This is a genomic window from Micromonospora sp. GCM10011541, assembly GCF_042650725.1.
Lineage (GTDB): Bacteria > Actinomycetota > Actinomycetes > Mycobacteriales > Micromonosporaceae > Micromonospora > Micromonospora sicca.
Genome location: NZ_JBHSBP010000006.1, coordinates 55,245 through 112,915, shown reverse-complemented (window position 1 = coordinate 112,915; position 57,671 = coordinate 55,245). Strand labels below are relative to the sequence as shown.

The window sequence follows — 57,671 nt, the reverse complement described above, 5'->3', positions numbered from 1 at the left end:
ATCCGCGGATCCCGGCGCCAGGCGGCGACCAGCTCCGCCCAGAATGCGGTGACCGCGCCGGCGTCCCGGGCGTTCGTCCGCGTGTTGACCCCCTCGGTCTCCTCGATGTTGACGCCCAGCACGTCACAGCCGAGGTCGAGGAAGTAGTCGTACAGCTCGGTGGCCAGCCCCGGGTCGGGCCGGGAGACCACCGCGAGCGCCGAGAAGGGCAGCCCGTGCCGGCGCAGCGCCGCCACCCCGGCCACGATCCGGTCGTACGCCGGCCGGCCGCCCCGGGTGACCCGCTCGGCGTTGCGCTCCCGCGGCCCGTCCACGCTGACGCTCACCCGGATGCCGTGCTCGGCGAAGAACGCGCACCAGGCGTCGTCGATCAGCGTGGCGTTCGTCTGGACGTGGTGCTCCACCTCCGGGCCGAACGGCGCCAGCAGCGCCGCCAGGTGCTCCCGGCCGGCCGCGAGCGGCTCCCCGCCGTGCCAGACGACGGAGAAGCGATCCGCGGCTGCCCACGGGTTGACCGACGCCGCCACCGCCTCGGCGACGGCCACTGGCATCCGCTGGTCCGCCGCCCGCATCGGCAGGTAGCAGTAGGCGCAGTCGAGGTTGCAGAGAGTGGTCGGCTGCATCACGACGTACGACGGCACGGCAGCGATGCCGCGCATGCCGGTGCTCCCCCGTGTAGCCATCAACCCTCCTCCGCCCCGCCTGAGGTGCCCTTCAGGCTAGGCGGCGGTGGCCACTCGGGTGAACCCCCGATCAGGTGGCCGGATGATCACCCCAGCGTGGTCAGCCCCGGGTGTGCTGCCCGATCATCTGCACGTTGCCCGAGCCCTCGATGATCTCGCCGGCCTGCCAGGCGTCCACGCCCCGGCCGGTCAGGGTGGCCAGCGCGCGGTCGGCGTCCTCCGCCGAGACGATCGCGAACATGCCGACGCCCATGTTGAACGTCGCCTCCATCTCCGGGTCCTCGATCCGGCCCTTGGACTGGATCAGGTCGAAGATCGGCTGCGGCTTCCAGGTGGAGCGGTTCACCACCGCGTCGACGTGCTCCGGCAGGACGCGGACCAGGTTGCCCGGGATGCCGCCGCCGGTGACGTGCGCGAGCACCCGCACCTCGGCCTCGGCGATCAGCTTGAGGCAGTCCTGCGCGTAGATCTTGGTCGGGGTGAGCAGTTCCTCGCCGAGGGTCCGCTGCCGGCCGAAGTCGTCGATCACCACGTCCAGCCGCATCCGGCCGGCGCCGAGCAGCACGTGCCGGACCAGGGAGTAGCCGTTGGAGTGCAGACCCGAGGAGCGCATCGCGATCACCACGTCACCCACCTCGACCCGCTCCGAGCTGAGGATCTCGCTCTCCTCGACCACACCGACGCCGGTGGCGGAGATGTCGTACTCGTCGGGGCGCAGCACGCCCGGGTGCTCGGCGGTCTCCCCGCCGAGCAGCGCGCAGCCCGCGTACCGGCAGCCGTCGGCGATACCGGCGCCGATCTCGGCGACCTTGTCCGGCACGACCTCGCCGGTGGCGATGTAGTCGAGCAGGAACAGCGGCTCGGCGCCGCAGGCCACCAGGTCGTCGACGACCATCGCGACCAGGTCGATGCCGACCGTGTCGTGGATGTCGAGCTGCTGGGCGATGACCAGCTTGGTGCCGACCCCGTCCGTGGAGGAGGCCAGGATCGGGTTCTTGTACTTCTTCGTGTCCAGCCGGAACAGGCCGGCGAAGCCGCCCAGGTCGCCCATGACCTCCGGGCGACGGGTCTGCTTGACCTTGGACTTCAGCAGCTCGACCGCACGGTCGCCCGCCTCGATCGACACCCCGGCGTCCGCGTACGAGACCGAGCGTTTGCGCGCGGCGCGGCCGGTGCCGGCCGTCCAGGGCTGGCGGTCGCCGCCGGCGCCCGTCGGGCTGCTTCCTGCGCCGCTGCGCTCGGACACGTGGGTCACGGTTCTCCCCTTTGTGGTTCTCGCGGACCCGGCCTTGGAGTGTCGGTCCCGCGTCGGGTGGTGCTATGGGCGGTGGATGGCAACGCCGCCCGAAGTGGCGACGAGCGCGGCGGTGGCGTCGGACGCCTCGGAGGCGACCCGGCGGCCGACCCCTTCGAGCACGTGCTTGCCGATCAGGTTCCCGGCGGGCAGCTCGATCGGGTACTCCCCGTCGAAGCACGCCCGGCAGAGCCGGGTCTTCGGCTGCTCGGTCGCGGCGATGAGGCCGGGGAGCGAGACGTAGCCCAGCGTGTCGGCGCCGATCGAACGCCGGATGCCCTCGTTGTCGAGTCCGTTGGCCAGCAACTCGGCGCGGGTGGCGAAGTCGATGCCGTAGAAGCACGGCCAGTTCACCGGCGGCGAGGAGATCCGGACGTGCACCTCCAGCGCACCGGCCTCACGCAGCATCCGGACGATGGCCCGCTGGGTGTTGCCGCGGACGATCGAGTCGTCCACCACCACCAGGCGCTTGCCCCGGACGTTCTCCCGCAGCGGGTTCAACTTGAGCCGGATGCCGAGCTGGCGCAGCGTCTGCGACGGCTGGATGAAGGTGCGCCCGACGTACGGGTTCTTCATCAGGCCGGCGCCGTAGGTGATGCCCGACTCCTCGGCGTACCCGATCGCGGCCGGCGTGCCGGACTCCGGCACCGGGATCACCAGGTCGGCCTCGACCGGGTGCTCCTTGGCCAGCTGGCGGCCGATCTGCACCCGCGCGGCGTGCACGTTGCGGCCGGCGATGGTGGCGTCCGGGCGGGCGATGTAGACGTACTCGAAGAGGCAGCCCTTGGGCTCCGGCGGGGCGAACCGGGTCGACCGCAGGCCGTCCTCGTCGATCGCGATCAGCTCACCCGGCTCGACCTCACGGACCACGCTGGCGCCGACGATGTCCAGCGCGGCGGTCTCGCTGGCCACCACCCAGCCGCGCTCCAGCCGGCCGAGCACCAGGGGCCGTACGCCGTGCGGGTCGCGGGCCGCGTAGAGCGTCGACTCGTCCATGAAGACGAAGCTGAACGCGCCGCGAAGCTGCGGCAGCACCTCCAGGGCGGCCGCCTCGACCGAGAGGTCCGGTCGACTGGCCAGCAGCATGGTGACCAGCGAGGTGTCGTTGGTCGCGCCGTCGGCGACGAGGCCGCGCTCGGCGACCTCGCGCTGGAGCTCCGCGGTGTTGACCAGGTTGCCGTTGTGGGCCAGCGCGATGGTCGTGCCGGAGCTGGTGGCGCGGATGGTCGGCTGGGCGTTCTCCCAGGTCGAGCCGCCGGTGGTGGAGTAGCGCGCGTGGCCGATCGCGAGGTGCCCGCGCAGGCTGGCCAGGGTCGGCTCGTCGAAGACCTGGGCCACCAGCCCGAGGTCCTTGTAGACCACCACGCCCGACCCGTCGCTCACCGCGATGCCGGCCGCCTCCTGGCCGCGGTGCTGGAGGGCGTAGAGCCCGAAATAGGTGAGGTTCGCGACCTCCTCGCCCGGCGCCCAGACGCCGAAGACGCCACAGGCGTCCTGGGGGCCGGGGCGCTGGGGGTCAAGGTCGTGGCTCAGCCGGCCATCGCCTCGGGGCACGTGCCGCTCCCTCATGGTGGTCTGGACTGGCCTGGGCGGAGTCGGGGGCAGCTCCGCACGGTCGGCCGGGACCGTCGTCGCCTGACAGTGTACGCGAATCGAAGTCGATACTGATAGTCACGATTCGCCTCCAGATCGTGACGGAAGATCGGGCGTCGGCGCAGCTAGAGGGGAAGATGCCCGGAAAGGTCCGCCCGGATACCGCTGGTGCGTACGCGACCCTCGGTGACCGCCTGCGACCATCCGAGACGGCCGGTGGCCAGCGCGAGCCAGGTGGCCGGGTCCATTTCCACCACATTCGGTGGCGTTCCGCGGGTGTGTCGCGGGCCGGCCACGCACTGGACGGCACCGTAGGGTGGGACACGCACCTCCACCGATCGGCCGGGGGCGCGCTCCGCGAGGACGGCCAAGAGGGTACGGACCGCCTCCCGGTACACCGGCCGTTCGGGCGTACGCCCCTCGTCCAGCGCCGTCAATGCCGCGACCACCGCGGCGGACTTAATGTGCGGAGAGGACACGACGGGACGATACGACCCGGGATCGACAGCCGCGAGACCGGCCCTGGGTCGCGCTTGTCCGGTCAGACAAGGCATAGTTGCCGACGGCGTATTCGTACCGTGATGATCCCCGGCCCGGCACCCGCCGGCCAGGGAAGTCAGACCGGAAGGCGGTGGACGTGTCAACACACCGACGTGCCTGGAAGCATCGGGCCGGTGTGGTCGTAGCGCTGGTTGCCGGCGCACTGCTCGCCGTCCCCGCCACACCAGCCTCCGCTGCCAAGATCACATCCTCCTCCGGCGACTCGGTCACCATTGAGGCAGGCAAGGGCGGCGGCTCGGTGACTGTGGAGGTCACCCCGGACGCCGCCGAGACGTCCGCCAGCATCAATGTCACTGGTCTTCCGGACGGCGTCGCCTGCGGCGGCTGTGGAGATGTCCAGTTCAACGGGGCGCTCGGCACGTCGAAGCCGAAGCAGGTGACCTTGACCCTGACGGCGGCCGCCAACGCGCCGGCGGCCAACGGGACTCGGGCGACGATCCGGGTCGAGGGCATCGCCGGCTCGGACTCCCGTCCCCTCAGCGTGACCGTGAAGGCGACTGCCCCGCCTCCGCCGCCGCAGGCGGAGACCGTCAAGTCGATCTCCGGCAAGGTGGTCATCAGCGCCAACGGCGATCCGGTGCCGAACGCCACGGTGATGATCGTCGACTCGCAGCAGCACCGCTACACCACCGCCAGCGACAGCAGCGGCAACTACCGCTTCACCGGCTCGACCAGCAACCCGATCACGCCGGGTCGGATCGAGCTCGGCGCCATCAAGGGCGAGGACAAGGGCACCAAGACGGTCAACGCGAGCGCCGGGCAGAGCGTGACGGGCCAGCGGATCGCCCTGCCGATCAAGGTCGAGGTGAGCCCGAGCGCCACCCCCTCGGCGAGCGAGGAGGCCGCGCCGACGGACGAGGCGACGGACGCCGCCACCGACGAGCCCGCCAGCGAGGCTCCCGTCGGCCAGCAGCAGGCCGCCGCCGACGAGGGTTCCGGCGCCTCCTGGCTGCTGATCGTGCTCGGCGGTCTCTTCGTGGCGGTGGGCGTCGGCACCATCGTGCTGCTCTACATGCGGCGCAAGAACGAGGGCGACGACGGCGACGGGGACGGCCCCGGCGGCCCGGGTCCCGTCGCCGGCGCCGGTGCGGTGCCGGGCGCCCGGGGCGGCTACCGGGGCGCCGACGACCAGACCCGGGTGGTGAACGGGATGGGCGCCGGCCCGTCCGCGACCATGGTCGGCGGCACCTCGCTCAGCGACGCGCCGACGATGATGCACCGACCGGTCGTCGACGACGTCCCGCCGGATCCGTACGGTGCTCCGCCGCCCTCGTACGGCCCGGGTGGGCAGCCCGGCTGGGCCGGCAACGGCTACGGCGACGAGGCGCCCGGTCAGGGCGGCTACGGCGCTGCCAACGGCTACGGCAACGCCCCCTCCTCGGGTGGCGGCTACGGCAACTCGCCGTCCTCCGGGGGCGGCTACGGCAGCCGGGACTACGGCGCCGGGGCGGCCGGCTACCCGCCGGCCCCGGCCGGCGGTGGTTACGGTGAGCCGGCCCAGGGCGGCGGCTACGGCGAGCGGTACGACGAGCCGACCGGGCGCTACGCCGGTGACGGCACGCAGTCGTACGCCCCGCCGGCCGACCCGTACCCGACCAGCACCTACCAGCCGCCGGCGGACCAGGGGCGGGGTTACGGCCAGCCGGACCCCGGCCAGTACGGTCGCGGGCCCGAGCCGACCAACGGCTACGGCGCCGGCGCCGGATACGGCGCCCCGGGCGGCGGCTACGACGGCGGTCCGGCCGGCGGCTACGACAACGCGCCCGCCGGCAACGGCTACGACAACGCGCCCGCCGGCAACGGCTACGACAACGCGCCCGCCGGCAACGGCTACGGCAACCCGCCGGCCGGCGGCGGCTACGACAACGGCCAGCAGGGCTACGACCAGCGCGGCGGCTACGGCGGCGACGGATACGGCCAGCCCCAGCAGGGCGGGTACGGCCAGCAGGGCGGCTACGGCCAGGAGCAGCCGCCGCCGCAGCGCAGCGGTGGCTACGATCAGGGCGGCTACTACGCTGACCCGGCGCAGGCCGGTCGGGGTCGCCCGGACGCCCCGCCGGAGCGCGGTGGCCGCCGGCTGGACTGGCTCGACGACTGACCGGTCGGGGGCGTGACCGCCCCGAGGATCTCGACAGTGGCCGTCCGGGACTTCCCGGGCGGCCACCGCCGTGACGGGGGGTGGCCTCGGTCGTCACGGGTTGATTGGCGTGATCGCGGGCAGTCCGCGGAAGCGCGGGCGGTGGTGCCTGCCGGCCGCCACGCAGCTGATGTCGTAGGTGAATCGCGGGTCCGAATCATTCACGTCATCAGGTTCGTAGCGTCCCGTCACCCACAGATCCGGAGAAGGACGGCAGGTCGGGCGCGGGCCGGGGGCGAAAGAGCACGCGGCGAGGGGCGGGGCGGGGCCGGGTCAGGCGGCGGAGAAGAAGCCCTGCCGCAGCACCGGCACCACGTCCGAGGCGTCGACCTGGACGGCGACCTCCACGTCGGCGGCGAAGCCGTCCTCGACGAGCTCCCGGCCGGAGACGCAACCCCGGACCGCCGCCGGCACGTCCGGGGTGCTGGCCAGCGCGGCCAGCGCCATCGCCGCCTCCACCGAGAGCCCACCCGGCACGCCGACGAGGGCGTCCAGCACGCTCGCCGCCCCGAGGTGGTCCTCGACGGAGGAGCGCAGCGAGCCGTCCGGCCAGCGTTCGCCGGCCGCGACCACGCCGACGGGGGCGTCGATCGAGCCGTACCCCTCGGCGCGCAGCCATCGCCCGACGGCGCGCGCGTTGCGCAGGCACGCCGCGACCACCGGCAGGCCGGTGGCGCTGGCGGCGGCGCTGATCGCCGAGCCGTTCGGTGAGGGCAGCACCAGGTCGCTGACGACCGGCGCGGTACGCAGCGCGGCCGGGGACAGCGACCACGGATGCTCCGGGGTCATCCGGCGGCGGCCGACGGCCGCGACGGCGCCGACCCGGCGGGCGTACTCGGCCGCCTGCTCCCCCCAGGGGAACGGGTGCACCCGCATGCCGCGGCCGACCGCCACCTCCACGGCGGTGGTGAACGAGAGCACGTCCACCACCACCAGGGCGGCACACACCCGGCCGAGTTCGGCCGCCCCGGTCAGCCCCCAGTCGAACCGGGCGCCGGAACCGGGCTGCGTGTAGACGGTCAACGCGTCAGCGCTGATCGGGCGCGGCGGGCTGGTCCGGGTCACCGGAGGAAGCCGCCGCGGACCCTTCCGGGCCGGCCGGCTCGGTCGCGCCGGAACCGCCGTCGGTCGTCTCGTCGGCGGCACCCTCGCTCACCGCCGCAACGTCGTCGGTAACCTCGGCCTGGGGCGCGATGGCCTCCGCGGGCCGGCCGTCGGCGGACCCATCCTCGGTCGCGGCGGCCGCCACGTCCACCGGCTGCTCGGCGGTGGCCGGGAGGACGGTGGTCGTCCCGGTCCGGGCCGCCTCCACCTGGGCCGCCTCCTGGCCGCCGAAGAGCCGGGGCAGGGTCTCGGTGTGCGCCGCGCGCAGCTCGTCAAGGCCGATCCGGAACTGACCGTGCACCTCGAGGGCGCCGCCGGCCGGGTCGGTGACCCCGATGAACTCCCACGGCACCTCGCGCTCGGCGCAGAGGGCGGTGAACGCCTTCTCGTGCCCGCGCGGCACCGACACCAGGACCCGCCCGGCGGACTCGCTGAACAGGTAGACGAACGGCATCGAACCGCCGGTGAAGTGCTCCGGCACCGCGATCCGGGCACCGACGCCCCGCCGCAGGCAGGACTCGACCAGGCTCTGGGCCAGACCCCCGTCGGAGAGGTCGTGGGCGGAGCTGAGGTGGCCCACCCGGGCCGCCTCGGCCAGCAGCTCGGCGAGCTGCCGCTCACGGCCCAGGTCGACCTGCGGCGGGATGCCACCCAGGTGCTCGTGGGTCACCCAGGCCCATTCCGAGCCGGAGAGCTCCACGTGCGTCTCCCCGAGCAGGAAGAGCTGGTCGTGGTCGCCGCCCGGCCGCGGCACGAAGCCCATCGGCACCCGGTCGGCGACGTTGTCCAGCACGCCCAGCACGCCGACCACGGGGGTCGGGTGGATGGCCGCCGCGCCGGTCTGGTTGTAGAAGCTGACGTTGCCGCCGGTCACCGGGATGCCCAGCTCCAGGCAGCCGTCCGCCAGGCCGCGGACGGCCTCGGCGAACTGCCACATCACGCCCGGGTCCTCCGGCGAGCCGAAGTTGAGGCAGTTCGTCACGGCGATCGGCTTCGCGCCGGTCACCGCCACGTTCCGGTACGCCTCGGCGAGCGCCAGCTTGGTGCCGTGGTACGGGTCGAGACGCGCGTACCGGCCGTTGCCGTCGACGGAGAGCGCGACGCCGAGGCCGGTCCGCTCGTCGATCCGGATCACGCCGGAGTCCTCCGGCTGGGCCAGCACGGTGTTGCCCAGCACGTACCGGTCGTACTGCTCGGTGACCCAGGTCTTGTCGGCCAGGTTCGGCGACGCGATCATGCGCAGCAGGGTCTCCCGCAGCGCGTCCGGGGTGTTCGGCCGGGGCAGCGTCTCCGCACGGTCGGCCTGGAGCAGGATCAGGTCGGCCGGCTCGCGCATCGGACGGGCGTAGACCGGGCCGTCGTCGACCAGGGAACCCGGCGGGACGTCGACCACGATCTGGTCACGCCAGGTGATCAGCAGCCGGCCGGGCTGGCCGTCCGGCGCCGGGGCGGTGACCTCGCCGATCGCGGTGGCGAGCACGCCCCACTTCTCGGCGGTCTTGAACACCGACTCCAGCTTGTCCGGGGCGACGACCAGCAGCATCCGCTCCTGCGACTCGCTGGCCAGGATCTCGTGCGGCTCCATCGAGGGCTCGCGCAGCGGCACCCGCTCCAGCCAGACCCGCATGCCGGTGCCGGCCGCTGCGGCGGTCTCGGTGAGCGCGCAGGTCAAGCCGGCGCCGCCGAGGTCCTGGATGCCGACGACCAGCTCGGCGTCGTACAGCTCGAGGCAGGCCTCGATCAGCAGCTTCTCGGTGAACGGGTCGCCCACCTGCACCGCCGGGCGGCGCTGCTCGCTGGCCTCGTCGAAGGTGGCGCTGGCCAGCACCGACACGCCGCCGATGCCGTCCCGGCCGGTCTTGGCGCCCATCAGCACCACGATGTTGCCCGGCCCGGCGGCGGCCTTGTTCTGCAGCCGGTCGACCGGGAGCACCCCGAGGCAGAGCGCGTTGAGCAGCGGGTTGCCCTGGTAGCTCGGGTCGAAGACGAGCTCGCCGCCGATGTTCGGCAGGCCGAGGCAGTTGCCGTAGCCGCCGACACCGGCGACCACGCCGGTCAGCACGCGGGCGGTGTCCGGGTGGTCGGCCGCGCCGAAGCGCAGCGGGTCCATCACCGCGACCGGGCGGGCGCCCATGGCGAGGATGTCCCGGACGATGCCGCCGACACCGGTGGCCGCGCCCTGGTACGGCTCGACGAAGCTCGGGTGGTTGTGCGACTCGACCTTGAAGGTCACGGCCAGCTCGTCGGAGACCCGGACCACGCCGGCGTTCTCCCCGATGCCGGCCAGCAGCCGGTCGCTCGGCGGGGCCTTCTCACCGAACTGGCGCAGGTGCACCTTGCTGGACTTGTAGGAGCAGTGCTCGCTCCACATGATCGAGTACATGGCCAGCTCGGCCTGGGTGGGCCGGCGGCCGAGGATGTGCCGGATCCGGTCGTACTCGTCGTCCCGGAGGCCCAGCTCGGCGTACGGCTGGAGCTCCTCGGGGGTGCCGGAGGCCCGGGGCACGGTGTCCACGCCGAGGGCCCAGTCGTCGGCCGGGGCCGGCTCGGCGGTGCGGCCGGCATCGACCGGGCCGGCCTGCGGCACCACGACGGCCGCTCGCGGCTCCGCCGGGGCGGCCGGGAAGGCGCCCGCTGTCTCCCGTACGGCCGGGTCCGGATGGGTGGTCATGACCTCTCCTCGCTGCGCTCGCCGGCGTACCGGCGGGTGAGCCGACCGATGGTCCCGCGCACGGTCACGCCGGCGCCCCCACCAGGTGCTTGAGCACCGAGGTGAAGAAGCCGAGACCGTCCAGGGAGGGGCCGGTGAGGGCCTCCACCGCGTGCTCGGGATGCGGCATGATGCCGACCACGTTGCCGGCGGAGTTGGTGATCGCGGCGATGTCGCGCTGCGAACCGTTGGGGTTGCCGCCGACGTAGCGGGCGACGACCCGACCCTCGGCCTCGAGCTGGTCCAGCGTCGCGGGGTCGGCGACGTAGCAGCCCTCGCCGTTCTTGACCGGGATCAGCACCTCCTGCCCGGGCTGGAACGCGTTGGTCCAGGCGGTGCCGGCGGACTCGATCCGCAGGATCTGGTCCCGGTTGCGGAAGTGCAGGTGCTGGTTGCGGGTGAGCGCGCCGGGGAGCAGGTGGGCCTCGCAGAGGATCTGGAAGCCGTTGCAGATGCCGAGCACCGGCAGGCCACCCCGGGCCGCGTCCACGATCGTCTCCATCACCGGGGCGAACCGGGCGATGGCGCCGCAGCGCAGGTAGTCACCGTAGGAGAAGCCGCCGGGGAGGACGACCGCGTCCACCCCGTGCAGCTCCGGGTCGCCGTGCCAGAGGCGGACCGGCTCGGCGCCGGCGATCCGGACGGCACGGGCCGCGTCCCCGTCGTCGAGCGAGCCGGGGAAGGTCACCACACCGACCCGGGCGGTCACTGGTGCGCGTCCACGGTCTCGTCGGCCTCGACCAGGCGGACGGTGAAGTCCTCGATGACCGGGTTGGCGAGCAGCTTGTCGGCGATCTCCCGGGCCCGGTCCAGGTCCGGTTCACCGGTGAACTCGATCTCGATCCGCCTGCCGATCCGGACCGAGGCGACGTCGCTGACGCCGAGCCGGGGCAGCGCGTTTGCGACGGCCTGGCCCTGGGGATCGAGGATCTCGGGCTTGAGCATGACGTCGACGACGACGCGAGGCACTGGGCACTCCTGACTGTGTACGCAGTTGGGTGCCGACCCACAACGGGCGAGCGCAGCCAGCCTACCTGGCAGATACCGTCCCGGCCGCACCGGCCGGGCGCAGTCCAGGCACTGATCAACATAACCGCCGGAGAGTGCGTCGACGCGCCGTCCGGTAGGCCGCGAAACCTGCCTGGAGCAGGCAATTCACAGCGCGACAGGTGGCCAAATTGTTACATCGGTGGTCGTCGCGCTACCGCATGTCAGCCGCCCGCAGGCGGCGGAGGGCATCGGCCGGCCTCCATGCGCCGGCTCCCTCGCCGAGAATCCGGACGGGGCGCACCCGGCGGGGCATGTCCCGGGGTATCGGCTCCCGCCGCTTTTCGGGCCCGATCGTGCCTTCTCGGGCATCCGCCACTGCCGTGACCGGCGACCGCCCCGCTGGCCGATGTCCGACAGTTCCCGCCGTCCGGGCCCGGCACGACGTGCCCGACCCCGGCGCGTCGTTTTGCAGCATCCGATCAGGTGAACAACCCTCACGAACGGCCCGCTCTCCGGCTGACAGCATCGGAACCGTGCTGGTCGTGACGACGGATCAACTGCCCGGCTACGAGATCCGCCAGATCCTCGGCGAAGTGGTGTCCTCGATGGCCAGGACCCGGAACCCGTACCGCGAGGGGGTCAAGAACCTGCGCGGTGGCGCGTACGACCCGATGGCGCCGGACAATCTGACCCGCTGGCGTACCGACTCGGTGGCCCGGCTCGGCGAGGAGGCCGAGCGGCTCGGCGCGAACGCGGTGATCGGCATGCGCTTCGACAGCCGGGACTGTGGCGAGATGTGGATGGAGATCTGCGCGTACGGCACGGCGGTGATCGTCGTACCCAAGATGCCGGACGTCATGCCGGCCGACCAGCCCATGGTGGCCGCGGAGTCCGCCCATGAGCCCGGGATCGTGGAGGCCCCCGGCGGCATCGCCGAACCCGCGTCCGCCCCCAACCTCCGGACAGCCGCCGAAACCCCCACCCGCGACTCCTGACCGGACCCGCCCACCTGAGTCGATCATGAGGACTCCCCGAGGGGCCGGGGCGGGGCGGTCAGAGGATGGGGGGTGGGGTGTAGGCGGCGGCTTCGGGGTGGGCGGCGACCACGTCGGCGATGCGGGCGATGATGCGGTCCACCTGCGCTCCCGCAGCGCCGACGAAGGCGTTGCGGTCGGCGACCAGGGCGTCGATCTCGGCGCGGGTGAGACCCAGGCGACCGTCGGCCGCCAGACGGTCGAAGAGATCGTTGTCGGGGGCGCCCTTCTCCCGCATGGCGAGGGCGACGGCGACCGCCTGCTCCTTGATCACCTCGTGCGCGACCTCCCGGCCGACGCCCCGCCGGACCGCCGCGACCAGGATCTTCGTGGTGGCCAGGAACGGCAGGAAGCGCTCCAGCTCCCGGTTGATCACCGCCGGGTACGGCCCGAACTCGTCCAGCACGGTGAGGAAGGTCTGGAACAGCCCGTCGGCGGCGAAGAACGCGTCCGGCAGGGCCACCCGGCGGACCACCGAACAGGACACGTCCCCCTCGTTCCACTGGTCGCCGGCCAGCTCGCCGACCATCGACAGATAGCCCCGGATGATCACCGCGAAGCCGTTCACCCGCTCCGAGGAGCGGGTGTTCATCTTGTGCGGCATCGCGCTGGAGCCGACCTGGCCCGGCTTGAAGCCCTCGGTGACCAGCTCCTGGCCGACCATCAGCCGGATCGTGGTGGCCAGGCTGCTCGGCGCCGCCGCCGTCTGCGCCAGCGCGGAGAGCACGTCGAAGTCGAGCGAGCGCGGGTAGACCTGGCCGACGCTGTCCAGTACCCGGCTGAACCCGAGGTGCTCGGCCACCCGGCGCTCCAGCTCGGCCACCTTGCCGGCGTCGCCGTCGAAGAGGTCGAGCTGGTCCGCGGCGGTGCCGACCGGACCCTTGATGCCGCGCAGCGGGTACCGGCCGATCAGGTCCGCCAGCCGGTCGTACGCGATCAGCAGCTCCTCCGCCGCCGACGCGAAGCGCTTGCCCAGCGTGGTGGCCTGCGCCGCGACGTTGTGCGAGCGGCCGGTCATCACCAGGCCGGAGTACTCGTGGGCGTGGCAGGCGAGCCGGACCAGGGTGGCCACCACCCGGTCCCGGATCAGCTCCAGCGAGGCGCGGATCTGGAGCTGCTCGACGTTCTCGGTGAGGTCCCGGGAGGTCATCCCCTTGTGCACGTGCTCGTGCCCGGCGAGCGCGCTGAACTCCTCGATCCGGGCCTTCACGTCGTGCCGGGTGACCCGCTCACGGTCCGCGATGGAGGCCAGGTCGACGTCGTCGACCACCCGCTCGTACGCCTCGACCACGCCGTCCGGCACCGGCACGCCCAGGTCCCGCTGGGCGCGGAGCACGGCCAGCCAGAGCCGGCGCTCCATCCGTACCTTCTCCTCCGGCGACCAGAGGGCGACCAGCTCGGGCGAGGCGTACCGGTTGGCGAGCACGTTCGGGATCGTCGTCACGAGAGCATTCTTCCGCACGTGGCGTCCGCCGCCGGACGGGGTCATCGGGGGATATACTGATGCCCGGTGCCGTATATAGGAGGCGCGGATGACCAAGATCCTCGTGGACGTCGACGACGAGGCGCTCGCCGACGCGGCGAAGGCGTTCGGCACCCGGACCAAGAAGGACACGGTCAATGTCGCGCTTCGCGAGGGAGCGGCGCGACTGCGCCGGGCCCGGGCGCTCGCCGAGCTGGCCAGCCGCGGGCAGGCCGGCGACTTCGACGAACTGCTCGACAAGGCCAGCTACCGGTCGTGAAGCTCGCCGACTACCTGATCGACACCAGTGCCCTGGTCCGGTTGCTCCGGGACGCGGAGGTGCTGGCCCGGTGGGAATCCAGCATCACCGCCGGCCTGGTCGCCATCTGTTCCCTCGTCGAGCTGGAGTTCCTCTACACGGCCCGGTCCGTCGCCGATCGCGAACGACTCGTGCTGCAACTCCACGCCGCCTTCGGCTGGGTGGCGATGCCCGACCGAATCTACGAACGGGCAGCCGAAATACAGCTGGAGCTGACCGAGCGGGGCACGCACCGATCGGCGGGTGCGGTGGACCTGCTGATCGCCGCCGTAGCCGAGTACCAGGGGCTCTCCGTGCTGCACTACGACCGGGACTTCGAGCAGATCGGCGCGGTGACCGGGCAGCCGATGCGCTGGTTGGCACCGGCCGGCTCGATCAAGTGACCGGCGGTCAGGGCGGCGCAAGGATCGGGTCCAGGGTGATGGGCGGTCATCTCGCCGGGTAGCTCACGGCGCGGGGCGGCGACGCCCGCCCGGGTGCTACCCGGGCGGGCGTCGCCGTTCGGTGCCGAGGTCAGCGCTCCAGGATCGCGGTCACGCCCTGCCCGCCGGCGGCGCAGATGGAGATCAGCCCGCGCCCGCTCCCCTTCTGGTCCAAGAGCTTGGCCAGGGTCGCCACGATCCGGCCGCCGGTGGCCGCGAACGGGTGCCCGGCGGCCAGCGAGGAGCCGTTGACGTTGAGCCGGTCGCGGTCGATCGACCCGAGCGGCGCGTCCAGGCCCAGCCGTTCCTTGCAGAACTCCGCCGACTCCCAGGCGGCCAGGGTGGCCAGCACCTGCGAGGCGAACGCCTCGTGGATCTCGTAGTAGTCGAAGTCCTGGAGGGTCAGTCCGGCCCGGGCCAGCATCCGGGGCACCGCGTACGCGGGGGCCATCAGCAGGCCCTCGTCGCCGTGCACGAAGTCGACCGCCGCGGTCTCGGACCAGCTGAACCAGGCCAGCACCGGCAGGCTGCGTTCCCGCGCCCACTCCTCGGAGGCGAGCAGCACGGTCGAGGCGCCGTCGGTGAGCGGCGACGAGTTGCCCGCGGTCATGGTGGCCCGCTCGGCGTCCGGGCCGCGGTTGCCGAAGACCGGCTTGAGCGAGCCGAGCTTCTCCAGGCTGGTGTCGGGGCGCAGGTTCTGGTCCCGGGTCAGCCCGAGGTAGGGGGTCATCAGGTCGTCGAAGAACCCCTTGTCGTACGCGGCGGCGAGCCGCTGGTGCGAGCGGATCGCCAACTCGTCCTGGGCCTGCCGGTCGACGTTCCAGCGCAGCGCCGTCCGGGCGGCGTGCTCCCCCATCGACAGCCCGGTACGCGGCTCCGCGTTGCGCGGGATCTCCGGCTTGAACGGCTGGTGCGGGCGGAGCTTCGCGGCGATCTTCAACCGCTCGCCGAGGGTCCGGGCCGAGTTGAGCTGCAACAGGGTGCGGCGCAGGTCCTCGTTGACGGCGAGCGGCGCGTCCGAGGTGGTGTCCACGCCGCCGGCGATGCCGACCTCGAGCTGCCCGAGGGCGATCTTGTTGGCGACCAGGATGGCCGCTTCCAGACCGGTGCCGCAGGCCTGCTGGATGTCGTACGCGGGGGTGCGCGGGTCGAGCCGGGAGCCGAGCACCACCTCGCGGGTGAGGTTGAAGTCCTTGGAGTGCTTGAGCACCGCGCCGGCGACCACCTCGCCGACCCGCTGCCCGGCCAGCCCGAACCGGGCCACCAGGCCGTCCAGGGCCGCGCCGAGCATGTCCGCGTTGGACGCGTGCGCGTACCGGGAGTTGGACCGGGCGAAGGGGATGCGGTTGCCGCCGATGACCGCGACCCGCCGGACACTTTGCACGATCGGCCTCCTCGAAACTGTTGCCCGAACCCTACTCGCCAGTAGGCTACGCCCATGACCGACAGGTACGCGAGCTTCGTCCAATCGGGGGCCGGTCGCGCGCTGGTCAAGCGCCTCGGGCTGCCCGACCCGCCTCGACTGCGCCGGCACACGCCGGGCGACCCGCTCGTCCCCGGGCCCGTCCTGCTCGGCACCTCGGCCGACGGCCGGCTCGCCGAGCCGGTCACCAAGATCCTGACCTTCGCCGGGGTCGAGCTGCGCGACCCGGCCGCCGCCACCGACGCCGGCGCGCGCTACGCCGCCCTGGTGTACGACGCCACCGGCATCACCGACTCCACCGAGCTGCGGCAGCTGTACGACTTCTTCCACCCGCAGGCCCGGGCGCTGCTGCCCAGCGGCCGCGTGATCGTGGTGGGCACCCCGCCGGCCGAGTGCGGGTCGCCCCGCGAGGCGACCGCCCAGCGCGCCCTGGAGGGGCTGACCCGCAGCATCGGCAAGGAGTTCGGCCGGGGCGTCACCGCCCAACTGGTGTACGTCACGAAGGCCGCCGACCCAGGCACCCTGACCAGCCTCGAATCGACCCTCCGGTTTCTGCTCTCCGGGCGCTCCGCGTACGTCTCCGGCCAGGTGATCCGCGTCGGCGCGGGCACCGCACAGCCGCCGGCCGACTGGGACCGGCCGCTGGACGGGCAGGTCGTGCTGGTCACCGGCGCGGCCCGGGGCATCGGCGCCGCGCTGGCCCGGGTGCTCGCCCGGGACGGCGCCCAGGTCGTCGCGCTGGACATCCCGGCCGCCGGGGACGCGCTGGCCGTGGTCGCCAACGAGATCGGCGGCAGCGCCGTTCAGCTCGACCTGACTGCCCCGGACGCCCCGACCCGCCTCGCCCAGCACCTCGCCGACCGGCACGGCCGGGTCGACGTGGTGGTGCACAACGCCGGCATCACCCGGGACAGGACGCTCGGCCGGATGGACGCCGACCGCTGGGACTCCGTCATCGACGTCAACCTCTCCAGTCAGGAGCGGATCAACGACGTGCTGCTGGAGCGCGCCCTGATCCCGACCGGTGGGCGGATCGTCTCGGTCTCCTCGATCGCCGGCATCGCCGGCAACCGCGGCCAGACCAACTACGCCACCAGCAAGGCCGGGGTGATCGGGCTGGTCGACTCGCTGGCCCCGGCGCTGCGCGACCGCGGCATCAGCGTCAACGCGGTCGCCCCCGGTTTCATCGAGACCCGGCTGACCGCGCGCATCCCGCTGACGCTGCGCGAGGCGGGCCGCCGGATGAACAGCATGTCCCAGGGCGGCCTGCCGGTGGACGTCGCCGAGACGATCGGCTGGCTGGCCTGGCCGGCGAGCGGCGCGGTCACCGGCAACGTCGTCCGGGTCTGCGGCCAGAGTCTGCTGGGGGCGTGATGGCCAGGCGGAAGGACCGGCCGGCGGACGGCCCGGCCGAGGACCTGTCGGTCCACGAACTGATCGACGGCCCCACCCGGGACCTCTCCGGCCTCGTCGTCACCCCCGACGCGGTCCAGGAGCTCGGCACGCACGACCTCAGCGCTTACGCCACCCAGGACCTCTCCCGGATCGCGCCGGGCGCCGGGGGTACGCCGGCCCCGGCCGGACCGGCGACGACCGCGCCGGGCGGCGGCGGCGCGGCGGGCCGGGCCGCGGTCGAGCTGCCCCGGATGCCGGCGGCCGGGGCGCTCTACCGCCGGGCCCTGCTCGGCGCACTGCCCGGGTTGGGCGGCCGGCGGAGCGACAGCCTGCCCGCGGTCGAGCTGACCGTGGCCGGCGTCGCCGTGGACCGGGCGCACCTCGCCGACTACGACCGGGTCTGCGGGTTCCGGCTCGCCGACCGGCTGCCGGCGACGTACCCGCACGTCATGGGGTTCCCGCTGGCGTTGCGGCTGATGACCCAGCCGGAGTTCCCCATCCCGCTGAGCGGGGTCGTGCACGTCGCCAACCGGATCACCGTGCACCGACCGATCGAAGCCGGCGAACGGCTGGACTTCCGGACGTACGCGGAGAACCTGCGCCCGCACGACCGGGGCCGGCAGCTCGACGTGGTGCTCGTGGGCTCGGTCGACGGGGAGGAGGTGTGGCGCGGCGTCTCGACGTACCTCGGCAAGGAGCGCAGCGCCGGCGGCGGTGAGCGGCGCGACCGGGGTGACCGGCCGACCCCGCCGGCCCCCTCCGCGCACTGGCGGCTCACCCCCCGGGTCGGCACGGACTACGCCCGGGTCTCCGGCGACCACAACCCGATCCACACCTCCCGGCTCGGCGCGCGGCTGTTCGGCTTCCCGCGGCCGATCGCGCACGGGATGTGGAGCAAGGCGCACTGCCTGGCCGCGCTGGAGAGCCGGCTGCCGGACGCCTACACGGTCGACGTGGCGTTCAAGCTGCCGGTGCCGCTGCCGTCGACGGTGGCGTTCAGCGCCACCCCGGGGTGGGATTTCGCGTTGCACGACGCCCGCTCCGGCCGTCCGCACCTGGTCGGCACGACCCGCTGAGGGAGGGGCCCCGCATGTGCGCGAAGGGGCCCCTCGCCACCCGTCGGCCCCGGAGCATCGGGGCATGGAGTACGTGCTCGACCTGCTCCACCACACGGTCGCCTCGCCGTGGGTGTACCTGGTGATCTTCACGGTCACCGCGGTCGACGCGTTCTTCCCCGCCGTGCCGGGCGAGACGGTGGTGATCACCGCGGCGGTGTTCGCGGCGGGCGGCGAGCCCAACCTGGTCGCGGTCATCGTGGTGGCCGCGCTCGGCGCACTCGCGGGTGACCACGTCTCCTACGCCGTGGGCCGGGGCGGCGGCGCCCACCGGGCGGCGCGGCTGCCCGCCGACAGCCGCCGGCGGGCCGGCTCGGAGTGGGCCCGCCGGGCCCTCGACCGGCGCGGCGGCATGATCCTGACCACCGCCCGGTACCTCCCCGGCGGCCGCACCGCCGTCACCCTGACCATGGGCGCGGTCCGCTAACCGCCGCGCTGCTTCCTGCTCTACGACGCCCTCGCCTGCGGCAGCTGGGCGGTCTACTGCGGCCTGCTCGGCTACTTCGGCGGCCTGGCCTTCGAACGCGACCCGGTGAAGGCACTGCTGGTCGGCGTCGGGCTGTCGCTCGTCGTCACGTTCGGCCTGGAACTGGCACGCCGGCTGCGCCGCCGCGCCCGCTCCCGCGCCCGGGCCGCCGTCCGTCGCTGACCGCCCCCGCCCTGCCGAGAACGTCAGCCGGCGGGCGGACGCCAGGTGACGCCGTGCAGCAGTTGGGCGGCGCCGAGCCAGGCCACGTTCATCATCCGGGTGGCGGTCTTCTCCGGGTCGGCCTCGGGGTGGTCGGCGAGCCAGTCGGCGAGGGACTCGGTCGCGCCGACCAGGGCGTACGCGACGACCTCCAGGTCGGTCGGGCCCACCTCGTGCCCCTCGGCGCGCAGCGCGTTGTCCAGCATGCCGGCGACCACCTCGACCAGCCGGCCCCGCATGGTGGCCAGTTCCCCGGCGAAGGGCTGCTCGCCGCGGGCCTGGCGGTAGAGCACCGCCCAGCCGTCCCGGTGCGCGCCGACGAAGCCGAAGAAGGCGCGCAGGCCACGCCAGAGCCGCTCGTCGGCGGGCAGGTCGGAGGCGGCCGCCCCGGCGATGGCCTCCATCATCCGGGTGCCCTCCCGGTGCAGGCAGGCGACGAAGAGCTCCTCCTTGGTGCCGAGGTACGCGTAGACCATCGGTTTGGAGATCCCGGCGTCCTCGGCGATCTCGTCCATGCTGGCGGCGTGGAAGCCGCGGCGGGAGAAGACCTTGACCGCCGCGTCGAGCATCTGCTGCTCGCGGACGGCCCTCGGCAGGCGCTTGAAGCTGGGTGTGCTGGACACCCTTGCGAGCATACCTACTCGTGCGTAAGGTTACGCCAGAGTAACCAAAGTCGGCCCGCTCCGAGAGGTGCATCCCCCATGACTGACTTCGACCCGGCCAACTTCGCGAACGTCGAGCCCAAGGAGTTCGCGAAGCTGGTCAAGTCCACCCCCGACGACAAGATCGCCGAGGTGATGTCGGGCGACCTGCGCGGCAAGATCCTGAGCGAGGTCTTCAACCGGATGCCGTCGCTGTTCCGCGCCGACCGCGCCGGCTCCACCAACGCGGTCATCCACTGGAACATCACGGGTCGTCCCGACGGTGGCGCCGACACCTACGAGATCGTCATCGAGAACGGCGCCTGCACCGTCTCGGACACCGCGCAGCGGGACCCGAAGCTGAGCCTCACGATGGGCCCGGTCGAGTTCCTCAAGATCGTCTCCGGCGGCGGCAACCCGGTGATGATGTTCATGACCGGCAAGCTGAAGGCCAAGGGCGACCTGGGCCTCGCCGCCAACATCGCCAACCTGTTCGACATCCCCAAGGCCTGACGTGACCGAGTTCTCGCTCGACCTGAACGAGGAACAGCGGGATCTGCGCGACTGGGTGCACGGCTTCGCCGCCGAGGTCGTGCGCCCGGCCGCGGCCGAGTGGGACGCCCGGGAGGAGACTCCCTGGCCCGTCATCCAGGAGGCGGCGAAGGTCGGCCTGTACGGCTTCGAGTTCCTCGCCACCTGCTGGGCCGACCCCACCGGCCTGTCCCTGCCCATCGCCAGCGAGGAGCTCTTCTGGGGCGACGCCGGCATCGGGCTGAGCATCTTCGGCACCTCCCTCGCCGTCGCCGCCATCTACGGCGCGGGCACCCCGGACCAGCTCGTCGAGTGGGTGCCGCAGTGCTTCGGCGACGTCGACTCGCCGGCCGTCGCCGCGTTCTGCACCAGCGAACCGGAGGCCGGCTCGGACGTCGGGTCGATGCGCACCCGGGCGGTCTACGACGAGGCCACCGACGAGTGGGTGCTGCGCGGGCAGAAGGCGTACGCCACCAACGGCGGGATCGCCGGGGTGCACGTGGTCACCGCCTCGGTGGACCCGTCGCTCGGCTCCCGCGGGCAGGCGGCGTTCGTCGTACCGCCGGGCACGGCGGGGCTCAGCGCGACCCGCAAGCTGCGCAAGCTGGGGCTGCGCGCGTCGCACACCGCCGACGTCTTCCTCGACGACGTACGGGTGCCCGGGCGCTGCCTCCTCGGCGGGCGGGACGCCCTGCTGGAACGCCTCGACCGGGCCCGCTCCGGCCAGCGCGCCTCCGGCCAGGCCGCGATGCGGACGTTCGAGCTGTCCCGGCCGACGGTCGGCGCCCAGGCGCTCGGCGTGGCCCGGGCGGCGTACGAGTACGCCCTCGACTACGCCAAGGACCGGGTCCAGTTCGGACGGCCGATCATCGAGAACCAGGCGGTCGCGTTCGCGCTGGCCGACATGAAGATGGAGATCGACGCGGCCCGGCTGCTGGTCTGGCGGGCCTCCTGGATGGGGCGCAACAACCGGCCGTTCACCGCGGGCGAGGGCTCGATGTCCAAGCTCAAGGCCGGCGAGGTGGCCGTCTCGGTCACCGACAAGGCGGTCCAGCTGCTCGGCGGCGCCGGCTTCCTGCGCGACCACCCGGTCGAACGCTGGTACCGGGACGCCAAGATCTACACCATCTTCGAAGGCACCTCCGAGATCCAGCGGCTGGTCATCTCCCGCGCGATCTCCGGGATGCAGATCCGTTGACCGGGGCCGGGTCGGCCCACCGGCCGACCCGGCCACCGGCGCGGGTGCCGCCTCCTCACCCTCCGTTCCGACGTGCACGACCCACGGTGTGCGACGGGTGGGCCCGGTGACCGCCGGCTGGGCTCCCGGCCGCCGCGGGTGCATGATCGGGAGGAAACGTTCGGCGTGGCGGGGCTCCTCCGGGGGCCCTCCCGTGCTCCCCGAAGGAGGGTTGCGGCTTGGACCTGCCGTTCATCGTCGCCACGCTGACCCGGCGCGGACTGCTCACCCCGGGCCGTCCCATCCGGGTCGCCTCCCAGCTCGGCGCGCTGCGCAAGTGGGGCTGGAGCCTCGCCGGTGAGCTGCGCCAGGCCGCCGCCCGCGACCCCGGTCGGGCGGCCGTCGTCGACGAGCAGGGCGTCGAGCTGACCTATCAGGAGCTGCTGGACCGGGCCGAACGGCTGGCCCGGTCGATGCGCGCCGGGCTCGGCGTCCAGGCCGGGGACCGGATCGGGGTGCTCTGCCGCAACCACCACGGGCTGATCGAGGCGGTCGTCGCGGCGATGCTGCTCGGCGCGGACGCCGTCCTGGTCAACACCGGCCTCTCCGCCGCGCAGTTGACCACCGTCGCGGAGGAACAGTCGCTGCGGGTCCTGGTGCACGACGCCGAGTTCGCCGAGCGGGTCCTCGGCCTCCCCGCCGACGTGCAGCGGGTCGACGAGCGCGGCCAGGAGGAGCTGATCGCCGGCGCCCTGCCCGGTGACCAGCTCCAGCCGCCCGAGCGGGACGGCCGGACCATCGTGCTCACCTCCGGCACCACCGGAGCACCCAAGGGCGCCCGCCGGCCCACCCCGCACGGCTTCGGCCCGCTGGTGTCCATCATCGACCGGATTCCGCTGCACGCCCGCGACACCGTGCTGATCGCCGCGCCGCTCTTCCACACCTGGGGGTACGCGGCCCTCCAGGTGGCCTTCGCCCTGCGCTCCACCATCGTGCTGCACCGCCGCTTCGACCCGGCCGCCACCGTGGCCGCGCTGGCCGCCCAGCCGTGCGACGCGCTCTTCGCCGTGCCGGTGATGCTGCAGCGGCTGCTGGAGGTGCCGGCGCCGAGCCCCCGGCCACCGCTGAAGGTGGTCGCGGTCAGCGGCTCGGCCCTGCCCGGCGGACTCGCCCCCAAGTTCATGGACGCCTACGGGGACGTCCTCTACAACCTGTACGGCTCGACCGAGGTCTCCTGGGCATCCATCGCCGGCCCGGCCGACCTGCGCGCCGCCCCGACCACCGCCGGCCGCCCGCCGCACGGCACCCGGCTGGAGATCCTGGACGACGCCGGTGAACCGGTCCGGGACGGACGGGTCGGGCGGATCTTCGTGGGCAACGAGATGCTCTTCGAGGGGTACACCTCGGGAGCCGGCCGGGAGACCCACGACGGCCTGCTGAACACCGGCGACCTGGGCCGGGTCAACGGCGATGGCCTGCTCTTCGTCGACGGTCGGGCGGACGACATGATCGTCTCCGGGGGCGAGAACGTCTTCCCCTCCGAGGTGGAGGACCTGCTCGCCCGACTGCCGCAGGTCCGTGAGGCCGCCGTGATCGGGGTGCCCGACCCCGAGTACGGCCAGCGCCTCGCCGCGTTCCTCGCCCTGCACCCCGGCGAGACGCTCGACCCGGATGCGGTCCGCGAGTACGTCCGGCACTACCTGGCCCGCTTCTCCGTACCCCGGGACGTGATCTTCGTGAAGTACCTGCCGCGCAACGCCACCGGCAAGGTGCTCAGTCGCGAGCTGCGTCGCTACTACGGCTGAGGCACGGGCCACAGGGGACGGACACCTCGGGCGCCCGGTGGTAGCTTCTCATCCGCCGCCGGTCCCGGCAGGTCCCTGCTCACTCGTTCCAGGAGCTGCTCGATGGTCCGTCTCCGCCGGCGCTGGGCACTCGGTCTGCTCGCCGGCGGCGTCTCCGCCGTGGCGCTCGGCACCACCGAACCGGTCCTCGGCCGCCGCCGCAGCGGGACCCTGGTCCGGCGGCAGCCACCCCCGGTCGAGGTGGAGAACCGCGCGGCCGGCACGCCCTGGTGGCCGGAGGACGGCCGCCGGGCCACGAACGACCGGCACCGCCAGATCCAGGGGTACGCCTCGACGACCAGCGTCGCCCCCGGCGAGTCGATCGACTTCCACGTCGCGGTCAACCCGGCGGGCCGGTACCGGATCTCGATCCACCGGCTCGGTTGGTACGACGGCGCGGGCGCCCGCACCGTGCTGACCAGTCCCGAGTTCGACGGCGTGCCGCAGCAGGTGCCGGCGGTCGACCCGGTGACCGGGGCGATCGCCTGCCGCTGGCCGGTCTCCTGGACGGTCCGGGTGCCGGACGACTGGACCTCCGGCCTCTACCAGGCGGTCTTCACCTCGGCGGACGGCTGGCGCGCCTGCACCCCGTTCGTGGTCCGGGACGACCGCCGGGCCGCGGCGCTCTGCGTGGTCCTGCCGGTCACCACCTGGCAGGCGTACAACCAGTGGCCGCGGGACCGGCGGGTCGGCAAGAGTCTCTACAACGGCTACGCGGCCACCGGCCGGCGGGATCCCCGGCTCCGGGCGCTGGAGGTCTCCTTCGACCGCCCGTACGCCGACCACGGCATCCCGATCCAGCTCACCCGGGACCACGACGCCATCCAGTGGCTGGAACGCCGCGGCTACGACGTCAGCTACGCGACGAGCTTCGACCTGCACTCGGGGCGGCTCGACCCGACCCGGCACCGGGGGATCGTGTTCTGCGGCCACGACGAGTACTGGTCGTGGGAGATGCGCCGGGCGGCGGAACAGGCCGTGGCCGCCGGGACCAGCCTCGCCTTCCTCGGCGCCAACAGCATCTACTGGCACGTCCGGCTGGGTCCCGCCGACGACGGCCGGCCGGAGCGGCTGGTGGCCTGCGCCAAGACCACGCCGGACCCGGGCGAGGACAGCGCCGGCCCGACCGTCACCTGGCGCGTCGTCGGCCGGCCCGAGCAGGCGCTGCTGGGGGTGCAGTACAACGGCATCGTCGGCTCCCCGCAGCCGCTGGTGGTCCGGGCGGCGGACCACTGGTTCTGGGCGGGCGCCGGGGTGGCCGACGGTGACCGGATCCCCGGTGTCGTCGGCGGCGAGGCCGACGGCGTGCACGCCGACGTGCCCCGGCCGTCCGGGGTGGACGCCGCCGTCCTGAGCGCTTCGCCGTACCGGACGCGCGACGGCGGCCACCGGGTGCAGAACACCCACCTGTACGAGACGCCGCAGGGCGCGCTGGTCTTCGCCTCGGGCACCCTGTGCTGGACCATGGCGCTGAACCGGCAGGGGCACCGGGATGAGCGGATCGAGCGGGCCACCGGCAACCTGCTGGACCGGATCACCGGCCGGGCCGGCCCGTCGGCGGGTCCGGCGGTGCCGGCCCGGGGCTGACGGGTCGGCGGCGGGGCAGCCCGGCGTACCGGAGAGCCGCCCCGCCGCCGGCGTCAGGCCCGGTCGGCGGCCCGGCCGATCGCCGCCGCCACCCCGCCGACCCGGTCGGCGAGCAGGCCCAGCGCGCCCACCGCCCGGTCCACCGGGTCGTCCGTCGCGCCACCGAGCGCGCGGGCCCGCAGGTAGCCGGCCTTCACCTCGGCCCACCGTCGAGCCTGCTCGGTCGTGAGCCGGCCCCGCAGCTCCGCCAGCTTCAACAGGTTCGCCTCGGCACCCGCGGCGAGGGTCTGCGCCTCGCCGAGGTAGTGGTCGTCGATGACCGCCTCCAGCTCCTCGTCGCTGAGCACCGGGACGATCCGCTCGGCCAGCTTGTTCATGTTCCGGTACGACCCCTGCAGCTGGAAGGGCGGCTCGGTACGGGAGGCGTCGGCCTGCGCCGCCGAGGCGATGTACGCCTGATTGTTGGCGAGCACCACCTGCTGCACCCGCAGCAGCTTGCGCAGCACCGAGACGATCTGCTCCAGCTCCACCGGCGAGTACGGGTGGGCGAGCTGGTCGGCCCGCACCGACTCGTCGCCCCGGGCGAGGCGGACCAGCAGTTCGACGTCGCCGCGGTCCCGGCCGGACAGCGGCGCCAGCACCGGGTTCGAGGTGAGGGCGTTCTCGATGTAGCTGAGCGCGAACACCTCCTCCCGGCCGGAGAGCACGTCCCCGAGGTTCCACACGTCGGCCCGGTTGGCCAGCATGTCCGGCACCCGGAACCGCTGCCCCGACTCGGTGTACGGGTTGCCCGCCATGCACACCGCGAACCGCTTGCCCCGCAGGTCGTAGGTGCGGGTCCGGCCCTCCCAGACGCCCTCCATCCGGCGCTGCCCGTCGCAGAGCGAGATGAACTTCTGCAGCAGCTCCGGCGAGGTGTGCTGGATGTCGTCGAGGTAGAGCAGGACGTTGTTGCCCAGCTCCAGGGCGAAGGAGATCTTCTCCACCTCCTGCCGGGCGGTCGCGTCGGGCGCGTCCGCCGGGTCGAGCGAGGTGACCCCCGAGCCCAGGGCCGGCCCGTTGACCTTGACGAAGACCAGGCCCAGCCGGCTGGCCACGTACTCCATCAGGGTGGTCTTCCCGTAGCCGGGCGGGGAGATCAACAGCAGCAGGCCGGACTGGTCGACCCGCTTGGCGTCGCCGGTCGCGCCGAGCTGGCGGGCCAGGTTGTCCCCGATCAGCGGCAGGTAGACGTCGTCGAGGAGCCGGTTGCGGACGAACGCGCTCATCACCCGCGGCCGGTACTCCTCCAGCCGCAGCCGGTCCCGCTCGGCGGCCACCAGCGCGTTGCGCCGGCGCTGGTAGTCCCGGTACGCGGGCACCAGCTCGGTGCGGAACCGGCGGGCCCGGGCCAGCGTCTCGTCCAGCCGCAGCGTGAGCGCCGACCCGACGATCCGGGGATGCGCGCCGAGCAGTCCGCCGACCGTCTCCGACATCGTCGCCGCCGCCTCGTGGCGCGGCAGGTCCGCGCCGCACAGCTCCACCGCGACCGCCTCCGGCAGGTCGTACCCGGACAGCGTGCCGTCGTCGGTCGCCAGGAACGCGGTCAGCCACGCCTCGACCAGCTGGTGGCGGCTGGTCAGGTCGCCGTCGAGGGCCCGCAGGTCGGCGTCGAACTCCCGGGCGGAGCGGGACTGCGGACCGCCGAGGGCGCGCCGGAACCGGTCCAGCATGGTCCGCGCGCCGGCTCCGGTGACGAAGCCCGCGGGTGGCCGGGACAGCTCCTCGAACAGGTACTCGCCGGCCAGGGCGGCCTCCCCGGCCGGCCCGGTCAGCCCGGCGTCGGTCAGGAAGCGGCCCACCTCGGCGGCCAGCTCGGCGTGCAGCCGGTCGATCGCGTCCCCCGCCTCGACCCGGTCGCCCTCCGGTGGCACCGCACCCCGGTCGGGGCGGCCGAAGCGGTCCCGGGCCCGGGCCAGCGAGGTGGCCCGGGCGGTCCAGCCGGCCCGGTCCGGCTCGGCGGTGCCGAACCGCCAGAACAGCTGCGCGGCGGCCCGGGCGGCCGGCGGGTAGCGGAGCAGGCCCGCCCCGGCGTGCAGGCGCAGCAACGCCCGCAGCAGCTCCGTCGCGTCGTGATCGTGCACGCCCCGCTCGTAACCCTCGTCGTAGCGGGCCTCGGCGAACCGGCGGACCAGCTCGCGCAGGTCACCGGCGTCGGCCGCCGCCGCCCGCAGCCCGTCCAGGGTCAGCCCCTCCCGGCCCGCCTCGGCGGCGGTCAGGATCGAGGTGGCCAGATACTCCGCGCGGTACACCGCCGGCGATTCGGAGACCAGCAGCTGGTCCCAGAACCGGCGGGTGCGGGCGAACTCGGTGTCCCGGACCGGGGCGCGGTAGTCGGTGCCGGTCACCGCCACCGCCAGCCCGCCGTCGTGCGGCACCACGGTGACGTCGACCGGCTGGGTGTTCACCGCGAAGCGGTGCCGGCCCAACCGGATCGTCTCGCCGCCGTCGGCGTACAGGTCCAGGCGGTCGCGCAGGCCGCGACCGGCCTCGAGGCGCGCGGCCCGGATCCGGCCGTCCAGCTCCTCGGCCCGGACGGGGTCGCCCAGGGTACGCAGCTCTTCCACGACCGCGCGCAGCTTGCCCACCATCGGGTCCGCCGCGAAGTACGTGTTGATCTCGTCCAGCGAACCCAGCGTGCCGATCCGGTGCCGCACGCTGACCAGGACGCGCTCCGCCGACGAGACCAGCCGGTCGGCCCGCCGGGCCCGCTCGTCCAGCAGCGCCTGCTTCCGCGAGGAGAACGCCTCGTAGATCTCGGTCCGCCGGGTCGCCAGCTCGGCGAGGAAGTCGTCGAACTCCCCGAACCGGGACTCCAGGTCCTCCACCCGCAGCAGCAGCCGGCCCAGCTGCTCGTCGCAGCGCTCGGCGGTGTCCGCCGCCGCCAGCGCCCCGGTCACCGCCTGCCCGAGCAGCGCGAACTCGGCCGCGAAGCCGGCCCGGCCCTCCACCTCCAGCAGCTCCCGGCGGCGGTTGTCCAGCACCGCCCGGGCCCGGTTGACCGCGCCGAGCACCTCGCCGACCCGGGTCAGGATCCCGGTGCGGACGGTCGCGTCGGCGATGTCCAGCCCGCCCACCACGTCGGTGATGGTCTGCAGCCCCTCGGCGCGTCCGGCCAGCTCGTCCCGGACCGCCCCGGCCTCGGCCACCGTGCCGATCGCCGCGCCCCGCCCGGCCAGCCGGTCGACCTCGGCCTGGTAGCCGGTGAACGCGTCGTCCCGGCGCAGGAAGTCCACCGCCCGCCGACCGGCAGCAGTCAACTCGTCGTCCAGCCGCCCCGCCAGCTCGTCGATCCGCCCGTGGTCGACGTACCGCAGCTCCCGCAGCGTCTCCAGGTGACCGCGCGCCTGGCGCAGCCCGGCGAGCTGCCGCACCCAGTCGTCGGCGGTGAGCGGCGCCTCGCCGCGCGCCCGCCGGGCCAGCGAGGCGATCCGCTCCGCGCTCTCGTCCATCGCGGTCCGCGCCTGCTCGGTGAGGGCGCGGACCTTCTCGTACTCGTCGAGCACCGCGACGGCGGTGCGCCGCAGCTCGGCCAGCGGCGCCAGCAGGTCGCCGAGGTCGGCCTCGCCGAGCCAGTGGTAGTGGTCGACGATCCGGGCGCAGGCCGCGATCAGCGCCTCGTAGACCCCGGTGGTGGCCGCCGCGCCGTCGACCATCCGGGCCACCGACAGGCAGTCGGAGATGCCCCGGACCAGGTCGGCGTTGCCGATCCGCTCCAGCGGGCCGGTGCCCGCTGGCTGTGCCGCCGCGTACGCGTCGGAGACGTACGGCGTCTGCCAGATCTGCATCGGGTGGACCCGGGTCGGCTCCTCGGAGGTCGCCCGGAACACCACCAGCGTGCCGTCGTCGAAGAGCGAGAAGCCGTGGCACGGGATCGGCGCCGCCACCTCCTTGCGGATGGCGTTGTACGGCAGCAGCAGCGAGCGGCCGTCGGCCCGGGCGTGGAAGACGTAGAGGACGTCCTCCCCGTTCGGGGAGCGGACCACCCGTTCGAACTCCAGCCCGGACACGTCGGTGTCGAAGGTGCGGGTGACCCCGGTGGCCAGGTGGTAGCCGCCCGGGAAGATGATCCCGTGGTCCTCGGGCAGCCGCTGGCAGGCCGGCCCGATGCCGTCGAGCCGGACCACCTCCCGGGTCAGCGTGTTGAAGACCAGGTGCCGCCACTCGGTCTCCTTGTACGGCCGCATCCGCAGCAGGATCAACGGGCCGACCCGGGCCCAGCTCACGTCGGCGTCGGCCAGGCTCTGCAACGGCTCGTCCACCGGCTCGTCGTAGATGCCCTCGCCGACCTCGGTGTTGTTCTCCAGCTTGACGGTCAGCGTGCCGCCGACCGTCTCCACGAAGATCTCGTCGGCGATGGAGATGTGCGGGTGCCGGCCGAGGACGTGGTCCTCCCGGGTCGTCTCGATCCACTCGAAGTCGTGCGAGGGTGGGAAGACGTGGTCCCGCTCGCCCCGGTTGTCCAGGTACCCGACGCCGCCGTCGGCGTCCAGCCGCCAGCGCAGCACGCGGATGTCGTCGGTCCGCGGGCCGGTCTGGAACACCGCCAGCAGCCGACCGTCGAGCCGGCGTAGCTGCAGCAGCCGGGTCTGCCGGTAGTAGCGGTACAGCTCGGCGAAGTCGCGCTGGAACACCGGGTCGCGCAGCAGGCCGGGCAACTCGTCCGGGCCGGCCCGGTCGAACCGGAACGATTCGGAGTCGCCCGCCTCGCCCACATCGCCGCGCTCCCGCTCGAAACGATGCAGCGAGAAGACGTCGTCGACCGTCGTCTCCGGCTTCAGCCCGATGAAGACGTTGTAGCCGAAGAGCATCAGCCCGCCGACCGGGACGATGTCCCGGGGCACGCAGTTGTTCCCGGTACGGATCCGCTCGGTGCTGAGCAGGCGCAGCTCGGTGCTGCCGAAGACCTCCAGCCGCCGGGCGTTCAGCCGCTCCGCCCGCCGGGCCAGCTCGCCGGCCTGCCCGACGAGCCGGTTCCGCAGCACCTCGTAGCTGCCCGCGTCCAGCCCGACCGGGCCGTCGCCGTCCGCCCCGGTCGTACCGGCCGCGTCCCCGCCGGTCGGACCGGGCACCGGCTCACTCACCGGCACGCTGCCGCGGGCCGGCCAGGGCGGCCAGCGGGGTCTCGGCCACGCCGAGGCGCTGCGCGGCGTTCAACAGTTCCTGGAGCTTGCCCTTGTCGGCGCCGCCGGCCCGCATCTGCTGCAACAGGAAGGCGGAGAGGGTCAGGTTCTGCACGTCACCGGTGTTGATCGAGCCGAGCATCCGGGTCAGGTCGTCGGTGAAGCTGGCCGTGCCGTCCAGCCACGGCTGGGTGAGGCCCCGGGCGACGTCCGAGTGGGCCACGAAACCGTCCACGCTCTTGCCGAACGAGATCGAGCTGAGCAGCCGGTCGAAGAAGACGCTGTCCCCGCCGACGATGTCGATGTTCGCCTTCGCCAGGCCGGTGGAGACCAGCCTCGCCTGCGCCTCGGCGACCTGCCGCTGCGTGTCCAGCCCGGCGAGCCGGACCTCCTTCTCCAGCTCCAGCCGCAGCCGGTACTCCTCGTGCTGGCGGGTGGCGTCGTCCAGCGCGGCCATCGCCGCCGCCTTGTCGGTCAGACCCTCGGCCTCGCCCTTCAGCTTCTCGCGTACCGCCTCCGCGGCCAGCAGGGCCTTGTCGCGCTCGACGGCGACCTCCGCGCGGCCGACCTTCTCGATCGCCTCGGCGCTTCGCTCGCGGACCTGCACCTCGGCCAGGCCGGCGGCCGCCGCCTCGGCCTGGGTGCCCTCGGCCAGCCGGATCTTCGCCCGGGTGTCCAGCTCGGCGGCCTGCTGCCGGGCCTCGGCGAGCACCAGCTCCTCGCGGGCCTTGAACTTCGCCGCCGTCTCGGCCGCCTCCGCCGCCTTGATGTCCTTGACCAGGTTCTCCTGCGCCTCGGCCTCGGCCTGGATGACCACCGCCTGGCGGGTCCGCTCGGCCTCCTCGACCACCCGCAGGCGCTTGATGTTCTCCTCCTGCTCGGCGACGGTCTTCTCGACCGCGATCCGCTCCCGAACGACCTCGGCGATGGCCCGCTTCTCCGCCTCGACCTCCTTGTCCTTCGAGATCGTGCTGAGCTCGGTCTCCCGCTGCCGGCCGATGACCTCCAGCATCCGGTCCTTCTCGATCCGCTCGGTCTCGATCGCGATGACCCGCTCGCGGTTCTTCTCGGCGACCGCGATCTCCCGGGTCCGATTCTCGTGCTGGATGCCCAACTGCTCGTCAGTACGGATGTTCGCCGTCTCGGCGCGCAGCCGCTCCTCCGCCCGGACCCGGGTGATCTCGGCCTCCTCGCGGGCCCGCACCGTCTCGATCTCCCTCCGCTGCTTGGCCTCGGCGTCCGCCTGCCGCCGCTCCAGCTCGAGGATCGCCTCCCGGGCGTCGACGTTCTGCCGGGTGATCTCCTTCTCCTCGCTGCGCTGGAACTCGTTGGTCCGCACGTGTTCGATCGCGGTCAGCTCGGTGATCTTCCGGATGCCCTGGGCGTCGAGGATGTTCTTGGCGTCCAGCTGGGACATCGGGGTCTGCTCGAGGAAGTCGATCGCCGCGTCCTCCAGGCTGTAGCCGTTGAGGTCGGTGCCGATCACCCGGATGATCTGGTCGCGGAACTCGTCGCGCTTGGTGTAGAGGTCGACGAAGTCCAGTTGCTTGCCCACCGTCTTCAGCGCCTCCGAGAACTTGGCGTTGAACAGCTCCTGGAGGGTCTCCCGGTCACTGGCCCGGGCGGTGCCGATGGCCTGCGCCACCTTGATGACGTCCTCGGTGGTCTTGTTGACCCGGACGAAGAAGGTGATGCGGATGTCGGCCCGGATGTTGTCCCGACAGATCAGACCCTCGTTGCCGGTCCGCTCGATGTCGATCGTCTTCACCGAGATGTCCATGATCTCGGCCTTGTGCAGCACCGGCAGGACCACCGCCCCGGTGAACGTGACGTCCACCCGGCGGACCTTGGAGACGATCAGCGCCTTGCCCTGTTCCACCTTGCGGAACAGGCGGCTGACCAAAAAGACCACGCCGAGGGCGACGAGCAGGAGGACGGCGAGCAGTACGCCGATCCCAGTGGTGAGGACATCCATGGCTGAGCGCGCGGCGCCGGTCCGGTGGTGCGGGTGGACCGGTGGGTGCCGCGCATCCTCCTTTCGTTCAGGGGGTACGAGGGCAGCGTGGGACGAACCGGCGGCGGGGTGGCCGTCCGGTCGAGGCGGGAGGGGGTGACCCGCCGTCGCGGGAGCGGGTCACCGGCGGCGGCTACATCGGTGCGGGACGCGAAGGGTCGGGGTCGAAGGCGATGCCCGCGGGCATGACCCAGAAGAACTCGCCCTCGACGTCGTAGTCGTAGATCAGCGCGGAGCTGCCGGCGCGCAGCGGCTCGGCGCCGGACTGGCGGACCTGGACGACTGCGGAGGACCCGTCCGCCGCCGTCACCTCCGCCTGCCCGAAGTCGGCGGTCACCCGCCCCGTGCGGATCGTGCACAGGCTGCCGACGAAGGCCTGCCGGCTGGACTCCGTACCGGTGGGGAAGAGGCGGCTCAGCGGCACGGCGACCAGCCGGGTCACCAGCCAGGCGCCGAGCAGCGCCACCAGCAGCACCCCGACCGACACGGCGACCCGGGCGGCGACGCCCAGGCCGAGCCCGTCGAGCAGCACGGTGCCGGCCAGGCTGACGAACCAGGCCACCGCGACGATCAGGGAGAACACGATGGTGGCGGGCAGGCCGCCGAGCCCGAGGCCGGCCAGGACGTCACCCGGAACCCCGTCGAGGTCGAGGTCGTCGCCGAGGTCCAGCACCCCGGTCAACACCAGCAGCCAGTAGCCGACGACCACCAGCAGCAGGAAGCTGAACAACACGGTGGGGAAGCTGAGCGCCGTACCGACGAACCCGGTCACCGCATTCCCTCCCCCGTTCCCGGCAGGGGCTTCACACCCACCGGCAGGGTGATCGTGACATGGGTTGTCAATGCCCGGTGGCCGCCGAACGGCTGATTCACGGCCGCCTGACCGCCGAGCCGGCCGATCCGGCGTAGCCGCAGCCAGCGGTCCTCGCGGAGCCGGCGACGGCGGTGGTCGGTGCGGGACGGGTGGCGGGCGGCGGTGCGTCAGTCCGGCAGGGTGATCCGGCCGTCCACCGCTGCGGCGGCGATGTCGGTGCGGTGGTGCGAGCCGGCCAGCTCGATGCCGTCGACCAGCGCGTACGCGGCGTCGCGTGCGGCGGCCAGGTCGGGGCCGATGGCCGTACCGCAGAGGACGCGACCGCCGGCGGAGAGCAACGCGCCGTCGGCGGCCCGGCGGGCCGTGCCCGCGTGGATGACCCCCGGGCGGTCCGCGCCGGTGATCACGTCGCCGGTACGCGGCGCGGCCGGGTAGCCGTCGGCGGCCACGACCACGGTGACCGCCGCGCCGTCCCGCCAGCGGAGCGGCGGGTGCGCGGCCAGCGTGCCGGTCGCGGCGGCGTGCAGCAGCCCGGCGAGCGGCGTCTCCAGCAGCGCCAGGACGACCTGGGTCTCCGGGTCGCCGAACCGGGCGTTGAACTCGATCACCCGCGGGCCGGCGGCGGTGATCGCCAACCCGACGTAGAGCAGCCCGGCGAAGGGCGTGCCCCGGCGGCGCATCTCGGCCAGCGTGGGGTGCACGACGTCACGCATCACCTCGTCGACCAGGCCGTCCGGCGCCCAGGGCAGCGGCGCGTACGCCCCCATGCCGCCGGTGTTCGGCCCGGTGTCGCCGTCGCCGACCCGCTTGAAGTCCTGGGCGGGCAGCAGCGGCAGCGCCGCCTCGCCGTCGGTGACCACGAAGAGCGAGACCTCCGGGCCGGCGAGGTACTCCTCGATCACCACCCGGCCGCACTCCCCGGCGTGCTCCAGCGCCGCGGCCCGGTCCTCGGTCACGACGACGCCCTTGCCGGCGGCCAGGCCGTCGTTCTTCACCACGTACGGCGGGCCGAACTCGTCCAGCGCGCGGCCGGCGCTCTCGGCGTCCGTGCAGGTGAAGGCGCGGGCGGTGGGCACCCCGGCGGCGAGCATGACGTCCTTCGCGAACGTCTTGGAGCCCTCCAGCCGGGCCGCCTCCGCGGACGGGCCGAACGCGGGGATGCCCTTGGCGCGTACCGCGTCGGCGACCCCGGCCACCAGCGGCGCCTCCGGCCCGATCACCACCAGGTCGGCCCCGACCTCGACGGCGAGCGCCGCAACGGCCGCCGGATCGGATGCGTCAACCGACCGCAACTCCGCCACCCCGGCAATGCCAGGATTCCCCGGTGCCGCGATCAACGCCGCCACGGACGGATCGCCAGCCAACCCGAGCGCGAGCGCATGCTCCCGCCCCCCGCCACCCACAAGAAGAACCCGCACGACCCCGCATCCTACTGACCCCACCGGCGCCCCCGTTGATCATGAAGTTGTCGGCGCCGCCACCGGCAATCACACCGACAACTTTCATGATCAACGTAGACGGGGGGTTAGGGGAGGAGGGGGTGGCGGACTACGTTTTCTTCGCGGCCGGGGCCTACGCCGACGACGCTGACGCGGGTGCCGGTCAGTTCCTCGATGCGGGCGATGTAGCGTCGCGCGTTTTCCGGGAGTTCGTCTTCGGTCCTGGCCTTGGTGATGTCTTCCCACCAGCCGTCCAGCTCTTCGTAGATCGGGGTGGCGTGGTGGAAGTCGGTCTGGGTCATCGGCATGTCGTCGAACCGCTCGCCGTTGATCTCGTACGCGACGCAGATCGGCACCTTGGGCAGGCCGGTGAGCACGTCCAGCTTGGTGACCACCAGGTCGGTGACGCCGTTGAGGCGGGACGAATACCGGGCGACGACGGCGTCGAACCAGCCGGTGCGGCGCTCCCGGCCGGTGGTGGTGCCGTACTCGTGGCCGACCTTGCGCAGGTGCTGGCCGTTGTCGTCGAAGAGCTCGGTCGGGAACGGGCCGGCGCCCACCCGGGTGGTGTACGCCTTGCTGACCGCGATCACCCGGCTGATCGCCGTCGGCGGGATGCCGGCGCCTACGCACGCCCCACCGGCGGTCGGGTTCGACGAGGTGACGAAGGGGTACGTGCCGTGGTCCATGTCGAGCATGGTGGCCTGGGCGCCCTCCAGCAGGACGGTCTCGCCGCGGTCCAGCGCGTCCCAGAGCATCACCCGGGTCTCCGCGATGTACGGCCGGAGCCGCTCGGCGTACGCCAGGTACTCCTCGATCGTCGCGTCCAGGTCGATCGCCTTGCGGTTGTAGACCTTGAACAGCAGCTGGTTCTTCTCGCGCAGCGCCAGCTCGAGCTTCTTGCGCAGGATCCCCGGGTCGAGCAGGTCCTGCAGCCGGATGCCCATCCGGGCGACCTTGTCGCCGTACGCGGGGCCGATGCCGCGGCCGGTGGTGCCGATCCGGGCGGAGCCGAGGTAGCGCTCGACGACCCGGTCCAGCGCCCGGTGGTGCGGCATGATCAGGTGTGCGTCGCCGGAGATGCGCAGCCGGGAGACGTCCACGCCGCGCTCGGCGAGGCCGTCGATCTCCTGCAGCAGCACCTTCGGGTCGACCACCACGCCGTTGCCGATGATGATCATCGCGCTGGGCGAGAGCGCGCCCGACGGCATCAGGTGCAACGCGTACTTCTGGCCGTCCGGGGTGATCACCGTGTGGCCGGCGTTGTTGCCGCCGGAGTAGCGCACCACGTAGTCGACCCGCTCACCCAGCAGGTCGGTAACCTTGCCCTTGCCCTCGTCGCCCCACTGAGCGCCGAGGAGCACGATCGCTGGCATCTTTTCCGCCTCCAGAAGGCTCGGGTGCCAGGTGGCGACCGGTTGGCGAGCCCGGGGTGTCAGGCTAACAAGTAGTGACGGCGCGGCTGGCAGGGGTCGCGGCGAGAGGCAGGAGGCTCGGCCGGTGTACGACGTGGTGCTGCTCACCCTCGGCTCGGAGCGGGACGCTCCCGGTGGGGGCTGCGGCAGCGGTGGAGCCTGCTGCGGTGGCGCGGCCGAGGCCGCCGGGGAGAAGGCCGAGGAGCGCTGCGAGACGCCGCGCGTACCGGTGCTGGCCTGCGCGGACGCGCTGACCGCCCGGGGCGCCCGGGTGGAGATGGTCACCGCCCGCTCGGACGCGGAGATCGACGAGGTGCTGGCCCGGCTCGACGGCCCGCCGCGCTCCGACGGCCTCACCTGGCCGGAACCGGATTCGAAGACCCGGCTCGTGGTCGCCACAGCCAGTGACGGACAGTTGCGCGCCGTGGTGCGCCGGCTGGTCCGGCGGTACGCCCCACCGCCCAGTCGCCGCCCCGCCGACCTGCCCGCGAACCGGACCGTGCCGGACCTGCCGACGGTGGCCGTACTGCCGCTGGATCCGGTCCGGAGCGGAACGCACCGGGACCTGGCGGCGCAGCTCGGGCTGCCCCGCGACCCGGCGGCGGTGGCCGCGGCGGTGCTGGACGGCACCGCCCGCCGGCTCGACCTGCTCCGCAACGACGCCGGCTCGGTGACCCTGGACGGCGCGCTGCTCGGCGCGGCCGACGACGCCGGCCGGCCGCTGCACTGGCGGGCCCGGGTCGAGGTCGACGACGCCGTCCTGTCCAACGGCGACGAGCCGATCATGGCCTGCGCGGTGGGCAACGCGGGCGGGTACGCGCGGCTCGACGACGTGGCGCTGCTGGCCGACCCGGACCCGACCGACGGCCGGGTCGAGGTGGCGGTGGCCGTTCCCGTGGTGACCCGCTCCGCGTTGGGCAGGAAGCGGGTACGGCTGGAGGTGCGCCGGGCCCGGGGCCGGGCCGTGGCGGTCGTCCCGCGCGACGAGAAGGTGCCCTTCCTCGACGACGGCGTCGAGGGCGAACTGAGCCGGAAGCGGTCCTGGTGGACCGAGCCGGGCGCCTGGGCGGTCTGGACGGTCTGACCCCCGTCGATCCGTGGGCGGGCCCCGGGGAAACCCGGACGGCCTATCCTCGGTGGGAGGAATGGGGAGGAACCGTGGTGCACGAGAACGCCGACCGGGCCCACGTACCGGGCCAAGAGCCGGTGCCCGAGCGGGACATCGAACCGCTCTGGCCGCCGGACCCGACCGAGCCGGTCGACGCCCAGCCGTGGGCGGTGCCGAGCCAGCCGGCCGCAGCCGCCTGGCCCACCCCGCCACCCAACGGCAGCACGCCACCGAACGGCGGCACGCCGCCGGCTTCCGCTCCGCCGCCGCCCGCCGGTGAACCCGCCGGTTGGGCGTTGACCGCGCCGCCCGGCGGCGCCTGGCAACCCGCACCGGCCTGGGCGCCGCGGCAACCCGCGCCCGCCTGGGAGCCGCAGTCGCCCACCGACCGACCGGACGCGGCGGAACCCCCGGCGACTCCCGGCGGCGCGACGGCCGACTCCGGGACCGTCCGGACCGAGGGGGCACCGGACCAGGCCACTGCCGGCCCCGAGCCGGCGGAGACCGCCGCGACCGACGCGACGCAGAGCCCGATGGCGTCGGCAGCGCCCCGGAGCCCGGGCGAGTCGCCGTGGGCGCAGCCGCCGCAGCGCCCGGCGGCCACACCGACCGAGCCCCCCGCGAACGGGACCGGCCCGGCGGAGGCCGCCCCGACCCCGGCCGCCGACGCGGTGCCCGATCCCGAACCGGCCGACGAGGTGCCCGCCCCGCCCCGGCTCGGGCCGTTCCCGCCCACGCCGGGCGTACCGGTGCTCCGCCCCGACCAGCAGCCGCCGGTACCCGGACCGGTGCCGCCGTACGGCGAGGGGTACCCGCCGGCGCCGCCGTACGGCCAGCCCGGCTATCCCGGCGCGTCCGCGTACCCGCCGCCGCAGGCGCCCGGACCCGCCCCGCCCGGCTGGTACCCGTCGGCCTGGCCGCAGCAGGCGGGCGCCGGACCGCACCCGCCCGGCCCGCCGCAGCAGCCGCCCGGGGCGTACCCGGACCCGGTCTGGACGCCGGAGACCGGCGCCACCCCGACCGCCGAGGACTTCGCCCGGCGGCGGCAGGCCCGGCCGGTGGACCCGGTGGCCACCATGGGCGTGCGGGCCGTGGTCAACCGGACGGGGCTGGTCCGGCTCGCGCCCGGGCGGCACGAGCAGGAACTCAAGCGCGACATCGAGATGGTCCGCCGCAACTTCGGCGGGCTGCGCCAGGTGACGGTGGTCAACCCGAAGGGCGGCGCCGGGAAGACGGTGGCGATCCTGCTGCTCGCCATGACGTTCGGGCAGAAGCGCGGCGGCTACGTGCTGGCCTGGGACAACAACGAGACCCAGGGCACCCTGGGCATGCGGGCCCAGCAGGACTTCCACTCCCGTACGGTCCGGGACATGCTGCGCGACCTGGGCCAGTTCCAGGGCGCGCACGGCCGGGTCGGCGACCTGTCGCAGTACGTCCGCTCGCAGGGCGAGGGGATGTTCGACGTGCTCGCCTCGGACGAGTCGGCCACCGGCGGGGAGATGCTCACCGCGGCCGCGTTCGCCGAGATCCGCGAGGTGGTCAGCCGCTTCTACAAGCTGATCTTCGTGGACACCGGGAACAACGTCCGGGCGCAGAACTGGCAGGCCGCGATGGACGCCACCGACCAGTTGGTGGTCACCATGTCGGCCCGGAACGACTCGGCGGAGACCGCCGCCCGGATGCTCGACCACCTGGAGCAGAGCGGCCGGCAGCGGCTGGTCCGGCAGGCGGTGACGGTGGTGTCGATGCCGCCGTCCCGCAAGGAGATCGACCTGCCGGCGATCCAGGAGCACTTCGCCGCCCGGACCCGGGCGGTGCTGCTCGCGCCGTACGAGCGACTGATCGACACCGGGGAGCCGATCCGGTACGGGCAGCTCTCCTCGGCCACCCGGGACGCCTGGCTGAAGATCGCCGCTGCGGTCGCCGAAGGGCTCTGAACGGGCACGACGGCCGGTCCGACGTCTGGACCGGCCGTCGGCGCGGGTCAGTTGCTGGCGAGGGCGTCCCCGGCGGCCGGGTCGCAGTCGCGGAGGAACTGGGCGCAGCGGGCCGCCTCGTCGGCCTCGCCGATCTCGCCGGCGGCCCGGGAGAGCAGGTAGAGGCAGCGCAGGAAGCCCCGGTTCGGCTTGTGCGACCAGGGCACCGGCCCGTGCCCCTTCCAACCGCTGCGGCGCAGCTGGTCCAGGCCCCGGTGGTAGCCGGTGCGGGCGTACGCGTACGCGGGAACGACCTGGCCTGCGGCGAACGCGCGGGTGGCGAGCGCCGCCCAGGCGGCGCTGTAGGTCGGGAAGCCGGCCGCCACCGCGGCGTACGCCTCGTCGGTGTCCTTCTCGACGGCGTCAGCCAGGGCGGCGTCGGCCTCCTCGTGCGCGGGCAGGAGGGTGGCCGGTGGCTCAGGCAACAGGTTCTGCATCGCCCCATTCAACCCGCTTCGCCCAGCGCCGCGCGAGGGGGTCGGGCGACCCGGTCGGCTGAACGGATGAGGGTTTCGTCACGCCTGCGGCCCGCCGCGCACGTACCCGCGGCCCATGCCACGCGGCGGTGATTTCCACTACAACTATGGGTCCGGAGCCTCCCCAGGACCCGGTTACGCAGGAGCCCGGTGGCCAGACCCGCCGGGCTCCTGTCCGTCCTGCCGGAGTTTGCCGGGGTTGCCCGGTGCGGGCAGGATGGCCTGGTGCCGACCCCACCTCCCGCGGACGTCATCGAGCCGCACGACACCCACGAGATCGAGACCCGCGCAGAGTTCGACCGGCACCTGGCCACCGGCAGCCTCGCCGGATTCACCGTGCAGGGGCTCCGCCTCGACGTAAATCCCGTTCCCGACCTGACCCGGACCGACGTGGCCGACACGCTCTTCGTGGGCTGTCGGTTCGCCAACCGCGAGATCGGCGCCGACCTGGTCCGGCGCGGGGCGAACGTGGTTCCCCCTTTCTCGAAGCTGCCCTACCCGACCCAGCCGGCCCGCCTCTACACTGCGGAGGACCTGGCCGCGGGCTTCGCGGATGCGGGGTTCGCCGGGATGTACGACACCCGGGTGTACGAGCACTTCCGCGCCCACGGCGGGGCCCTGCCGGACGTCCGGGAGGCGCTCGGCCAGCGGCTGCACGACCACGGGGTGGACAACGCCCTGGCCGACGCCACCCGGGCGTGGTTGGCCGCGCACGGGCCGCAGTCCGTGGTGGGGGTGATGGGCGGGCACGCGGTGCCGCGCGGCAGCGCCGCGTACCGGATGGCGGCGGTGCTGGGCTGGGAGCTGGCGCGGGCGGACCGGCTGGTGGTGACCGGCGGCGGTCCAGGCGTGATGGAGGCGGCCAACCTGGGCGCGTTCCTCGCGGCCTGGCCGGCGGAGGAGTTGACCGCCGCGATCGACCTGCTCGCCACCGCCCCCGACTTCACCGACCACGACCGTTACACGGCCGCCGCCCTGGCGGTACGCGAGCGGTACGCGCCCGGGCCGACGCTGCCGGCGCAGCGCCCCGCGGCGGCCGGCACCGAGTGGGCCCGCTCGGGCGGGCTGGCCATCCCCACCTGGCTGTACGGGCACGAGCCGGCGAACCTGTTCGCCGGACGGATCGCCAAGTACTTCTCCAACGCGATCCGGGAGGACACCATCCTGCGGCTGGCCCGGGGCGGGATCGTCTTCGCGCCCGGCCGGGCCGGGACGGTGCAGGAGGTGTTCCAGGCGGCCACCAAGACGTACTACGGCACCGACGGGGCGAGCGGCGCGTACGTCTTCCTCGACCGCGCGTACTGGACGACGGAGCTGCCGGTGGAGTCGTTGCTGCGGCCGCTGCTGGCCGCCTCGCACTTCGGTGACCTGTCGGCCACGGTGCACCTGACCGACGACGTCCGCGAGGCGGTCCGGGTGCTGACCGCGACGGCCTGACCCGGAAGGGCGGCCCCCGTGCGGGAGCCGGCCCCTCCGGGTTGCAAGCTGGTTACTTCATCTTGGTGCCGGTGGAGCGCAGGTGCTCGCAGGCCTCCACGACGCGGGCGGCCATGCCCGCCTCGGCGGCCTTGCCCCAGACCCGCGGGTCGTACAGCTTCTTGTTGCCGACCTCGCCGTCCACCTTGAGCACGCCGTCGTAGTTGCGGAACATGTGGTCCGCGACCGGCCGGGTGAAGGTGTACTGGGTGTCGGTGTCGATGTTCATCTTCACCACGCCGTAGTCCAGCGCCTCGCGGATCTCCGACAGCAGCGAGCCGGAACCGCCGTGGAAGACCAGGCTGAGCGGCTTCTCCTTGCCGTACTTGGCGCCGACCGCCATCTGGATGTGGTCGAGCACCTCCGGGCGGAGCTTGACGTTGCCCGGCTTGTAGACACCGTGCACGTTGCCGAAGGTCAGCGCCGCCATGTAGCGGCCCTTCTCGCCGAGGCCGAGCGCCTCGACCATGGCCAGGCCGTCCTCGACGGTGGTGTAGAGCTTCTCGTTGATGGCGTTCTCGACGCCGTCCTCCTCGCCGCCGACCACGCCGACCTCGATCTCGAGGACGACCGCGGCCTTGGCGGCCTCGTCGAGCAGCTGGGACGCGATCTCCATGTTCTCCGCCACCGGCACGGCGGAGCCGTCCCACATGTGCGACTGGAACAGCGGCTCCTCGCCGCGCTTCACCCGCTCCTGGGAGATCTTCATCAGCGGCCGGACGAACTTGTCCAGCTTGTCCTTCGGACAGTGGTCGGTGTGCAGCGCGATGTTCACCGGGTAGTTCCTGGCCACCTCGCGGGCGTACGCGGCGAACGCCACCGCGCCGGTGACCATGTCCTTCACGGACGGGCCGGAGAGGTACTCCGCGCCACCGGTGGACACCTGGATGATGCCGTCGCTCTCCGCGTCGGCGAAGCCCTTCAGCGCCGCGTTCAGCGTCTGCGAGGAGGTCACGTTGATCGCGGGGTACGCGTACCGGCCGGCCTTGGCGCGGTCCAGCATCTCCGCGTACGTTTCGGGGGAAGCGATGGGCATGTCTAACGCTCCTTACTTACCGCTCTCGGCCGTGCAGGCCGCTGTCTTCCATGGGTGCGCCGGACCGCGCTGTCCACCGCGGGCAGTATCCCGTAGAAGGCGGCGACGGGCACAACCGACCCGGGAGCCTCCCGCCGGCGTGCTCACCGGTTCTCCCGCCGGTCCGGCACGACGACGCTGATCAGCCAGCTCACCACCGCCATCACGATGGCGCCCCAGAAGGCCGCCCAGAAGCCGTCCACGTGGAACGGCAGCTGCAGCCCCCGGGCGATCCAGTCGGTGAGCAGGAACAGCAGCGCGTTCACCACGAGCGCGAACAGACCGAGGGTGAGCAGGTAGAACACGCAGCCGAACACCTTGATGACCGGCTTGAGCACCGCGTTGACCACGCCGAAGATGAGCGCCACCACGATCAGGGTGAGCGCGGTGTTGGCGCCGTTGCGGCCGGTCACCTCGACCCCGGGCACGATGAGCGTGGTGACCCACAGCGCGATCGCGGTGATCGCCAGCCGGATCAGGAAGCCCACGCCCCCATCCTGGCACCGGGGTCCGGGTACGGAGGGACAATCCGCCGACTCTGGTTCCGCTCGGCTCCGAGCAGGCTCCGCGCACAGCCCGTACGGTGTGTGGGTAGCTGTCCGCACCGAGATCCAGGGAGGGACGATGGGTCAGCCCGACGAGGACTTCGCCCCGAGCGACCACCTCGCTCCGGAGGAACGGGATCTGGAGGCGGAACCGGCCGACGCCGTCGAGCAGGCGATCTCCACCGATCCGGGCGACGTCGAGACCGAGCCGCACCGCGGCCTGGAGGTCGCCGACTGGGACGCGATGGAGCAGGCCCGGGTCGTCGCCGGCGACGAGGACGACTACCGCTGACGCGGCGGGAGGGGCCGGCGGGCTCCTCCCGCGTCAGCGCAGGCCGACGACCTGGTCCGGATGGGCCGCCATCCAGTCGCCGAGCCGGTCGGTGCGCAGCGCGTCCAGGAATCCCGGTGCCAGCGCGGGGTCGAAACTGAATCCGTACGGTTGTTTCTCCACGTACCGGACCGGCAGGCCGAGCGCGACCGGCTCGACGGCGGCCGCCTTTCCGACGACCTGGGCCAGCGTCGGCAGGGTGGTGTCCCCGGTGTCGACCGCCAGGCCCGAGCCGGCCTGTGTGGCCAGCTTGCTGAGCAGCGCCGGGTTGGTCAGCACCCCCTGCTCGTGAATCCGGCGGAGCAGCCCCGCCGCGTACCGCTCGGCGTTCCGGTCGCGGTCCAGGCTGCCGTCGGGCATGTTGAAGCGCTGCCGGAGCACGTCCACCGCGGCGGCGCCGTCGAGTTGCTGGCAGCCGGCGGGATAGGCCCGCAGGGTGTGGTGCGAGCGGATTCTGGTCGGCAGGCAGACCCGTACGCCGCCGACCGCGTCGGTGAGTTGCCGCGCCGCCCCGTAGGTCAGCACCGCACCGGCGTCGATCCGTACCCCGGTGAGCTGGGAGACCACCTGTCGAGTGGCGTCGTAGCCGGCCGCCAGGTCGGTTTTCGCCGACGTGGTGCCGGAGGCGAAGGACTTGTTGAGCTTGTCCGTCCCCTGGCCGGGGATCGACACCAGCAGGTCGCGCGGGAGGGCGACGAGGTAGAGCCGGCTCCGGTCGGCCGGGACGTGCACCAGCAGGACGGAGTCGGCCCGTCGGGAGCCGTCCGACCCGGCCGTGTCCACGCCGAGCATCAGCACGTTCAGGGCCCCGGTGGCCGTCGGTGATGCCGGCGCACCGATCAGGTTCGCCGTCTCCGGCTGCCGGGGTGCGATCGCGGTGAAGCCGGCCAGGGCGGCGGCGACCACCGCCATGGCCGTACCGGCGAGCCGGAGGCGGAGGCGGCGACGCCGGCGGCGGACCACGGCCCGGTCGATGGCGGCGCGGAGCGGACCGGTCGGCGGGGTGAGTTCCTCGTGCCGCGCGAAGGCGGCCCGCAGGTCGTCCTCGATCATGAGCAGGCCTCCACGTACTCGGCTCGGAGGGTGGCCAGCGCCCGGGAGATGCTGGAGCGGACGGTGCCGACGGCGCAGCCAAGGATCTCGGCGATCTCGGCGTCCGGCAGGTCCTCGTAGTAGCGCAGCACCAGCGTGGCCCGCTGCCGGCGGGGCAGCCGGGACAGCCAGGACCAGAGCTGGTCCCGGTCCACCGCGGACTGCGCGTGGTCGGTCGGTGCCGGCACTCCCTCGTCCGGCTCGCCGCGCAGCAGCACCCGGCGCGCCCACGACCCCCGCCGCCAGTCGACGTACTGGTTGGTGAGCATCCGGCGGACGTACCGCTCCGGGGAGTCGGTCCGCGCCACCCGCCGCCAGTTCAGCTGGACTCGGACCATGGTGTCCTGCACCAGGTCCTGGGCCTGGTGCGGATCTCCGGTCAGCATGACCGCGTACCGCAGCAGGGCGCCCAGCCGTGAGTCGGCGAACTCCTCGTACGTCACTGCACCTCCCGGTGTCCCGCCCTGTTGACGGGTGCGGGCCCGTGGAACGTTGCGGCAGCGCCAATCATCCTTTCGGCTCCTATCCGCCGCGATCCCTGACCAGGGGCAGCGCCGCGGCTTAAGGGTTCTTTAAGATCCACGGGCTCCACCTGCACCCCCACGGGAGGAACCCACCAATGTTCACGCACTCCACCCGGCGCTGGCTGGCCGGGATCGGCGTCGCAGGCGCGTTCGTCGCCGCCTCCGCCACCCCCGCCCTCGCCGAGCCGGCTGTCGACGATCTACTGCTCTACGCGAACGACGCGCTGATCGCCCCCGGCGGCGAGGCCAGGTCGGTCGTCCTGCTGGCCTTCACCGACGCCCTTCCGGACGACGTGACCGTCACCGTCGACCGGCACGCGGTCACCGGCTTCGCCACGGTCACCCTGTCCGACAAGCTGAAGGGCTGCACGGAGACCGACGCGGTCATCACCTGCGACCTCAAGGGCGCGGACCTCATCGACTACGTGCTCGACCTGACGGTCAAGGCCACCGACAAGGCCGAGGCGGGCGCCAAGGGCGACCTGCTGCTGAGCCTGGCCAGCAAGGGCAGGGAGACCGTCAGCACCCGGTCCACCATCGAGGTGGGCGAGGGCGTCGACCTGCAGGCGCAGGAGCAGCTCAACGTGTCCGGCGCCCCCGGCGCGACGGTCAAGACCCCCGTCGGGATCGCCAACATCGGCGACACGACGACCCATGGGGCCGTACTGTTCCTGGCCACCATGGCCTCGCTCTCCCCGGCGCAGCGCTACGGCAACTGCTCCTCGACGGAGGAGTTCGGCTCCCAGTTGACCGTCTGCCGCTTCGACGACGAGATCGCCGCCGGTGACGCCCTCCAGCTGGACGGCTCCGCAGGCCTGAAGATCGCCGCCGACGCGTGGGCCCCGAGCCGGCAGTACGGTCAGGCGATCTGGTTTACCAAGGATGACTTCGAGGAGTTCGCCAAGGGACTCCTGCCCGGGGACGGCTGGCAGCAGGGCACCGGCGACGCGCTGAAGCTCGTGCCGGCACCGGCTAAGCAGGCCAGCGTGCTGCGGCAGACGGACAAGGACCCGAAGAACAACTACACCTTCATCCAGGCCTCCGTCACCGGGAACCAGCGTGCCGACCTCGCCGCCACTGGCGCGGAACTGCCGGGCGCCGTCGGCAAGACGGTCACCGCGAAGATCGGTTTCGTGAACAACGGCCCGGCCATGACCAACTCGTACACGCCGGGTGAGATCGTCACCGGCACCCGCGTCACTGTTCCCGCCGGCGCCGTGGTGGTGAAGGCGCCTCGGGAGTGCTCGCCGGGCACCGCCGAGGAGCCCACCGGCGGGTACGGCGAGCCGGGCGGCCGCGTCTACTTCTGCGAGTGGTACGACACCCTGCACAAGGGCGACGCGGCTGTCTTCGAGTTCGGCCTGCGGATCGACAAGGTGGCCGGCACGCCGGGCGAGGTCAAGCTGTTCCACTTCGACCTGGAGCAGGGGGACCAGGTAGCTGACCTGAACCCGAAGAACGACATGGCTGCCCTGGTCATCAAGGGTGCCGGCAACGGCGGCAACGGCGGCAACGGCGGCGGCGGCGGCGGCGGCACCCTGCCGATCACCGGTAGCTCGACCGCGCTGATCGCCGGCCTGGGCGCGCTGCTGCTGGCGGCCGGCGCGGGCGGCTACGTGGTGGCCCGCCGCCGCAAGACCCGCTTCGTCGCCTGACGGATCCCGCACCACCCAGCGACACCCGGTGCCCCGCCGACCACCACGGTCGGCGGGGCACCGCCGTATCCGCCGCGACCGAAAACGGGACGACGCAAGATCGATCGCCCTGACACCATCGACGCGTGCTGCTCACCCTGACGACCACCCACCGCCCGGCGACCGACCTCGGTCACCTGCTGGTCAAGCACCCGGACCGGCTGCAGAGCTTCGACCTGCCGACCGGCACCGCGCACGTGCTCTACCCGGAGGCGGACGAGCAGCGCTGCACCGCCGCGCTGCTGGTCGAGGTCGACCCGCTCCGGCTGGCCGGCGGTCGCGGCCGCGGGAAGGCGAAGGCGGCCACCCCGGAGACCTTCACCCTCGGCCAGTACGTCAACGACCGCCCGTACGCCGCGTCCAGCCTGCTCTCGTCGGCGCTGGCCAAGGTGTTCCGGTCGGCGCTGCGCGGCGAGTCCCGGGACCGGCCGGAGCTGGCCGCCACCGCGATCCCGCTGGAGGTCCGGGTGCCGGTGCTGCGCTGCCGGGGCGGCGCGGAGCTGGCCGTGCGGGTCTTCGCCCCGCTGGGCTGGACGGTGACGGCCGACCCGATCCCGCTCGACGGCACCCACCCCGAGTGGGGGGACAGCCGGTACGTCGCGCTGACCCTCGCCGGCACGTTCCGGGTGGCCGACGCGCTCAACCACCTGTACGTCCTGCTGCCCGTGCTGGACGACGCCAAGCACTACTGGGTGGCGCCGGACGAGGTCGACAAGCTGCTCCGGGCCGGCGCCGGCTGGCTGGCCGACCACCCGGAGCGGGCCCTGATCACCCGCCGCTACCTGGCGCACCGCCGGGCGCTGGCCGGCCAGGCCCTGGCCCGGCTGGCCGAGCTGCGCCTCGCCGACGAGGCCCCGGCGGACGACAGCGTCGCCGACGAGCCGACGGCCGAGAGCCCGCAGCGGGCCTCGCTGGCCGTACGGCGCCGCGAGGCGGTGCTGGCCGCGCTGCGGGCCGGCGGGGCGACCCGGGTGCTGGACCTGGGTTGCGGCGGTGGCGCGCTGCTCACCGCGCTGGCCGCCGACCGGCGGTTCACCGAGGTGGTCGGCACCGACGTGTCCAGCCACGCGCTGACCCTGGCCGCCCGCCGGCTCCGGCTGGACCGGCTGCCGGAGCGGCAGCGCGACCGGATCCGGCTGTGGCAGTCGGCGCTGACCTACCGGGACGACCGGCTGCGCGGGTACGACGCGGCGGTGTTGATGGAGGTGATCGAGCACGTCGACCCGCCCCGGCTGCCGGCGCTGGAGGACGCGGTGTTCAGCCACGCCCGGCCGGGCACGGTGGTGATGACCACCCCGAACGCCGAGTACAACGTCCGCTACGAGGGGCTCGGCGCGGGCCGGTTCCGGCACGCCGACCACCGCTTCGAGTGGACCCGGTCCGAGTTCACCTCCTGGGTCGAGCGGGTGGCCGCGACGTACGGCTACACCGCCACGACCAGCGGGGTAGGCGACGAAGACCCCGAGGTGGGCGCACCGACCCAGCTGGCCGTGCTGACCCGACAGGAGGAGAGCCGATGACCACTCTCGACATCCCCGAGCTCGCCCTGGTGGCGCTGGTCGGCGTCTCCGGTTCGGGCAAGTCCACCTTCGCCCGCCGGCACTTCCTGCCCAGCCAGGTGCTCTCCTCAGACATGTTCCGGGCGATGGTGGCCGACGACGAGAACGACCAGTCCGCCTCGGCGGACGCGTTCGAGGCGCTGCACCACGTCGCCGGGACCCGGCTGCGTCGCGGCCGGCTCACCGTGGTGGACGCGACGAACCTCCAGCCGCACGCCCGCGCCGCGCTGATCCGGGTGGCCCGCGAGCACGACGTGCTGCCGGTGGCGATCGTGCTGGACGTGCCCGAGGCGCTGGCCTGGGAGCGTACGCGGGGACGGGCCGACCGCACCTTCGGCCGGCCGGTGCTGGCCCGGATGCAGCGGGACCTGCGCCGGTCGCACGGGCAGCTGGCCCGGGAGGGCTTCCGCAAGGTGCACGTGCTGCGCGGCATCGAGGAGATCGACGCCGCGGAGATCCGGTACGAGAAGCTGTTCAACGACCGGCGGGGGCTGACCGGGCCGTTCGACATCGTCGGTGACGTGCACGGCTGCCGGGAGGAGCTGGAGGCGCTGCTGCTCCGGCTCGACTGGACGCTGCGCCGCGACGACACGGGCCGCCCGGTGGACGCGGTGCACCCGGCTGGTCGTACCGCGGTCTTCGTGGGTGACCTGGTGGACCGCGGCCCGGACTCCCCCGGCGTGCTCCGCCTCGTGATGGGCATGGTCGCGGCCGGGCACGCGATCTGCGTGCCCGGCAACCACGAGCAGAAGCTGCTGCGCAAGCTGCGCGGCCGGGACGTGCGGCTCACCCACGGCCTGGCCGAGACGATGGCCCAGCTGGCGGCGGAGCCGGACGGCTTCGTCGCGGAGGTCGCGGCGTTCGTGGACGGTCTGGTCAGCCACTTCGTGCTGGACGGCGGCCGGCTGGTGGTCGCGCACGCCGGGCTGAAGGAGGCCTACCAGGGCCGCGCCTCCGGCCGGGTCCGGGCGTTCGCGCTCTTCGGGGAGACCACCGGCGAGACCGACGAGTACGGCCTGCCGGTCCGCTACCCGTGGGCGCGCGACTACCGGGGCTCGGCCATGGTCGTGTACGGCCACACGCCGACGCCGGAGCCGGAGTGGGTGAACAACACCATCTGCATCGACACCGGCTGCGTCTTCGGCGGGAAGCTCACCGCGCTCCGCTACCCCGAGAAGGAGCTGGTCTCGGTCGCCGCGGTCAAGGAGTGGTACGCCCCGGCCCGCCCGCTGGTCGCGCCCACGCCGATCCGACCGGACACCGTGCTCGACCTGGCCGACGTCACCGGCCGCCGGCACCTGGAGCACGCGTACGGGACGCTGACCGTGCCGGCGGAGAACGCCGCCGCCGCGCTGGAGGTGATGAGCCGGTTCGCGGTGGACCCGGGGCGGCTGGTCTGGCTGCCGCCGACCATGGCGCCCTGCTCGACCTCCACTGTCGACGGGTTCCTCGAGCACCCGGCCCAGGCGTTCGACGACTACCGGTCGGCGGGCGTGGAGCGGGTGGTCTGCGAGGAGAAGCACATGGGCTCGCGGGCGGTGCTGCTGGTCGAGCGGGAGCCGGGCCGGTTCGGCGGCGGGGTGGTGCACACCCGGACCGGCCGGCCGTTCTTCGGGCCGCCGCTCGACGACGAGCTGCTGGGCCGGGTCCGCGCCGCGGTCACCGCCGCCGGGCTCTGGGCCGAGCTGGACACCGACTGGCTGCTGCTCGACTGCGAGCTGCTGCCCTGGTCGGCGAAGGCGGATGGGCTGATCCGGGAGCAGTACGCGGGCGTCGGCGCCGCCGGCCGGGCCGCCCTGCCGGCGGTGCTCGCCACGCTGGACGCGGCGGCCGGACGGGGACTGCCGGTCGACGAGCTGCGCGGGCGGATGGCCGACCGGGCGGCGGAGGTCGAGGCGTACTCGGCGGCGTACCGGGCGTACGTCGGGCCGACCGACGGGCTGCGCGGGGTGACCCTCGCGCCGTTCGCCGTGCTGGCCGGGGCCGGGGTGAGCTACGCCGACCGGGACCACGGCTGGCACCTCGACCTGGCGGACCGGCTCTGCGCGGCCGACCCGGAGTTCTTCACCCCGACCCGCCGTCGGGTGGTCGACCTGACCGACGCCGCGGCGGTGGCGGCGGCCACCGAGTGGTGGCTGGCGCTGACGGCGGCCGGCGGGGAGGGCATGGTGGTCAAGCCGTACACCGGCCCGGCCGCCCGGTCGGCGCGGGGTTCGCTGCTCCAGCCCGGCATCAAGTGCCGGGGCCGGGAGTACCTGCGGATCATCTACGGCCCCGGGTACACCGAGCCGGGTCAGCTCGCCGCGCTGCGTAAGCGGTCGCTGGGCCGCAAGCGCGGCCTGGCCCTGCGCGAGCACGCCCTGGGCATGGCCGCCCTGGACGCGCTCGCCGAGGACACCCCGCTGTGGCGTCGCCACGAACTGGTCTTCGCCATCCTCGCCTGCGAGTCCGAGCCGGTCGACCCGCGCCTCTGACAGCCCGCCCGACCCGGTCCGGCGCGACGCCGGACCGGGCTTCGGTAACCTGTGTGGCCGTGGACACAGCAGAGAAGACCCGGGTGCTTTCCGAGAGCATCGCCCTGAACCCGCTCGACCCGAAGGACCTGATCCACACCTTCGGGTTGATCGGCGTCTGGGCCATCCTCTTCGCCGAGACCGGCCTGCTGGTCGGCTTCTTCTTCCCGGGCGACTCGCTGCTGTTCCTGGCCGGCGTGGCCGCCTCGCCGGTGGCCGACGCGATCTTCGGCAGCGGAACCCGGCTCTCGCTGGCCGGCCTGCTGATCGGTGGGCCGCTCTGCGCGATCGTCGGCGCGCAGGTGGGGCACTGGCTCGGCCACCGGTACGGCCGCCGGATGTTCGACCGCCCCAACTCCCGCCTCTTCAAGCGGGAGTACGTGGAGAAGGCGGAGTACTACTTCCAGAAGTTCGGCCCGGCGAAGGCCGTGGTGCTGGCCCGCTTCATCCCGATCGTCCGTACGTTCCTGAACCCGGTGGCCGGAGTGCTCGGCATGCCGGCCCGGCAGTTCCTGATCTGGAACATCGTCGGCGCGGTCCTCTGGGTGGACGGCATCCTGCTGATCGGCTACCTGCTCGCCGACCAGATCTACAACGCGATCGGCGACAAGATCGACCGGTACATCCTGCCGGTGGTCGCCCTGATCATCGTGGTCTCGGTGCTGCCGATCTTCTTCGAGTTCCTCCGCGACCGGCGGGCCCGCAAGCGCGGCGAGGCGGCCGCAATGGTCGCCGCGGCCAGCGCGGCGGGCGTGGTCGACGCGGTGCGGGACGCCGTCGACGGCGAGGACGACCGCCGCCACGGCCAGCAGGGTCGCTGACCCCGGGTACGCCGATGGCCGGTCCCCTCGCGGGGGCCGGCCATCGGCAACGACCTGTTCGACCTGCGGGTGGTACGGATGACGGGCAGCCGTCACCGTCCGGTGGTGGCGCCACCCCTGGCACGCCACCCGACGTCGCCCCGGGCAGGGGCGACCATCCGGCCGTCGGACACGTCCGGTTTCAGCGGGCCTTCTTGGTGGCCCGCTTGCGCGGCGGGGTCAGCAGATCCGCGATCGTCGCGATCGCGCTCGGCACCAGCCGGTAGTACGCCCAGACACCGCGCTTCTCCCGCTCCAGCAAGCCGGCCTCGGTGAGGATACGCAGGTGGTGACTGACCGTCGGCTGCGAGAGGCCGAGCGGCGCGGTCAGGTCACAGACGCACGCCTCGCCCTCGGGGGCCGACTGGATCAGGCTGAGCAGCCGCAGCCGAGCGGGATCGGCGAGGGCCTTGAGGACCCCCGCGAGACGCTCGGCATCGGCACGTTCGATCGGCTCGCCGGCAAGCGGCGAGATCTGAGGCATGGTCATTTCAGCCAACGCAGTTCCCACGTATTCCATCCTTCCACCAGCAGCATCGATCCGCCTGCATATCAGCAGATCCGAATCGGCAAACTTTTACGCCACAAGGCCGAGGTCAGCCAACGTATAGGCCGCCCGATAAGGCAGTCCGGCGGCTCGCACCGCGTCTCCGGCACCTCGATCAACAATAACCGCCACGCCCACCACTTCGGCCCCGGCCTCGCGCAACGCCTCGACGGCGGTCAACACACTGCCACCCGTCGTCGAGGTGTCCTCCACCGCCAGGACCCGACGACCCGCGACCTCCGGCCCCTCGATCCGGCGTTGCAGACCATGCGCCTTGCCCGCCTTGCGGACCACGAACGCGTCCAGCGGGCGGTCGGTCGCGGCGGCCGCGTGCAGCATCGAGAGGGCCACCGGATCGGCCCCCAGGGTCAGCCCGCCGACCGCGTCGTACTCCCAGTCGGCGGTCAGGTCACACAGCACCCGGCCGACCAACGGCGCCGCGCGGTGATGGAGCGTGACGCGACGCAGATCGACGTACCAGTCCGCCTCGCGACCCGAGGAGAGCACCACCCGTCCATGGACCACAGCCAGGTCGGTAATGAATTTACGCAGGTCGTCGTGGTGCCCCATGGCGATAGAGGGTACTGCGCAAGTCTGGGAGCCGTGTGCGGGGTCCACCCAGGTCAACCCAGCGCGCGACCGAAGGGTGGCGATGTCCGGCTACTCTGCGCGACCGTCCATCCGGGCCGGCGCCGCCAGGTCCCGCCAGCGGTGGCGTCGGCCGGCCGGCCGGCGGTCAGCCGCGGTTCGGGTCCACCCGGCCCCGGGTGTCCCGGGAGACTCCACGCAGCAACCGCCGCGGCGCGTGCCGCAGGCCCGCCACCGCCAGCTTGTACTTCCACGTCGGAACGCTGACCGGCTTTCCTTTCCCCAGGTCACGCAGCCCTTCGGCGACCACGTCGTCCGGCTTGAGCCACAACCAGCGCGGGGTCCCGGACATGTCGATGCCGGCCCGCTCGTGATAGCCGGTGCGGGTGTAGCCGGGGCAGAGCGCCATCACCCGTACGCCGAGCGGGGCCACCGACCGACCGATCGATTCACTGAAATTCGTCACCCACGCCTTGCTGGCCGAGTACGTCGAACCCGGCATGACCACCCCGAAACCCGCAACCGAAGAGACATTTATCACTGTCCCTCGCCCCCGTTCGATCATCGGAGCGAGGACGGCGTGGGTCAGCCGCAGCACCGCCAGCACGTTGAGCCGCAGCAGCCGGGCCTCGTCCTCGACGGTCGACCGGACGAAGGGCGTGTTGAGACTGATCCCGGCGTTGTTGACCAGCAGCTCGATCGGCGGGTCGGCGGTGAGCCGGCGTTCCACCGCCGCGCAGCCGTCGTCGGTGGACAGATCGGCGGAGATCGTCTCGACGTCCCGCCCGTACCGGCCGGTCAGCTCGGCGGCCGTGGCGTCCAGCCGCCCGTCGTCCCGGGCCACCAGGACCAGGTCCCAGCCGTCGGCGGCGAGCCGGTGCGCGAAGGCGGCCCCGATGCCGGCGCTGGCGCCGGTGATCAGGGCACGTCCCGGGGTGGATGGTTCGGTGGTCATGGGCGGTCCTCGGGGGGCGGGGTCGGGCCGGCCGGCTCGGATCCGGCCGGAGGGGGTGACGGGGTCGGGCCGGCCGGCGCAGACCCGGGCAGCGGGAGCGGCGGCGTGTCCGGCGCGGGAGGCGGGACGGGCTGACCGTGGGTGGGCGCGGCCGACGGCGGGCCGTAGGTGGGCGTCGGCGGGTGGGTCGGCAGTGCCGCCGGTGACCAGGAGGCGGGTGGGCCCGACGGCGGCGCGTAGCCGGGCGGGGCCGGCGGCGCGGAAAGCGGGCCGTACCCGGTCGGGGGCGGGTAGCTCGACGGGGCCGGGGGCGTCGGGCCGTACGGTGGCCTGGGGCCGGCCGGGGTCGGCCGGCGGCGCAGGAAGGCGTTCGCGGCGGGCAGGGTCAGCAGCGCGGCGACCACCAGGTAGCCGAGGACCTGCGCCACGGACAGGGCCGCGTTCACCGGGATCCACCACCCGGGATAGGCGCCGCCGAGCTGGGCGAGCAGGTCCGCGGTGACCTGGTGGCCGGCGCCCAACCGCAGCGGCGCGGCCCGCTGGCCGACCAGCACGGCCAAGCCGCAGCAGCCGCAGAGCAGGCCCAGCCCGCAGACCACCCAGGTGCCCACCCGGGCGCCCGGGCGACCGGCGAGCAGGCCGAGGGCGAGGCCGACCAGCACCAGGCCGACCAGCACGCCGACCACGGCCGACAGCACGGTGGAGGCGCGCAGCAGCGACACCACGGCGTCGATCTCGCCGGCCCCGGCACCGGTCGCGATCGCCACCGACCGGAAGCGGTCGACGGTGCCACTCAGGACGAGCAGGCCCGCGACCGCGTACACCGCGGCGCCGACGGCCATCAGCAGCAGCACCGCCGCCGCCGCGACCACCGCCGCCGGACGACGGGGCGGCGCCTGATCGGGGTACGACACGACAGATCCCTCCGGTAGGCGTCGGCTTGCAACCTACTCGGAGGGATCGTCGGCGTCGCTCTTATCCGGACGTCAACTCACCGATGGCGGCCGGGGCCCCGGTCCCTCGGTCCCGCCCTCCCGACCACCCGGCTGGCCCGGGGCCGGTTGGTCCGAACCCGGCTGCCCGGGGGCCGGCGGGGCCGGCGGCTGCCACGGACCGGGCTCGGCGGGGTGGGCCGAGGCCGGCGGATAGCCGGGCTGGCCGCCGGGGTACGGCTGCCCCGGGTACGGCTGCCCCGGGTACGGGGTGCCGGGCAGCGGCGGTTCCCAGGCCTGCTGCGGCTTACGGAAGAACTCGTTGGTCTTCGGCAGCGCCAGCAGGATCAGGGCGACCAGCAGGGCGAGCGGCCGAGGACCCCGAGCAGCGTGGTGACCGGGCCGTACCAGGAGGGCAGTGCGTCGTTCAGCCGGCGCTGGATCTCCTCGCCGCTCGGCATGTCGCCGGTGCTGCCGCCGCTGGTCAGCCCACCGGCCGCGTTGTTCACCAGGCTGCCGCCGGTGCAGCAGATCAGGATGCCGCCGAGCACCCAGGTGGTGATCCGGGCGCCGTTCTTGCCACGGTTGTTCAGCAGCGCGAGGACGACCATCCCGATGGCCAGCAGCAGGGTCAGCACGCCCAGCCCGATGCCGAAGCCGTAGGCGAGGTCGCCGGCCTGCTCGGCGGCGGTGCCGCGGTAGGCGTCCCGCAGGACGTCCCGGATGGTGCCGATGGTGGAGATCGTCAGGATCAGGTTCACCACCTGGATGACGGCGAACAGGATGAGCAGCCAACTGGATATCGTCACCAGGCCCGGACGGGCGCGGGTGGGCGTGCCATGGGCATCGACCATGGTTCTCCTTCCCTAGATCACCCGCACACCGTAACCAGGCCCGGCCACCGCGGCACGCCACGCCGGGCGGAAACCTTCGACGCGGGGCGTGGATCAGCCGGCGAACTCCGGTGCCTGCCCGCAGAGCCGGCTGTGCTCGGCGGTCACCACGCCGAGGAGGAAGAGGTCGACGGCGAGGGCGGAGACCGCCCCGAACTGGTTGACGGTGAAGTTGAAGATCTGCCCGAACAGCAGGTCCACCAGGAGCGCCAGCTTGAACAGCCGGAACGCGTCGGCCCGGTCCCGGCGCAACCGCAGCGCCGCCCGTACGCTCAGCACGGCGGTGATCAGCGCGGCGACCGACGTCCCCAGCACCGCGCCCCACTCCCGCTGCTGGTCCAGCTCGCCGGTGACGCCGGCGAGCAGCACGGCCGCCACGGTGACCACCGGCTCCACCACCAGGTAGACCACCACCGGGTAGACCAGCCACCGGCGGGCGGTCAGCCAGGCGACGACCCGACGGGAACGGGTGATCCAGCGCTGCCAGAACCTGACCGGTGGCGGCTCGCGGCGCGGTACCGCGTCGAGCAGCCGGGCCACGGCCGCCTCGGCCGCCGGGCCCGACCCGCGGGCCAGCCGCAGCACCGCCGCCCGCCGCCGGTCGGTGAGCCCGCCCGGCAGCCCGCCCAGCACCAGGTCCAGCGCGTTCGCGGTGCGCTCGGCGGGAGTCAACCGGACCCGGCCACGGACCGCCTGGGTGAGCACGACCAGCAGGGCGAACGCGCCGTAGATAATGCCAGCGGCCGGGGCGTAGAAGTAGTCGGTCCGGGCGGTGACGAGCTTGCCCACCTCGTCGATGAAGAGCCCGAAGCCGACGCCGCCCACGATCGCGCCGGCCGTCCGGGGCCCACTTCCGAGGAAGACCAGCGCGATCCCGAGGCCGACCGCCATCAGCAGGCCGCCCCAGAGCACGTGCGCGATGTGCAGGCCACCCCCGCCGAGTTGCGGATAGCCCGTGGCCTGGAGGTACGCCCGGGTGAGCAGCACGGTGACCACCCCGGAGAGCACGAACGCCTCGAGGTACGCGGCCGCCTCCACCGACCGGGTCGGCACCCGGTTGCGGAGCCACTCGACGCCCGGCGGTCTACGGCGGCGACGCGACAACCGGGGCGACATGCCCCGAACCTAGTAGCCGCGCCACTCCGCGCGGGCGTACTCCAGCACCCTGGGCTGCAACAAGGTGGAGGCGGGCACATCCATCCGGCCCCGGTCGGCGGGGAAGGTCGCCGCGGCGCGCAGCACCTCCGGGGTGAGGAAGCGCAGCGGCGGGGCGTCGGCCGGCAGGTCCAGCACCGGCGGGGTGCTCCCCGGCGCGGCCAGCACGAACCCCCAGTCACCGAAGCTCGGCACGTCCACGTGGTACGGCACGGTGGCGAAGCCGGCCTCCCGGACCGACCGCTCGATCGACCAGTACGACCGGGGCGCGAAGTAGGGGGACCCGGACTGCACCACCAGCCGCCCACCGTCGGCGAGCACCGAGCGGATCAGCGCGTAGAACTCGACCGTGTAGAGCTTCGCGGTGGCCGTCTCGTCCGGGTCGGGCAGGTCGGCCACCACCACGTCGAAGCGTTCCGAGGCGGTGCGCAGCCAGCCGAACGCGTCGACGTTGAGCACCCGGACCCGGGGGTCGGCGAACGAGTTCCGGTTCAGCTCGCGCAGCTGCGGCTCGCTGCGGGCCAGCCGCACCACCGCCGGGTCGAGGTCGACCACGGTCACCCGGCGCACGTCCGGATACGGCAGGATCTCCCGGAGCGCCAGCCCGTCACCGGCGCCGAGCACCAGCACCTCGCCGCGCGGGCCGCGCATGGCCGGGTGCACCAGCGACTCGTGGTAGCGGTACTCGTCGACGGAGCTGAACTGGAGGTCGCCGTTGAGGAAGAGTCGCAGGTCGGTGTCGGCGTGGCCGACCTCGCGCACCGACCGGGTCAGCACGATCTCCTGGTAGCGGCTGCGTTCGGCGTGCACCACCGGGTCCCGGTAGAGCTGCTGCCGGGCGGTCAGCTCGAAGTCGGCGGCGGTGATCCAGGCGTACCCCAGGCAGAGGGCGACCACCACGGAGCCGGCGCCGAGCGCGAGCCGCGCGCGGCGGCTCAGCTCCCGGCGGAAGACCGTGCAGACCAGCGCGAGGCCGGCCACCGCGTTCACCATGCCGACCACCAGGGCGCCCTTGAGCTGGCCGAAGACCGGCATCAGCAGGAACGGGAAGGCCAGCCCGCCGAGCAGGGCGCCGACGTAGTCGGCGGCGAAGAGGTCGGCCACCGCGCTGCCGGCGGACTGCGCGCGGATGCGTTGCAGCATGACCATCAGCAGCGGGATCTCCGCGCCGATCAGCAGGCCGAGCACGAAGGCGGTGCCGACGAGCGCCGGGCCGTAGAGGTCGAGCCAGGCGAACGCGGCGTAGAGGCCGAGCACGGAGAGCCCGCCGAGCAGCGCGAGGGTCAGCTCGATCGCGGCGAACGCGGCGGCGGCCCGGGACTGCAACGGCTTGGCGACGAGCGCGCCGACGCCCATCGCGAAGACCATCACGCCGAGCACGATCGACGCCTGGCCGACCGCGTCACCGATCAGGTAGCTGCCGAGCGCGACCAGCGCCAGCTCGTAGACCAGGCCGCAGGCCGCGCAGACGAAGACCGCGAGCAGGACCGCCGCGCGGGCCGCCCGCCAGCCGGGCCGCGCCGGCGCGTCGGTGGTCACGCCTTCTCCCCGGTACGCCCGGCGGCTTCCGCCCCGGCGGGCTGCGCCGGCACGGCGCCCCGGAGCTGCCGGCGGCGCTGCACCACGCCCACTGTGACGAAGAGCGCGGCGAGCACGAGCAGCCCCCCGGCGGCGAGCAGCGAGCCCCAGCGGCCCCGCCACAAGTCGTTGCCGGCGGCCGGCAGCGGGCTCGGCGCGGTGGCCGGGTCGGCGGTCGGGGTGGCGGCCGGCCCGGCCAGGCCGGCCTCGGCGGCGAGCAGCGGCAGCGTGGTGGCCGCG

The 57,671-nt window shown here is 73.4% G+C and carries 45 protein-coding genes and 3 pseudogenes (2 of these 48 cut by a window edge); 19 read left to right on the top strand and 29 right to left on the bottom strand.

Annotated features, from left to right (window positions below; translation table 11 throughout):
• From amcB to ACFOYX_RS02425, 4 genes are all read right to left on the bottom strand, one after another.
• Window positions 1-659: the 5' portion of a cyclophane-forming radical SAM peptide maturase AmcB gene (gene amcB, locus ACFOYX_RS02440; RefSeq protein WP_304598682.1), read on the bottom strand. 445 nt of this gene lie to the left of the window's left edge; only the first 659 of its 1,104 coding nucleotides appear in the window; it begins with the start codon at window positions 657-659; its stop codon lies off the left edge, out of view.
• Between the two features lie 124 nt (window positions 660-783).
• On the bottom strand, window positions 784-1,938 hold the full coding sequence (gene purM, locus ACFOYX_RS02435; protein ID WP_322441433.1) for a phosphoribosylformylglycinamidine cyclo-ligase: 1,155 nt from the start codon (window positions 1,936-1,938) through the stop codon (window positions 784-786).
• 63 nt (window positions 1,939-2,001) lie between these two features.
• Entirely contained in the window at window positions 2,002-3,531 is a 1,530-nt protein-coding gene (gene purF / locus ACFOYX_RS02430; RefSeq protein WP_322441434.1) for an amidophosphoribosyltransferase, read from the bottom strand.
• 164 nt (window positions 3,532-3,695) lie between these two features.
• Window positions 3,696-4,019, bottom strand: a complete 324-nt coding sequence (locus ACFOYX_RS02425) for a sterol carrier family protein (RefSeq protein ID WP_377533774.1) — start codon at window positions 4,017-4,019, stop codon at window positions 3,696-3,698.
• A gap of 188 nt (window positions 4,020-4,207) precedes the next feature.
• Here ACFOYX_RS02425 and ACFOYX_RS02420 point away from each other — a divergent pair, with 188 nt between their 5' ends.
• Window positions 4,208-6,229, top strand: a complete 2,022-nt coding sequence (locus ACFOYX_RS02420) for a carboxypeptidase regulatory-like domain-containing protein (RefSeq protein WP_322441436.1) — start codon at window positions 4,208-4,210, stop codon at window positions 6,227-6,229.
• A 312-nt stretch (window positions 6,230-6,541) separates the two neighbouring features.
• Here ACFOYX_RS02420 and ACFOYX_RS02415 read toward each other — a convergent pair whose 3' ends face one another.
• The 4 genes from ACFOYX_RS02415 to purS all read right to left on the bottom strand — a co-directional run bounded on the left by ACFOYX_RS02415 (window position 6,542) and on the right by purS (window position 11,051).
• Window positions 6,542-7,291 (bottom strand): 2-phosphosulfolactate phosphatase, encoded by a 750-nt coding sequence (locus ACFOYX_RS02415; protein WP_322441504.1) that lies wholly within the window; start codon window positions 7,289-7,291, stop codon window positions 6,542-6,544.
• A 4-nt stretch (window positions 7,292-7,295) separates the two neighbouring features.
• Window positions 7,296-10,043 (bottom strand): phosphoribosylformylglycinamidine synthase subunit PurL, encoded by a 2,748-nt coding sequence (gene purL / locus ACFOYX_RS02410; RefSeq protein ID WP_322441437.1) that lies wholly within the window; start codon window positions 10,041-10,043, stop codon window positions 7,296-7,298.
• Window positions 10,044-10,107: 64 nt separating this feature from the next.
• Window positions 10,108-10,791, bottom strand: a complete 684-nt coding sequence (gene purQ / locus ACFOYX_RS02405) for a phosphoribosylformylglycinamidine synthase subunit PurQ (RefSeq protein ID WP_322441438.1) — start codon at window positions 10,789-10,791, stop codon at window positions 10,108-10,110.
• A complete protein-coding gene (purS, locus tag ACFOYX_RS02400) occupies window positions 10,788-11,051 on the bottom strand; it encodes a phosphoribosylformylglycinamidine synthase subunit PurS (RefSeq protein WP_322441439.1) in 264 nt (87 codons plus the stop codon). The genes purQ and purS overlap by 4 nt, the downstream gene beginning before the upstream one ends.
• Before the next feature lie 401 nt (window positions 11,052-11,452).
• On the opposite strand from purS, the gene ACFOYX_RS02395 reads away from it, so the two are divergent.
• The gene (locus ACFOYX_RS02395) at window positions 11,453-12,067 is read left to right on the top strand and encodes a YbjQ family protein (RefSeq protein WP_377533767.1); all 615 of its coding nucleotides are present in this window, start codon (window positions 11,453-11,455) and stop codon (window positions 12,065-12,067) included.
• 58 nt (window positions 12,068-12,125) lie between these two features.
• Here ACFOYX_RS02395 and purB read toward each other — a convergent pair whose 3' ends face one another.
• On the bottom strand, window positions 12,126-13,550 hold the full coding sequence (purB, locus tag ACFOYX_RS02390; RefSeq protein ID WP_322441441.1) for an adenylosuccinate lyase: 1,425 nt from the start codon (window positions 13,548-13,550) through the stop codon (window positions 12,126-12,128).
• Window positions 13,551-13,638: 88 nt separating this feature from the next.
• On the opposite strand from purB, the gene ACFOYX_RS02385 reads away from it, so the two are divergent.
• Entirely contained in the window at window positions 13,639-13,848 is a 210-nt protein-coding gene (locus tag ACFOYX_RS02385; RefSeq protein ID WP_322441442.1) for a type II toxin-antitoxin system VapB family antitoxin, read from the top strand.
• Window positions 13,845-14,270, top strand: a complete 426-nt coding sequence (locus ACFOYX_RS02380; RefSeq protein ID WP_322441443.1) for a PIN domain nuclease — start codon at window positions 13,845-13,847, stop codon at window positions 14,268-14,270. The genes ACFOYX_RS02385 and ACFOYX_RS02380 overlap by 4 nt, the downstream gene beginning before the upstream one ends.
• Before the next feature lie 130 nt (window positions 14,271-14,400).
• Here the strand turns inward: ACFOYX_RS02380 and ACFOYX_RS02375 are convergent, their stop codons facing one another.
• Window positions 14,401-15,693, bottom strand: a complete 1,293-nt coding sequence (locus ACFOYX_RS02375) for an acetyl-CoA C-acetyltransferase (protein ID WP_322441444.1) — start codon at window positions 15,691-15,693, stop codon at window positions 14,401-14,403.
• Window positions 15,694-15,747: 54 nt separating this feature from the next.
• On the opposite strand from ACFOYX_RS02375, the gene ACFOYX_RS02370 reads away from it, so the two are divergent.
• The 3 genes and pseudogenes from ACFOYX_RS02370 (at window position 15,748) to ACFOYX_RS02360 (ending at window position 18,891) form a co-directional block, all read left to right on the top strand.
• Window positions 15,748-17,106, top strand: coding sequence for a 3-oxoacyl-ACP reductase (locus tag ACFOYX_RS02370; RefSeq protein ID WP_322441445.1), 1,359 nt, complete (start codon window positions 15,748-15,750; stop codon window positions 17,104-17,106).
• Window positions 17,106-18,203, top strand: coding sequence for a MaoC/PaaZ C-terminal domain-containing protein (locus ACFOYX_RS02365; protein ID WP_377533772.1), 1,098 nt, complete (start codon window positions 17,106-17,108; stop codon window positions 18,201-18,203). Before ACFOYX_RS02370 ends, ACFOYX_RS02365 begins: the two co-directional genes overlap by 1 nt.
• A gap of 64 nt (window positions 18,204-18,267) precedes the next feature.
• Window positions 18,268-18,891: pseudogene (locus ACFOYX_RS02360) on the top strand (DedA family protein).
• Between the two features lie 23 nt (window positions 18,892-18,914).
• Here ACFOYX_RS02360 and ACFOYX_RS02355 read toward each other — a convergent pair.
• Window positions 18,915-19,553: a TetR/AcrR family transcriptional regulator gene (locus ACFOYX_RS02355; protein ID WP_322441446.1), complete on the bottom strand. Its 639-nt coding sequence runs from the start codon at window positions 19,551-19,553 to the stop codon at window positions 18,915-18,917.
• 78 nt (window positions 19,554-19,631) lie between these two features.
• Between ACFOYX_RS02355 and ACFOYX_RS02350 the strand changes: the two genes are divergently transcribed.
• The 4 genes from ACFOYX_RS02350 (at window position 19,632) to ACFOYX_RS02335 (ending at window position 24,710) form a co-directional block, all read left to right on the top strand.
• Window positions 19,632-20,084 (top strand): SCP2 sterol-binding domain-containing protein, encoded by a 453-nt coding sequence (locus tag ACFOYX_RS02350; RefSeq protein ID WP_322441447.1) that lies wholly within the window; start codon window positions 19,632-19,634, stop codon window positions 20,082-20,084.
• Window position 20,085: 1 nt separating this feature from the next.
• Window positions 20,086-21,300 (top strand): acyl-CoA dehydrogenase family protein, encoded by a 1,215-nt coding sequence (locus ACFOYX_RS02345; protein ID WP_322441448.1) that lies wholly within the window; start codon window positions 20,086-20,088, stop codon window positions 21,298-21,300.
• A 218-nt stretch (window positions 21,301-21,518) separates the two neighbouring features.
• On the top strand, window positions 21,519-23,084 hold the full coding sequence (locus tag ACFOYX_RS02340) for an AMP-binding protein (RefSeq protein ID WP_322441449.1): 1,566 nt from the start codon (window positions 21,519-21,521) through the stop codon (window positions 23,082-23,084).
• A gap of 102 nt (window positions 23,085-23,186) precedes the next feature.
• A complete protein-coding gene (locus ACFOYX_RS02335; protein WP_322441450.1) occupies window positions 23,187-24,710 on the top strand; it encodes a N,N-dimethylformamidase beta subunit family domain-containing protein in 1,524 nt (507 codons plus the stop codon).
• Between the two features lie 53 nt (window positions 24,711-24,763).
• On the opposite strand, the gene ACFOYX_RS02330 is transcribed toward ACFOYX_RS02335, so the two are convergent.
• The 5 genes from ACFOYX_RS02330 to ACFOYX_RS02310 all read right to left on the bottom strand — a co-directional run bounded on the left by ACFOYX_RS02330 (window position 24,764) and on the right by ACFOYX_RS02310 (window position 35,515).
• Window positions 24,764-29,833, bottom strand: coding sequence for a DNA repair ATPase (locus ACFOYX_RS02330; protein ID WP_322441452.1), 5,070 nt, complete (start codon window positions 29,831-29,833; stop codon window positions 24,764-24,766).
• The gene (locus ACFOYX_RS02325; protein WP_238453653.1) at window positions 29,826-31,847 is read right to left on the bottom strand and encodes a flotillin family protein; all 2,022 of its coding nucleotides are present in this window, start codon (window positions 31,845-31,847) and stop codon (window positions 29,826-29,828) included. Before ACFOYX_RS02325 ends, ACFOYX_RS02330 begins: the two co-directional genes overlap by 8 nt.
• A gap of 172 nt (window positions 31,848-32,019) precedes the next feature.
• On the bottom strand, window positions 32,020-32,658 hold the full coding sequence (locus ACFOYX_RS02320) for a hypothetical protein (protein ID WP_238453654.1): 639 nt from the start codon (window positions 32,656-32,658) through the stop codon (window positions 32,020-32,022).
• A gap of 209 nt (window positions 32,659-32,867) precedes the next feature.
• On the bottom strand, window positions 32,868-34,118 hold the full coding sequence (gene purD, locus ACFOYX_RS02315; RefSeq protein ID WP_322441455.1) for a phosphoribosylamine--glycine ligase: 1,251 nt from the start codon (window positions 34,116-34,118) through the stop codon (window positions 32,868-32,870).
• 107 nt (window positions 34,119-34,225) lie between these two features.
• Complete coding sequence (locus tag ACFOYX_RS02310; protein WP_322441456.1) at window positions 34,226-35,515, bottom strand: adenylosuccinate synthase; 1,290 nt, start codon at window positions 35,513-35,515, stop codon at window positions 34,226-34,228.
• A gap of 124 nt (window positions 35,516-35,639) precedes the next feature.
• On the opposite strand from ACFOYX_RS02310, the gene ACFOYX_RS02305 reads away from it, so the two are divergent.
• Complete coding sequence (locus tag ACFOYX_RS02305; RefSeq protein WP_322441457.1) at window positions 35,640-36,638, top strand: hypothetical protein; 999 nt, start codon at window positions 35,640-35,642, stop codon at window positions 36,636-36,638.
• Between the two features lie 74 nt (window positions 36,639-36,712).
• Window positions 36,713-38,599, top strand: a complete 1,887-nt coding sequence (locus tag ACFOYX_RS02300; protein ID WP_322441458.1) for a chromosome partitioning protein — start codon at window positions 36,713-36,715, stop codon at window positions 38,597-38,599.
• 47 nt (window positions 38,600-38,646) lie between these two features.
• On the opposite strand, the gene ACFOYX_RS02295 is transcribed toward ACFOYX_RS02300, so the two are convergent.
• Window positions 38,647-39,075 carry a DUF3151 domain-containing protein gene (locus ACFOYX_RS02295; protein WP_322441459.1) on the bottom strand — a complete coding sequence of 143 codons (429 nt, stop codon included), beginning with the start codon at window positions 39,073-39,075 and terminating at the stop codon, window positions 38,647-38,649.
• Window positions 39,076-39,339: 264 nt separating this feature from the next.
• Here ACFOYX_RS02295 and ACFOYX_RS02290 point away from each other — a divergent pair, with 264 nt between their 5' ends.
• The gene (locus tag ACFOYX_RS02290; protein WP_322441460.1) at window positions 39,340-40,551 is read left to right on the top strand and encodes a hypothetical protein; all 1,212 of its coding nucleotides are present in this window, start codon (window positions 39,340-39,342) and stop codon (window positions 40,549-40,551) included.
• 52 nt (window positions 40,552-40,603) lie between these two features.
• Here the strand turns inward: ACFOYX_RS02290 and fbaA are convergent, their stop codons facing one another.
• Both fbaA and ACFOYX_RS02280 read right to left on the bottom strand, forming a co-directional pair.
• The gene (gene fbaA / locus ACFOYX_RS02285) at window positions 40,604-41,626 is read right to left on the bottom strand and encodes a class II fructose-bisphosphate aldolase (RefSeq protein WP_322441461.1); all 1,023 of its coding nucleotides are present in this window, start codon (window positions 41,624-41,626) and stop codon (window positions 40,604-40,606) included.
• A gap of 143 nt (window positions 41,627-41,769) precedes the next feature.
• A complete protein-coding gene (locus ACFOYX_RS02280) occupies window positions 41,770-42,153 on the bottom strand; it encodes a phage holin family protein (RefSeq protein ID WP_322441462.1) in 384 nt (127 codons plus the stop codon).
• 136 nt (window positions 42,154-42,289) lie between these two features.
• On the opposite strand from ACFOYX_RS02280, the gene ACFOYX_RS02275 reads away from it, so the two are divergent.
• A complete protein-coding gene (locus ACFOYX_RS02275; RefSeq protein WP_109801081.1) occupies window positions 42,290-42,502 on the top strand; it encodes a hypothetical protein in 213 nt (70 codons plus the stop codon).
• A gap of 33 nt (window positions 42,503-42,535) precedes the next feature.
• Here the strand turns inward: ACFOYX_RS02275 and ACFOYX_RS02270 are convergent, their stop codons facing one another.
• Together ACFOYX_RS02270 and ACFOYX_RS02265 are read right to left on the bottom strand one after the other, a co-directional pair.
• Window positions 42,536-43,594: an LCP family protein gene (locus ACFOYX_RS02270; protein ID WP_322441463.1), complete on the bottom strand. Its 1,059-nt coding sequence runs from the start codon at window positions 43,592-43,594 to the stop codon at window positions 42,536-42,538.
• Entirely contained in the window at window positions 43,591-44,076 is a 486-nt protein-coding gene (locus ACFOYX_RS02265; RefSeq protein WP_238453201.1) for a SigE family RNA polymerase sigma factor, read from the bottom strand. The genes ACFOYX_RS02270 and ACFOYX_RS02265 overlap by 4 nt, the downstream gene beginning before the upstream one ends.
• 176 nt (window positions 44,077-44,252) lie before the next feature.
• Between ACFOYX_RS02265 and ACFOYX_RS02260 the strand changes: the two genes are divergently transcribed.
• The 4 genes from ACFOYX_RS02260 (at window position 44,253) to ACFOYX_RS02245 (ending at window position 50,744) form a co-directional block, all read left to right on the top strand.
• Window positions 44,253-45,812, top strand: a complete 1,560-nt coding sequence (locus ACFOYX_RS02260; RefSeq protein WP_322441464.1) for an LPXTG cell wall anchor domain-containing protein — start codon at window positions 44,253-44,255, stop codon at window positions 45,810-45,812.
• A 125-nt stretch (window positions 45,813-45,937) separates the two neighbouring features.
• Window positions 45,938-47,371, top strand: coding sequence for a 3' terminal RNA ribose 2'-O-methyltransferase Hen1 (locus ACFOYX_RS02255; RefSeq protein WP_322441465.1), 1,434 nt, complete (start codon window positions 45,938-45,940; stop codon window positions 47,369-47,371).
• Window positions 47,368-49,884, top strand: a complete 2,517-nt coding sequence (locus ACFOYX_RS02250; protein ID WP_322441466.1) for a polynucleotide kinase-phosphatase — start codon at window positions 47,368-47,370, stop codon at window positions 49,882-49,884. The genes ACFOYX_RS02255 and ACFOYX_RS02250 overlap by 4 nt, the downstream gene beginning before the upstream one ends.
• Before the next feature lie 53 nt (window positions 49,885-49,937).
• Window positions 49,938-50,744, top strand: a complete 807-nt coding sequence (locus ACFOYX_RS02245; RefSeq protein ID WP_201749547.1) for a DedA family protein — start codon at window positions 49,938-49,940, stop codon at window positions 50,742-50,744.
• 181 nt (window positions 50,745-50,925) lie between these two features.
• On the opposite strand, the gene ACFOYX_RS02240 is transcribed toward ACFOYX_RS02245, so the two are convergent.
• From ACFOYX_RS02240 to ACFOYX_RS02205, 8 genes and pseudogenes are all read right to left on the bottom strand, one after another.
• A complete protein-coding gene (locus ACFOYX_RS02240) occupies window positions 50,926-51,303 on the bottom strand; it encodes a helix-turn-helix transcriptional regulator (RefSeq protein WP_007454255.1) in 378 nt (125 codons plus the stop codon).
• 57 nt (window positions 51,304-51,360) lie between these two features.
• Window positions 51,361-51,900 (bottom strand): orotate phosphoribosyltransferase, encoded by a 540-nt coding sequence (pyrE, locus tag ACFOYX_RS02235; protein ID WP_109801087.1) that lies wholly within the window; start codon window positions 51,898-51,900, stop codon window positions 51,361-51,363.
• A gap of 166 nt (window positions 51,901-52,066) precedes the next feature.
• Window positions 52,067-52,873: an SDR family oxidoreductase gene (locus tag ACFOYX_RS02230; RefSeq protein WP_322441467.1), complete on the bottom strand. Its 807-nt coding sequence runs from the start codon at window positions 52,871-52,873 to the stop codon at window positions 52,067-52,069.
• A 281-nt stretch (window positions 52,874-53,154) separates the two neighbouring features.
• Window positions 53,155-53,787: pseudogene (locus ACFOYX_RS02225) on the bottom strand (hypothetical protein); the annotation flags it as partial.
• 72 nt (window positions 53,788-53,859) lie between these two features.
• A pseudogene (locus tag ACFOYX_RS02220) lies at window positions 53,860-54,659 on the bottom strand (hypothetical protein).
• Window positions 54,660-54,752: 93 nt separating this feature from the next.
• The gene (locus ACFOYX_RS02215) at window positions 54,753-55,751 is read right to left on the bottom strand and encodes a hypothetical protein (protein WP_201749501.1); all 999 of its coding nucleotides are present in this window, start codon (window positions 55,749-55,751) and stop codon (window positions 54,753-54,755) included.
• Between the two features lie 72 nt (window positions 55,752-55,823).
• Window positions 55,824-57,392 (bottom strand): polyamine aminopropyltransferase, encoded by a 1,569-nt coding sequence (locus ACFOYX_RS02210; protein ID WP_322441469.1) that lies wholly within the window; start codon window positions 57,390-57,392, stop codon window positions 55,824-55,826.
• On the bottom strand, window positions 57,389-57,671 hold the final stretch of the coding sequence (locus ACFOYX_RS02205; protein ID WP_322441470.1) for a hypothetical protein. It continues 515 nt past the right edge of the window; only the last 283 of its 798 coding nucleotides appear in the window; its start codon lies off the right edge, out of view — the gene reads right to left on this strand; it ends in the stop codon at window positions 57,389-57,391. The genes ACFOYX_RS02210 and ACFOYX_RS02205 overlap by 4 nt, the downstream gene beginning before the upstream one ends.

Bases quoted from the DNA above. Each gene is read 5' to 3' on its own strand.
- purL (WP_322441437.1), bottom strand. From the start codon at position 10,043: ATGACCACCCATCCGGACCCGGCCGTACGGGAGACAGCGGGCGCCTTC.
- ACFOYX_RS02385 (WP_322441442.1), top strand. From the start codon at position 13,639: ATGACCAAGATCCTCGTGGACGTCGACGACGAGGCGCTCGCCGACGCG.
- ACFOYX_RS02370 (WP_322441445.1), top strand. From the start codon at position 15,748: ATGACCGACAGGTACGCGAGCTTCGTCCAATCGGGGGCCGGTCGCGCG.
- ACFOYX_RS02365 (WP_377533772.1), top strand. From the start codon at position 17,106: ATGGCCAGGCGGAAGGACCGGCCGGCGGACGGCCCGGCCGAGGACCTG.
- ACFOYX_RS02350 (WP_322441447.1), top strand. From the start codon at position 19,632: ATGACTGACTTCGACCCGGCCAACTTCGCGAACGTCGAGCCCAAGGAG.
- ACFOYX_RS02335 (WP_322441450.1), top strand. From the start codon at position 23,187: ATGGTCCGTCTCCGCCGGCGCTGGGCACTCGGTCTGCTCGCCGGCGGC.
- ACFOYX_RS02325 (WP_238453653.1), bottom strand. From the start codon at position 31,847: ATGGATGTCCTCACCACTGGGATCGGCGTACTGCTCGCCGTCCTCCTG.
- ACFOYX_RS02310 (WP_322441456.1), bottom strand. From the start codon at position 35,515: ATGCCAGCGATCGTGCTCCTCGGCGCTCAGTGGGGCGACGAGGGCAAG.
- ACFOYX_RS02295 (WP_322441459.1), bottom strand. From the start codon at position 39,075: ATGCAGAACCTGTTGCCTGAGCCACCGGCCACCCTCCTGCCCGCGCAC.
- fbaA (WP_322441461.1), bottom strand. From the start codon at position 41,626: ATGCCCATCGCTTCCCCCGAAACGTACGCGGAGATGCTGGACCGCGCC.
- ACFOYX_RS02275 (WP_109801081.1), top strand. From the start codon at position 42,290: ATGGGTCAGCCCGACGAGGACTTCGCCCCGAGCGACCACCTCGCTCCG.
- ACFOYX_RS02270 (WP_322441463.1), bottom strand. From the start codon at position 43,594: ATGATCGAGGACGACCTGCGGGCCGCCTTCGCGCGGCACGAGGAACTC.
- ACFOYX_RS02260 (WP_322441464.1), top strand. From the start codon at position 44,253: ATGTTCACGCACTCCACCCGGCGCTGGCTGGCCGGGATCGGCGTCGCA.
- ACFOYX_RS02250 (WP_322441466.1), top strand. From the start codon at position 47,368: ATGACCACTCTCGACATCCCCGAGCTCGCCCTGGTGGCGCTGGTCGGC.
- ACFOYX_RS02240 (WP_007454255.1), bottom strand. From the start codon at position 51,303: ATGGAATACGTGGGAACTGCGTTGGCTGAAATGACCATGCCTCAGATC.
- pyrE (WP_109801087.1), bottom strand. From the start codon at position 51,900: ATGGGGCACCACGACGACCTGCGTAAATTCATTACCGACCTGGCTGTG.
- ACFOYX_RS02230 (WP_322441467.1), bottom strand. From the start codon at position 52,873: ATGACCACCGAACCATCCACCCCGGGACGTGCCCTGATCACCGGCGCC.